Raw genomic sequence first — 57,671 nt, forward strand, 5'->3', positions numbered from 1 at the left:
AAGTAAGAAATTATTGGACAACATATTCCCGTGTGTCAATTTCGCCTAAAGCAAAGTAACCTAACGGATAATCTTCAATGTTGGTTTGGTTGATAATATTGCCTCTGAGTGTCGCCGGTGGCGTTGCGAAAGGGTTTCCGGTATTTGTACTTGCAATCGGGATTAATTTGTTCATATAATTGTAATATGAATTGGTAATTCCCTGTAGTGCTAGTTTTAATGTTTTTCCCTGTTCCACTTCACTTGCGTAAAATCCGAACATCACATTTCCCTGAAAAAATTCATCGCTTACGACTCCGTATTCCTGTACTTTTTTCTTAGAGTTTTTAACTCCCAGTAAGTAAAAATTGTTTTCTGCATCATTGTCCTGAAAGAAGAATTTTACCTGTATTTCGTCTTCACCTGTTGGTCCCGGTACTGTTTCCTGTTGGACATTGATGATAGGAGGAGTGGCCAGTAATTTTGAAGTAGAAGTGTAAGTTTGTCCTTGATAAGTTACTGAAAGTGTATAGTCTTCATTGATGACCGGAATAAAGTTATTGCAAACATAATCACCTGAATCAGGCACTTCAACAAAATTAAAAACTGTATTACTGCTATTGGTCACGGTTACGGTTGCTCCATTGGCAAAAATAATATCATTTGTGTAAAAGTCGTTTGTGAGGCTCAACTTTATCGTTTGGTTTTCACCTGTGGTTCCCTTTTGCCATTTAATTATGGCATTGATGACCAATTTAGGTTCACCAGTGTTGAGTGGAATATCAACAGTGTCCTGACATGAAACGGATAAGAAAACTATAACGATGATGAATAAAAACTTTTTCATGGTTTAAAATTTAAAGTTGTAAGAAACTGCCGGAACAATTCCGAATATTGATAAGCGCGTTGCCTCGTTTTTACCGGTTTCACTGTTTTGGCTGAAACTGATGGAAGCGGCATTTTTTCTGCTATACAGGTTGTAAATACTGAAAACCCACTCACTGCTTAATTTTTTTTCTCTTTTTTGACGTGTTTTCATAGTGGCTGACACGTCAAGATGATGGTAAGCCGGTAAACGGTTGTCATTGCGGGAATTATAGTACGGAACAACTACATCTTCAAATACATATTTCCCTGCCGGGTAGGTTACGGGTTGCCCGGACTGGAAGGTAAAGTTTCCTCCGAATGTCCATCGGTCGTTGTATTTGTAACTGGCGGTAACTGCCACATTGTGGGTTTTGTCGTAAGCTGATCGGTACCATTTTCCGTAGTTGATACCAATTTCGGTTGGGGTTCTTCCCGGAGTTTGCTGTTCTGATTTTGATAAGGTGTATGCAATCCATCCGTTGAAATTTCCTGTGTTTTTGCGTAAAAGCATCTCCAGTCCATAAGAACGCATGCGTCCGTTGAGAATAACCTGTTCAATGGCTTCATTGGCAATTAAATCGGCTCCGTCAATATAGTCCATCCTATTTTGTACGCCTTTGTAATAGGTTTCAAGTTCGAGAGTGTAATTATCATCTTTGAAGTTCTTGAAATAGCCTAATGATATCTGATCTGCAATTTGAGGTTTGATATAATTGTCGCTCGGAGTCCAAACATCAAGCGGGGTGGGAGAAGCAGTGTTTGAAATCAATTGGAGGTATTGTACCATTCGGTTATAACCCATTTTTACCGATTGGTCTTTATTGATTTCATAAGACATGGCAAAGCGTGGCTCGAAATAACCGAAGTTCTCGATTGTTTTGTTTCTTCCGAAATATTGGGTGCTGATTGGAGTTCCTTTTTCGTAAATTTTCAATTCTTCGTCATAAACCACCGGTTGGTTGTTTTCGTAATAATTGATGGTAGATTCACCCAATCTGTAAAACAAACTCAGGCGCAAACCGTAAGATATGGATATTTTCTCCCTTAGGCTTTGTTCTACATCGAAGTAGAATGAAGGTTCAAGAGCATATTTCCTGTCTAATTGACGGTAATTGATGGAAGACTCATCATCGATTGGTTCTACTGTTCCCGGATTAAAATTGTAATAAATAGCGTTTGCACCGTAATTTACTTTAGTGCGGTCTGAAAGATAATGTTTGAAATCATATTTCAGATTGTAGGCTTTGATTCCTGAATCCCAGTTAAATCCAATGAAGTCGAGTTTCAGACCATAGTAATAGTCGCTGTAAATTAGGGACAGATTGGAAAATAATTTGTCTGAAAATAAATGGTTCCATCTCAAGTTAAGGGTGCTGTTACCATACGTATTGGTAAAACTTTCACTTAATGTAAAGATATCCCTTCCGAAATATCCTGAAAGGTATAAGTTATTGTTATTGTTTAGTTTGTAATTCAGTTTGGTGTTTAAATCATAAAAATAAGCTTTGTTGTCATTGTCTGTAAATTTTAAGAATAAGTGCGCGTAAGAACCGCGGGCACCGAATAGAAATGAGCCTTTTTCTTTTACAATCGGACCTTCGGCCAATACACGGCTCGTAATTAATCCGATTCCACCATTCATGGCGAATTTGTTGCTGTTTCCGTCTTTCTGGTAAATATCCAAAACTGAAGAAGCCCTGCCTCCAAAACGCGACGGAATACCTCCTTTATATAGCTTAAGGTCTTTGATGGCGTCAGGATTAAAGACAGAGAAAAATCCAAAAACATGTGAAGAGTTATATACGGTTGCTTCATCCAGCAATACCAGATTCTGGTCAGCACCTCCTCCGCGGACATTGAATCCTGATTGACCTTCACCGGCATTGGTTACTCCTGGCAAGAATAAAAGTGATTTAATGATATCTACTTCTCCTAATACGACCGGCATTTGCTTGATAGTTTGTATAGTAAGTTTGTTGATGCTGATTTCAGGTTTCCGGATGTTTGCTCTGTTTTTTGCTGTTACGGCAATCTCATCAAGTTGTTTGATTTGTTTGTTTTCTTCTCTCAGAAAAAAATTCCGTTTCATGTTTTTGTCCAAAACCAGTTGTTCAGTATGCGATGTAAAGCCTGAAGTGAAAAAGTCAACAGTATAAGTTCCTTTGGGAAGTGTTATAGAGTAAAAACCATATTCGTTTGTGTAGACAATTGCATCGGTTTCGATTATCTGTATTGCCACACCAATTAGCTTCTCATTGGATTTTGCATCTGATACGGTTCCGCTAAAAGTGAACTTTTCCTGTGAAAAAAGTGAGAAATTAAGTATTAATGTTAAAATGATAAAAAAAAATTTTCTTTTCATTACTATTAGAATCGGTTAAAAAAACAACAGTAAAGTTTGCCTTTTTATCTTTTATAAGATGTTAAGGTATCGTTAAATAAGAGGGTAAAATCTGTTTTTTAAAATCACAAAATAGCCCATTTCCGTTATTTTTTTTAAACAATTCTGATTTATTGCTAAATTGACTTTAAAATACTTAAAATTTTATTTATTTTGTTTGAATTTTGTTAAATTTAAATAAAAATAAAATTATAATTTTTTACTGTTTTTTACTAGTTAAGCAAAGGATTTTTAAAACTTTCACATTATAGATACATTTGTGTGACCTTACAAATTGCTTGCTTCAAAAAAACAAATTCAGATGAGAGATAAGAAAATTACATTTTTCCTTTTGATTTTAATTAACCTGAATGTGTTTTTGGCTGCTGGTGGAATGCAAGCGAAGGATTTTATAAAACGTGAATCTTTGTTTAAAGAGTCGGAGGAATTGATTTATTCCAAGCCTGATGATGCTTTGAAAATTGCCCAACATCTTTTGAATGGTAATATTTCTGATGTTGAAAAAACCAGAATTCATTTTTTGATTGCTGAAATTTACAAAGTCAAAGGGGATCATAATAATGTGTTGAATTATTTGTATCTGGCTGATGAAAATGCTTCGGGGATACTTCCTGTTGACAGAATTCAGATTTTGATTGAGAAATCAATTGTTCTGCGGACTTTGTATCTGGACAAACAAGCCCGGAAATATATAGAACTTGCCAAAGAGGAAATATTGCAGATAAAAGATCAAACAGTTAAAGATTTCCTTGAAACTTCTATTAGCCTTGAGCAACTGGCTTTGTTGTTGGAGCGTCAGAATTATAAAGAAGCTTCCGGGAAATTGCAGAAAGAAGAAAAATCATTTGAGTCTACTTTGAAAAATTATCCGTTTCTTAATCTGAAGTATACTATTATAAAAGGCAGAACTAGTTTTGGGTTGGGTGATTTTGATAAAGCAAAATTTTATTACAACGAGGTTTTGCATTCTCTCGATAAGGAAAAAGAACGGAATATTTTTGCTGAATTTTATGCCTTAACGGGGCTAGCGACAATAAAATTCCATGAAAAAGTGCCTGAAGACGGAACCCGGGATCTTATGAAGGCATTGGAAATTGCCAATAAGCTTCAAAATTTATATTATATAGATACGGCTAATAAGTTATTGGTTGCTAATTTTATTGTTTTAAATGACAGTGCTAATTATAAACGGTATAACCATGAATTTTTAAAAACCCAGGCATTGTTGGAAAATGCCGATCAGGAATCTGTTAATACGGCTTACAATCTTATTGTTAAGGAGCAGGAAGAATATTATAAAAGTCAATTGGGTGGATATTTCACTAAACTTTATGTGGTGTTGTCACTTTTTCTGGTAATATTGATGGGATGCGGATTTGTTTGGTTTAAATATTATTGGAAGAAGAAAAGGCTTAATGAAATCATCAGTTATCTGGAAGTAACCCGGAATAATTTCATTATCCGTTTTACCGAAAAGAAAGATGTTGGTAAAAAGTTTTTTGTCCCTCAGGAAACTGAGCAATTGCTTTTAAGTAAATTGAAGCGTTTTGAAAATTCGACCCGTTTTACTAATAAAGATATGTCTTTGGCGGTTTTGGCAGGTCAATTTGAAACAAATACTAAATATTTATCAGAGGTTATTAATAAACACTATAATGTCAACTTCAATACTTATATTAATAAGCTCCGTATTAATTTTATAGTTAAAAAGTTAAAATCCGATTCTAATTTTATTAATTACAAGATTAGTTATCTGGCTGAAACCTGTGGTTTTTCTTCGCACAGTAGTTTTGCGACAGTTTTTAAATCGATTACCGGGATTGCTCCCATAACCTTTATCGAGCTTCTGAAAGATGAAAAAGAAGTTGCTAATTTTTAAACGACTGGCATGAAATTAAAGATTGATTCATTTGTGCATTTTTTTATCCTGATTGTTTTTGTTTTTTTGACGGTTTCGGTTGATGGGCAGAATTCAGAGCGTCTTGACAGTGTAATCAAGGCAAATGCTGCTAAAATGTATGAGAACCCGGATGCGGTTATTGCGGCAGGAAAGCTTGTGGTAAATGAATCGGAGAGTGATGTGGATATTAAAATAAGGGGATATAAATTAATATCAGATGGCTATTCTTCAAAGAGAGATTATAAGCAATCATTGAAATATGTTATAAAAGCAAATGAGTTGTTGCCGCAATCAAAGGATAAACTTTTGAAGATTTTGATAATTAATAAAGCCGGGATTCAATACCATCAGTTAAAAGTCTATGATAAATCAATTCAATATCTCGACGAAGCTGAAAAACTAAGTATGGAATACTCTTCGAGGGATTCTGTTCATTCCTTTCTGGGTGTGAATTATATTGTAAGAGGGTTTATTTACAAGGAAAAATTAAACTGTGATATCGCGATTAATTATTTTGACCGCGGAATAACTGAATTGCTTCTGGATAAAAATTTAAAGACGAATGCGAGTAAAATCAGTATTGCTAAGTATAATAAAGGGAACTGCTATCTATTGATGTCGGATACAAAATCGGCTACAACGAGTTTTCAGGAATCAATCGATTATGCTAAGGAAACGAATGCCAAGAGTCTTTTGGCGTTTGCCCAAAAAGGATTGGCTCAGGTTTATACGATGGAAGGCAAGTACAGGGATGCCGTAAAAATTCTGGAAGAAGCATTGGTAGTTTCCAAGGATGTTAATGACTTGGTTTTAAATCAGGAAGTTTTCAAAGGGCTGTCGGAAAATTACCTTGCTCTAAATGATTGGAAGAAATATACTAAGTACCGGACAGCATACCTAAAAACGCAAAGAAAGCTTAAAGAGCAGGAGCGGACTTCGGTAAGTGATTCTCTTCTTCAAAAAGAACAGGAAGAGAAGAAGAAAATGGAGGATGCAATTCCTCAGTTTTGGTATGCAATAATTATTGTTCTTATGGTGTCTGGTTTTTTAATAGCTGCTTTTATGATTTATGTAAGAAGATCGGAAGCTCAAATTGAAAAGCTTCATCGGACTATTCAAACACTACAAAACGATAAATCCGGTAACGAAGAAGTTTAACATCTGATTTTTTTATAATCCTTTTTTGAAATTTCTACGACTCTTTCATTCTCTTTATTTTTGAGATATTTTTGTTAAAATAACATAATAATTAAATTATTGTAACTTTTTGTTTTAATTACTTATTTAAGTAGTTTTTTCTAAATTGAAGTTATTTTAACATTTTTACTGCTTATTTTTTAATAAGAAACCTTTCAGAAACAAGTAAAAATGTAGCCAAAACCCCATAAAAACAACCTGTTTTTATGGGGTTTTGATTTTGATGCTTGGTTGGTCTAATGTCTTGTTTTATAGGGGTTTTTGAAGTTTTTTTTGCTTTCAAAATTCAGTAAATGACAAAGCCATAGACGCTATGTGTATGTGTTGTCTGTCTATTTTTATGCATTGAACTGCTAACCGAAAAAATAGTATGATTATGCACAAAAAATTACCATTTAACAAAGTGATAAAATACTTTGTTTTTAAAGATCGGGACAAACTACTTTATAGTGTGTTTCTGATTTTGTCACTTTTTTGTTTTTCCGGTAGTTTGTTTTCACAAACTACATTAATTAATCCGTTAACAAATGGTGGATTTAATTTAGGAAATACATTTGCGGCAAACGGATGGACGGTTGCCAATGAGGGAACTGGTCCTATTAAATGGACAGTTGGTACAGCTGCGTCAGGAACAACATCAGTTGGAACGACCACAGCTTCATCTGCAACAGTTGTTTTAACAGCTGCAAATGCAAACATTATCCAAGGGCAAATGGTTTACGGGACTAATATCCCGGTTAATACTTTTGTTCAAAGTATTTCAGGAACAACATTAACACTATCCCAAAATGCTACTGCAAGTGGCTCAGGTATTACATTAGGTTTTGGGAAATTTACAGGAGGAATCAGTGTTAGTACTACTCAGTTGACTACTGCTTCAATCGCTGCCAATACCTATTCAGTTACTCTGGCTGCGGCTAATCCTAACATATCAGTGGGAATGACTATTGCTCCGATACCTGGATTTATAGATGTTAATACTTATGTAGCGAGTATCAATGGTACGGCATTAGGATTATCGAAAGCATCTATTAACGGAACAGCTCTTGCTGTGGCCCAAACGTTAACTTTTAATGCTACATCGGCTGCGATTTCAGGTAATGCTGCTTATGTAACTAATGATAATGGGGTGACTAATTCTTATGGAGGTTATTCAGGTAACAGAACTTTATATTTTTACAGAGATGTTACTGTTCCTTCCGCTGAAAAAGCAATTACCCTGACTTTTGATGTAAAATCTGCACCGGGTTCAGGAGCTGGATGGCAAGTATGGGCCGCACCGGTTACCCAATCGGTGACAGGAACCAACACTCAAGTGACTTCACCATTCACATATGGAGTGTCATGGCCGGGAGCAACCTTAATTTCTTTTAACTCTAATCCGCAGGTAGCCACTACAAAAACTACAGCATTTGTTCCAAAGTCACTTGCAGGAACAACATTCCGTTTGATTTTCGTATGGACAAACAGTTCTTCCGCAGGAACACTTCCTCCGGCAGCAATTGATAATATTTCACTTACATCAAGAATACCTGAAGAAATTACATGTGCTCAATCCGGACTTTGGTCACAAACCAATACTTGGGATGGAGGAAAAGTACCAACTTTTGCAGATACCGTAATCCTTGATAATGATAACGAAGCAGTAATGATCGATTCAAGATATTCAGGATGCGAGGATTTAATCTTGGCGGGACTCAATACTTTGGTGCAATATGCCATAAGTACTGTTATGGATGAATTCACCATCAATAACGACTTAAACCTTGCTGCGGGCGGGGCAAGATTCAATAATCATGACAGCACAAACGGTAAATATTTAAAATTAGGACATAATTTAGATGTAGGGCCAACTGCCAGATTTGACAGTAGTTTTGGTACTACTACGGCTTTTCAGGGAAGATTGACACTTAACGGGTCTTTGCTTCAGACGATAACAGTTGATCCTGCTGGTTTTATGGGTGGATCTGCACCAGGTACTAACGCATTTGGTAACAGAGCCGGTGTTTTAAACCAATTGGAAGTTACCAATACAAATACAGCTACATCCAATGTTATTTGGAATGTAAACGGTGTAAGGATTAATGGTGGCTTAATTTTAACAAGCGGAAGGGTAAGTGTTACTTCAGGTAACCGATTAGTACTTGGAAACTTTGGTTCTTTAAATGCAACCACAATTGTACTGGGTAGCGGTTTTACAAGCGGAATGATTTCAAGATGGATTTCAGGTTCAAATACTAAAGATGTACAACCGGGAACCGAATATCCGGGAACAGATAATAATTATAAGCCTTTATGGTATCCTTTTATCAGTAATGCAGGCTTGGACAGATCATTGTATTTATTGCCGGAAGCCAATCCGACTACTGCTGGTGAAGTTGCGGTAACTTATACTGATGCGACAACGGCAACAGGAAGCCTTTCGATTGCTGACGGAAGTTATACAATCAATAAAAGATATAACGGGAATTGGGCTTTTTCAACTCCTGACAGTAATGCTATTCCGGCAGGACCGGCTCTGGTTTATGTACCAAACGCTACAACACCAACAAATAGGGTTGGAGTATATGCAAACGGAGGTTTTGAGGCCATCGATGGTTCTTCAAGATTGATGAAGTTGTCAACTGCTATGTCCGGTATACATCAGGATGGAACAGCACAACCATTTGTTTTCAGAAAAGGAGTACCTTTTGCTGATTTGACTGCTTCTCCTGTTTATGTTGGGGTTAATGCTACTTCTGTTTTGAATACAGCAACCGGTATTGTATCAGCAGCTTCAGGTGACTGGAATACTCCATCTACATGGGTTGGAGGTGTAGTTCCTGCTTGTGGTAATGTGGCTACTATTGCTAACGGACATAATGTTACGGTTACAACGACAGCTAATGCTGCAGGTGTAATTATCAATAAAGGAGGTACTTTGACAAATAATGCGGGTGCCACTACAATGACGGTAGGTTGTACCAATAACAATTCTGCTTTCTACAATTACGGTACACATACAATGACTGCCGGTAATTTAAAAGTGAACGGTTTTGTTGCTCACAAAACCGGAAGTTTCTTTAATCAGACAGGCGGTGAAATTATCATCGATAGTAATAATAATGGAGATGTAGCAACTTCAGTTGCTTTTGGAGGTACTTCATGTAAAATTGAAACTTCAAATTTAGCCTTAACTGGTGGTAAAATTACAATTGTGGATCCATTGGTTAATATTGGATCACCAATTTCTGCTACTTCAATAGGGAATTACACATTGAATACAGAGGGAGCTACAGGTACTTTTACTGTTAGCGGAAGTATTACCGGAAGTTCAGCCAGTATGGGTAATGTTGTGAATGTTTTTGCGGTTGGTCAGGTGATATCCGGACATGCTAATATTCCTGCAGGTACAACTATTACAGCTATTACAGTGGGGGCCTTTGGATTCCCTTATCCTCCGGTAACATTAACACTATCAACTCCGGTTACTGCACCTGTTCCAGCAGCAACTCCTCTTAATTTCTCTTCTATGGTAAACAATTGTTCTGCTGTAGTTGTTGAAGCTAATGCAACGAATGCTAACTTAGCAATAGGGACAGGAGTTTCTGGTCCTGGTATACCAGTTGGGACAGTTATTACAGGAATAAATTTTAATAATGACTCGACAACTAATATTGTTAAAATCACTTTATCGTCTTCAGTTACGGGTTTAGCTATATCTCCAATCGCAACTCCACAGACATTGACTTTTACAGGGGTAAATCCGGGATCATACGCAGTAATTTTAACAGCCGCCAATCCTAGCATAGTTGCGGGGATGACCGTTTCAGGGACAGGTATCAAGCCAGGAACATTTGTAACTGATGTAACAGGTGCGAAAGTAACCTTATCTGAAGCTATCCAAGTTGGAGCTCCGTCTCCTCTGGTTATGGATTTTTATCCTTTCAATACACTTTCAAGTGGTTCATTTGTTTATGCGTCGCCAATTCACTATGCTGCAGGACTGAATCATACACTTCAAATTGGGGATGGTATATCAGCGCAAAACACATCGCTGATCTCAACAGGATTTAACTGTCAATTTCAGGCACTGGGAGGATTATTCTCTTTAGGGAACTTAACAGTTGATGCACCTGACGGGAACAACAGGTTTATGAATGTGAGCAGCAATAATGCTAATAACGCTTACAATATGAACGTTCAGAATGCATTTACGGTTACTGCCGGAAGTGCTTTTAGAAAGACGTTTGCGAATGCAACGGTTTATGTTGGAGGTAATATTATAAATAACGGTACAATCAATTTCCCTTCAGCCGGCACAGGTTTAACTTTAGGGAACTTAATTAATGGTACAGCTGTACCAACAACACTAGCACAGACAATTTCGGGCTCAGGGATTTGGGAAACAAATCAATGGTCATTGACTAACGGACCTTTAGCAGGTTATGCTTTATCGGCTTTAACTATCAACAACGCAAATTCTGCTGGGGTAACTTTACAGGTGCCTAATTTCAGGGTATGGGGTTCAGTTACTTTAACTAATGGTATTCTACATACTTCAGCTGCTAACCCGATTTATTGTGGTGTTCAAGATGTTATGGGGACAACATATTTTGGAGGTGCTTTCAGTGGAGGTAGCGTTACAGCTTATGTAGACGGACCATGTGTTCACGCTAACAGGTTTGATAATACCATTGGACAATTAAAATTGTTCCCTACAGGGAAAAATGGGAAATACCTTCCAATCTTAATTTCCTCAACCGGTGGTGTTGAATTGATGGCTGAAGCTTTTGATACGAATTCAGGAACTGTTAACCCTGTTAACGGATCAAATTTAAGTACTAACAGATGGAAAGTTAGCAGAGTAGGTGCTGCAGGAATTTTTACAGGTTATAATGTAAGATTAGCGGCTTCAAGTTCTTCAGTTACAGCTTCAAATGTTATTGTTCATGCTGCTGCTGATCAAGGAACATATGATATCGTTTCGTCTCCGGCATCTGCGATAACTTTTGACGCTGCTCATTTCTCTATACCGGCTTTTCCTTCAATTGTTTTAACTACTCCTCAAACAGGTGGTTTCTTAGGTAACTTTTCTTATTCTGAAGGAACTGGATGCACAGGAACTCCAACACCTGGGGCGACTTTGGCATCTTCTGCTTCAGTTTGCTCAGGACAATCAACTACGTTAAGTTTAGCAAGTCCTACTACTGGAGCGGGTGTAACTTATCAATGGCAAAGTTCTGTGAATGGTGGAAGCTCATGGAATACTATTTCAGGTGCTAATGCAGCAACTTACATTGCAGTTCCATCTGTAGATACCATGTATAAATGTAATGTGACTTGTTCTGCAAGCACGGGAACTTCTACACCGGTTACTATTACTGTATCAGCTTCAAATGCCAGTGTGAACGGAGCTTCTGTTTGTACTAGCGGAACTGCTAATCTAACTGCATCAGGAAGCACAATCCTAAACTGGTATGATGCAGCTTCAGGTGGTAATTTGATTGCTACTGGAACTGCTTACAGTCCTAGTGTTTCTTTAACTACCACTTATTATGTGGCTTCAGGCTCAGAATCAGCAGGTTCTGTAAATACAGGAGTTTACACAGGAACAGCTGCTTCATCTGCATTATTTAAAGGTATCGCGTTTGATGTGACAAACAATATAAAATTAAAAACGGTTACGGTTTATCCTAAAAACACTGCGGCACTTACACCAATCACAATTGCATTGTTTGATGCTGCTGGAAATGTTGTTTCAGGAACAACTCCCGTAACTTTTACGCCAACATTGGTAACCGGTACTGTTGGTACAACCTCTCAGGTCGTTACACTTAATTATGCTATTCCTGTAGGTAAAGATTACAGATTAGTGGCAACGTATGGTCTGGCTGCAACAACCAATACACTAGGAAACAGTACAGCTGCAATAACTTATCCGACAGGCTCTGCACTTAAACTTACAGGTAATGTTTCAGGTCTTAATGATGTGATCAGTACTACAGCTAATGCAACAAACTGTTTCCATAATCTGACTTATGATGAAATATGTGAATCAGTAAGAGTACCGGTAACGGCTACTGTTGTGAACACTTTGGCACCAACCGGGACAACTTCTCAGGATACTTGTTTAACAGGTACTATAGCAGATTTCTCTGTTAATGGAGACAGTGGGGCAACTTTTACATGGTATGATGCTGCTACTTCAGGAAACGTATTGCCAACTTCAACAACAGCAGTTGCCAATACAACTTATTATGTGTCACAAACTGTAAATGGTTGTGAAGGACCGAGGTTTGGAGTATTTGCACAAGGACCATGTTTGAATAATGATGATTTTGAAATAGAAGGATTGAAATATTATCCAAATCCGGTTACAGATCATTTAACAATTACGGCAAAAAATGCAATAACAAAAGTTGAGTTCTATAATTTATTAGGGCAAAAATTAAAAGTGTTAGATGTTAATACTGATACAGTTCAATTTGATTTTAATGGGTTTGCAGCGTCAACTTATTTAATCAAAGTGTATTCAGAAGAAAATGTTCAACTTTTTAAAGTTGTCAAAAAATAATTTTCATGGGATGTGAGGTGATCTTTAAGATCATCTTGCTCCCATTTTTAATATCAGTTTTTATTTTTCAACCCCCAAAAAAAATTAAAAAAAATGCGAAAAGAAGTACACATTTCAAATTGGCTGTTTCTTTCCCGGTTTTTTCTCCAATTCAGGAAAAATTACGGGATGGCCATTCTGATGATTTTTACGTTCGGGTTATTTTCAAATGTAGCTTCGGCACAATTGAATTTAGAAGATTTCAGTGGAGGAATTCCCGCCACTTGGGCTATTACGAGTAGTCAGACAGTAACGAACAATTGGATTGCTACAACTCCCGCCGAAGGCTATTTAGGCACTCCGGGGGCCAAAGTGAATCCTGCCTTAAACAATACTGTTGGGACAACTGCAGAGTATTTTCTGATTTCCCCACAATTTACAACCCCAAACAATCCGGAAATCCGGTTTTGGACTAAGCAGGGAAGTTTTGTCAATAAAGGTGCGGTTTATCAGTTGAGACTTTCTACGGCTACGCAGCCTGATATCAGCAGTTTTAATGTTGTGGTAGCTTCTTGGACAGAGGCCCAACTAAATACTCCGGCAACGACTTATGCTGAAAAAATTGTTCCGCTTCCTTCTATTCCGCAAGGGATACCGGTCTATTTAGCGTTTGTTGCCGTTACAAATCAGGATGCTTCAAACCTTTCCGGAACCAGTGGTGATATTTGGTTTGTGGATAATGTGAGGGTAATTGAAAGTTGTGCCAAAGTTGCCGGAATCACTTCAATCATGTCGGCTAACAGTGGTAACATAAACTGGACACATCCTTTAGCAAACAATTTTGAAATTCAAATTGGTGATGAGAATTTTGCCCCTGCGGCAACAGGTACTCCTGTAAACGGAACCTCGTTTAATGCAACTAATTTAACTACAGCCGGGACTCCTCCTCTTAATAATGGGACAACATATGATGTATACATAAAAACCATTTGTGATGCTACAACAGCCAGCGGATGGGCAGGACCTTTTAAGATTACAACTGCTAAATTGGGATTGTCCTGTGCAACCCCGATAGTTATTCCTGCAAATATTTCAACAACACCTTACGTATTAAGTACTAACCTCGATACGTTTCACGATACTCAAAACTATACACCTTTAGATTCAGAGAGCTTAAGTTGCCAGCCTTTTGGATCAACGCAAAACTGGTTGTATGGTGATCACGCCTTTTTATCTTATACGCCGGCAACTTCAGGCTTGGTAAACGTGAATATGGCTGTAACTACTAACTATTCAACAGGATGCTACAATAACCTATCAAGTGTTTTTATTTTTGACAGCTGTAACATAGGTACTACGGCAAACTGTTTGGGGTCAATTACAACTGGCCAGTCATCAGGTGCAACATCAGGACAGATTCAAAACATGTACATGTTGGCTGGTCAAACGTATTATTTTGTGATTTCTTCGCCTTTTCCGCATAGCGATACACAACCAGGCGCAAGTATATGTTTCACATTTACGTTATCGCAACCATCTTGTCCGATTCCTTCAGGATTATCATATAACAATTTAACACAAACAAGTGCGACTTTTTCATGGGATAATCCTCAGAATTTAGTCAGTAACTGGGAATATGTAGTAAAAACTTCTCCTGTAACCCCTAATGGCACAGATGTTATCAATCCGGCGGGTACAAATAGCAATAATCCTAGCCCGGTACTTACTGCAGCTACAACTTATTATGTATATGTACGTTCTGTTTGTGGTGGTACACCGGGAGCATGGTCAGCTCCTTTAACTTTCAGAACACCATGTAATATTTTACCATTGCCTTATTGTAATGGATTCGAAGATTCGGCGAAGAATGATTGCTGGTCTCAGTTAAATCTTAACAATGACAGTGATTTTTTCCATTTTGGTAATAACGGATTTAATGAGCCGGTAGCAAAATTGCGTACTTCAAATGCAGGTACAAATACTAATGATATGTTGATTTCTCCTCAATTTCATTTGGATGGGGTTACACAAAAAAGATTGCGTTTTAAATACAATATTTACGGAAACTGGGGGCTTATCGTAGATAATCCTACAGGAGGACCGGGTTCTTTTGAGGTTAAAATTTCGACTACGGGAATTGGTGGTCAAAACTTTACAACAACAGTTGTTCCTTTGGCATCATACACTACCGCCTATAATTTTATTGAAATGGTGGTGCCATTACCAAATATTGTCGGAGATATCAATATTGCCTGGATAATACCGTCTGGGGCTAATCAAACCGGAACATGGATTTACATTGATGATGTTTGTATTGAAGATCTTCCGGCTTGTTCAGAACCAAGTTATCCGATAGTGAATGTGAGTTCCATAACGTCGACTTCGGCACAGGTTTCATGGACTAACGGTTACAATAGCAGTCAATGGGAATTGGTAGCGCAACCTTTGGGAACAGGGACTCCAACAACCCCTCCGGCTACAGGAGCCGTTGTGAATATTGTGAATACAAATCCATATACTATCACAGGCTTGGATCCTTCGACACGATACGAATTTTACGTGAGAACTTACTGTTCTTCTACTTTGCAAAGTACTTGGGCAGGTCCGGCTAATTTCAATACTTTGTGTATTGCACAGCCAACTCCATATTACGAAAGTTTTAATGATACTGATGTAAACACTAAAAAATTCTGTTGGTCAACAAATAATGTTGATGACGATCCTGCAGAATGGAGAATCAGTGGAACTGAAGCATCAATATATCCACAGCCGGTTAACTTTTTTGAACCGTTTGCATCTTACAACGATTGGTTGATCAGTGCACCTGTTAATGCAGTTGGTGCTAAAAGAGTACGCTTTAAATACCGAGTGGTGACATCACCTTTTTTCCCGGCTCCAAGAGGAAATTTTGAAGTATTGATGTCTTCAACACCTGATTTCAGCACGTATACAACTTTGATTCCGATGCATGATTTCGCGAATCCAAGTTTTATGGAAGATTCAGTTTTATTTAATGGAACCGGAGTAACGTATTTTGCTTTCAGACTTCCTCCTAACATGTCAGATCCGAGTAATACGGGAATTATTGTGGTGGATGATTTTGTAGTGGAAAATGCACCACCATGTCCAAACCCATCTCATTTGACAGTTTCAAATGTTACTTCCAGCACAGCTAATATGAGTTGGACAGCAGGAAATGTTGAAAATAAATGGGAAATTGTTATTCAGCAACAAGGAGGAGGGATTCCTACCGGTTCAGGTACGACCGTTAATAACACACCTTCATATAATGCTACTGGTTTAACGCCTGACAGACCTTATGAATATTACATCAGAGCGGTTTGTAATGCCACAGAAAGCAGTGAATGGGTTGGTCCGGTTGTTTTCAGAACCGCTTGTAATCCTTTACAAACACCGTTTTTTGAAACGTTTGATACTACTTCATCAACAGAAAGCTGTTGGAAAATTGTGAATGATAATGCTGATGGCAACAGTTGGAGTCTTAACCAAACGGTTCAGCCTATTGCCGGTGACCAAATGGCAGCGTTGTTTACAGGAATGAACGGTGATAACAATGACTGGTTAATTACACCAACACTTAAAGCACGAGCAGGACAAAGGCTACGTTTTTCTTATAAAGTGTATAATAACTTTTTTGAAGAAGATTTAAAAGTAATGCTTTCAACAGGAGGTACTGCTACAAGTCAGTTTTCAACTATTTTATATGAAAATAATTATGCAACTACTACAGACGCAAGCGGAACTACAGCTGGGAGTAATACAATAACCGTAGCTTCAAGTCAAAGAGTAAGAGTAGGAGACAGAGTGTATATTCCTGATTTCCCAATTCCTTACGGTACTACCGTTATTGCTAAAAACGGCTTAACGATTACATTGTCTGAAAATGCTACTGTAACCCAAGCAGGTGTACTGCATGTTGAATTTATTCATGAAGTTATCAATAATGAGGAAACACGTGAAATGGTTATTAATTTGACAGATATTACATCACCAACAGATATTAATATCGGTTTCCATACACCATTTTACCCGGCAAATCCTTGGAATTACAGAGGTCAATATACTTTTATCGATAATGTGATAGTGGAAGATATTCCGGTATGTCCACCAGTAATTAACCTTGTAAATGGGAACATTACGGATACAACTGCTATCATTAACTGGGGGGTGGCAGGTACTGAAACATCATGGGAATTATCAGTACAGCCTTTTGGTACGCCTGCTCCGGTGGGCAGTACCCTTCCTCAATATTTGCATACGGCTTCGGCACATCCTTATACAGTTACAGGGCTTACGCCTTCTACCAGGTATCAGGTTTATGTGAGAGCGGTTTGTAGCGGAAGTTCGCAAAGTACATGGGTAGGACCAATTGATATTCTTACCAAATGTGACATGGCAAATGTATGCCAATATACGATTTCACTAAGTAATGGAAATACAGGACAAGTATACCGTGGTTTGAATGTGGTTCAAAATGGTACAGTGATTCAAACTCTTACTTTTCCGATAGATGCACCTAATCAGCCAACTGTACTGGATCACCAAGTGTTTTTATGTACAGGAGTTGAATTCAGTTTATATTGGGATGGATCTGGTAGCGGAACCCAATATTCTGAGGCACAAGCAGTGATCAAAGATCAGTCAGGTAATGTGGTATGGACCAGCCCGCTTGGTTTGGGGACTATAAATACGAATATTTATACAGGAACTGCAACTTGTGGAGCAATTACCTGTCCACAGCCAACTAACCTTACAGTAAGTAATACAGGAGTGTTATCTTGGACTTCGGGTGGTTCAGAAACCCAATGGGAAGTTGCCATTCAGCCATTAGGTCATGGTACAATCCCACAATCAGGAGTTGTAATTAGTAATGGTATTCCGTCTTATACACCTCAGGCTTCAGATTTCTTTTATCCTTTGGCTGGAACCAATGAATATTTTGTAAGAGCGGTTTGCGGATCTTCGAAAAGTTATTGGACAGGACCAAAAGTATTTATCAAAAATGATGAACCAACAACGGCGATCCGTCTTCAGGTGAATTCAAACGGGACTTGTTCATCTCAGGGAACAAATGCTTCTTTTATAGGAGCAACAGCTTCGAATATTCCAACAACTTGTGGGGGCACAAATGGTGGAGATATTTGGTATGAATTTGTAGCAACATCAAAAGTGCATACTGTTGAATTGAGCAATTTCAATCCGGGTAGTTACTATACCAGTAGCTATCAGGGAGTTTGGCCAAAAGTGATGATGTCTTTGTATGAAGTACAATCTAATGGCTCTCTGGTTGAGAAAGCCTGCAGTGATAACAATTCTTTAGTCACTATGTATTCTTCAGAATTGGTTGTGGGCAATACTTACAAAGTCAGATTAACACTTAATGCTTCAGGACCAAATGACAAGCGATTTGACATCTGTGTAAGTGCGCCGGCTGATACCTGTAATATGAATGCATTCAATTATAGTTTTGAAAAATTACCGATGCAAAATGTGACAGGAATTTCTACGATTATTGATGCAACAGTAATACCGGGTTGGAGAGTAAATACCGATTGGCAAACAGTGTTCTATCAAGAAAGTACCCTTGGTGATGCTATAGCTTATGAAGGAGGACAGTATCTTCAGTTAACACAGGATGGTGCAGATGACTGGGATCCTAATGATCCTAATATAAAAGGATTGTATAAAGATTTCGATACTTCGGAAATCACTGTGATGGATTACAGTTTTGCAAGTGCAACCAGACGCACTAACGGAACAGGAACAACGGTTCAATTGTTTGCAGGACCACCTTCCGGACCATTTACCGTGATTGCTGAAGACCATGCAGATAGTTTGATTTGGGATTTAATTCAGGGCAGTTATACTGTTCCGAATGGTCAAACCAAAACACGTTTTATTTTCCGTGTTGTAGAAAATGCTATCGGACACATTCTGGATGCGGCTAATTTTAAAGCAAATATCAGGGTTAAAAATGACGCCATTACTCTTGGATGTAGCCAGGCATCAACTTTGGTTGAAGCAGAAGGTATTGGTGAATGGTCTGCGGATGCTTCAAATCCTGCGGTAACCACTATCGATACACCAAGTAACAAAACAGCTACTGTTTCAGGATTTGCAACTCCGGGTGTTTATATCTATCATTGGAAAACCCGCTATTGTGATTCTACCGTGACTGTTACTTATCAAGGTGTTACAACACTTCCGACAGTTACAGCACAAGTTGACTACTGTTCGAATCAAACGGCGACTGCTTTAACAGCTGTGGCTCCGGCTAATCATACTTTACTTTGGTTTACGCAACCAACAGGGGGTACAGGTTCAACTACGGCTCCAATTCCGGATACGTCAGTTACAGGTTCAGTAATTTACTATGTAAGTGCAGTTGATGCTAACGGATGTATTGGCCCAAGAGCTGCTATTGAAGTGACGGTTAACCCAACCGTTGTTCCGAATGTAGGCTTCAGTTACGACAACGTATTGTTCTGTAAAAATGATCCAAATCCGGTGATAACAATAGATCCGAATTTTACTTCGGGTGGTACTTTTAGCGCACAGCCTAACGGATTGGATATCGATTCGGTAACTGGTGAAATCAATTTATTGGGAAGTTCAGGTGGTGCTTATACGGTTACTTATGAAATTCTGCAGAACGGATGTACTAATGCAGCATCGAATTCAGTTTCGCTGACCATTGATGCTTCTTGTGTGGACATTCCAAGAGGTATTTCACCAAACAATGACGGAAGCAATGAAACTTTTGATTTAACGGGATTAGATGTAAGAAGCTTGATTATATACAACCGCTACGGAACTGAAGTGTATGCTTTCAGCGGAAATTATACAACACAATGGAAAGGTCAGTCCAATAAAGGGGAAAAATTACCGGATGGTACTTATTTCTATACTGTTACAAAAGCTGACGGATCAACTGTGACCGGTTGGGTATACATTAACAGATAATGAATCAATGAGTTAAATGAAGAACAGTCTGTCTGTTATATGCCATTCAGGCAGACTGTTATTAACAATATAAAGCAATAGCTCACAATGAAAAAAATATATTTAGCCTCGATAGTAATGACGATGTTATGGTTTGATGTAAAGGCACAACAAGACCCGCATTATACACAGTACATGTATAATATGAACGTCATGAATCCTGCTTATGCAGGCTCAAAAGAGAACTTATCAGTTGGATTATTGTACAGACAGCAATGGGTAAACATTGATGGAGCGCCAAAAACAGCTACTTTGTCGGTACACGGTCCTGTAGGTAAGAATGTTGGATTAGGGCTTTCTGTTATTTCAGATAAAATTGGTCCGGTTGATGAAAACAATATTTACGCAGATTTCTCCTATACGTTAAATCTGGGAGGAAATCATAAGCTGGCAATGGGAATCAAGGCGGGAGCAACCTTACACAAAATTGGTTTGTTCTCTGATATCGGTGACGGTCATATCCAGGATTCAGGTGATGCTGCCTTCAGTGAAAATACGAATAAAGCTTATTTGAACATTGGTTCCGGATTGTTTTACTATTCTAAAAACTACTATTTGGCTTTTTCAGTACCAAATATGTTGAACAGTAAGCATCTTGATGTTACTAAAAACGGTCAGGAATACCACTTTGGAAGTGAGACGCAACATTACTTCCTAACGGGCGGTTATGTGTTTAACCTTTCGGAACAAACGAAATTCAAGCCTTCCTTCATGATGAAATCGGCGTTTAGCGCACCTGTATCGTTTGACTTGTCTGCTAACTTTCTGTTTTTTGAAAAGTTTGAAGCAGGAGCAACTTACCGAATGGATGATTCTTTCGGAGCCATGGTGAATTATGCTATTACACCAGGTTTAAGAATTGGGTATGCCTACGATCATATTGTTTCCGATTTAAAAATCGCAGCTACTTCTTCACATGAAGTAATGCTTTTGTTTGATCTGAATTTCCCGAAAAAAGTTTCGATTTCACCAAGATTCTTCTAACCTAAACGACAAAACAATGAAAAAAAGATATATAACAATGGGTTTATTGTTGCTTTTGACGGTAAGTTACGGGCAGGATAAATCTACCGAAAGGGCCGATAAGTTTTTTGAAAGTTACCAATACATCAATGCAATTGGTGAATATTCTAAACTGGCAGGCGGAAAAGGAGCTAACAGCTATGTGTATACAAGACTGGCTGATAGTTATTACAATGTTTTCAATACGGAAGAAGCTGTAAAATGGTATGCAAAAGCTGTTGAAGGAAAAGTTGATCCTGAAACGCATTACCGTTATGCACAATCTTTGAAAACATTAGGGAAATACCATGAAGCCAATCAGCAAATGGATGCTTTTGCCGCACAAATGTCTAATGATTCAAGAGCAATCGAGCATAAATCAAATCCAAATTACATCCCAAGTCTGGGAAGCAAATCGAAACTGTTTGATGTAGCTACAACTAATATTCAAACTAAAACGGAAAGTGATTTCGGTGCGGTATTGGCTAACGATAATACGCTGTATTTTGTGAGTACGCGGAATTCAGGGAATAAGAAGGATAAATGGGCTAACCAGCCCTATGTTGATATTTTTCAATCGGTTAGGGGAGAAGACGGTAATTTGTCTGAACCGAAAGCTGTTAATGAGTTGAATACTGCTTTTCATGACGGTCCGGTAGCCATAAGTGCAGATGGAAACACGATGTTTTTTGCAAGAGACGGTCACAGTGGGGGACAATTCGGAAAAGACAAAAAAAGCAATGTAAAAGTTGGTCAGCAAGGATTGTATAAAGCGGTAAAGGTTGACGGAAAATGGACAAATATCGAAGCATTGCCATTCAACAGTACGGCTTATTCGGTGACACACCCTGCTTTGAGCAAAGACGGAATGACTTTATATTTTGCTTCTAATATGCCGGGAGGATTGGGCGAATCAGATATCTGGAAAGTGTCGGTCGTCGGAAATCAATACGGAAGTCCTCAAAATCTGGGAGATCAGATAAACACACCGGGAAAAGAAAGTTTTCCGTTCGTAACCGGGGATAACGTATTGTATTTTGCTTCATCAGGGAGACAAGGTTTTGGAGGATTGGATGTTTTCAAATCCGACTTGAATTCCTCGGATAAAGCCCAAAATGTGGGAAAACCTGTTAATACCGAAAAAGACGATTTCTCTTTTAGTTTCAACACCACGCTGAATACCGGTTACTTTTCTTCAAACCGAAACGGAACGGATGCTATTTATACCGCAATTCCGGTTTGTAAAGCAGAAGCGATAGCTTTGGTAACCAATAAAAAAACGGGGTTGGTTTTAGCAAACGTGACGGTTGCTATTTTGGATGATAAAGGAAACACAATCACAACAAAACAAACTGATAATTCAGGTAAAGTGAGTTATGATGTGGAATGTAGTGCAGCTTATGAATTCAGGGTTTCAGCCGAAAATTTTGATGCAGCTTCTTATCCGGTTGCAAAAACCAAAGAGGGTGAAAATTTAACAGAAGCAAAATTGTCCCCTGTTGAGGTGATCATCACTGATACCGAAGTGCTGTTGGCTCCGATTTATTTTGAATTCAATAAAAGTAATATCACTGCTCAGGGAGCGGGTGAACTCGATAAGCTAGTAAAAGTTATGAATGATCATCCGTCAATGGTGATCCTTGTTAAATCACATACAGATACCAAAGGACGTGCAGCTTATAACCTGAACCTTTCGGAACAGCGTGCGCAATCTACGGTTCAATACATCATTTCAAAAGGAATATCAAGTAGTAGAATTTCAGGAAAAGGTTTCGGTAGTTCTACACCAAAAATAAATTGCGGTTCAAACTGCACAGATGATGATCATGCTCAAAACAGACGTTCTGAATTCATGATTGTCAACAAGTAAGACTGGTTTTTTTAATTTGTTTTTTAGTTGTGCCCTTCATGTCAGTAAAGCGGCGTGAAGGGCTTTTTTTAAGACTGTTTCATACAGTCGGAAATTATCATTATTTCAAAAAAAGGATGCGATGAGAAAGATGTTTATGTTATTGACAGTGCTGTTTTTTGCTAACATGGGTTTAGCTCAAAATTTGCCAAATGATTGTGGTAATGCAATCATAGTTTGCGGAAATGGTAATTTCAGTTCGAATGCCACAGGTATAGGAAATACACAGGAAGTTTCTTCATGCGGCGGTTCTGAACATAATTCGTTATGGATTAAAATTAATATAGTGCAATCCGGTACATTAGGTATGGACCTGATTCCGAATGATCCTGCGATTGGAGTTGATTATGATTTCTGGGTTTACGGACCAAACAGATCTTGCGGTAGCTTGGGAACACCAATCCGTTGTGCCACATCAAATCCACAGTCTTTGAACGCCGGTAATAATCATACCGGAATGACTTTGCCTAACGGATTTACACAGGTTGGACCGGGAGCCACAAACCCTGGTAACAGTGACGGTTATGTGCGGTCATTGGATGTTTTAGCCGGTCAGTCTTATTATATCGCTATTGACAGGCCGCATGGTGACGGAGGTTTCGAAATACGATGGACGGGCACTGCAACGGCTGGAAGCGGTGCTTTTGCCAGTTCTCCGACGGCAAACAGTATTGGGGAACTTAAAACCTGCAGTGTAACACCGGATGTTGGGATTTTTGATCTTAACTCGGTAAGAAGCCTGATAAACCCAGATTTGGTTAACAATACGGTAAATTTTTATAAAACTTTGGCTAATGCGGTTGACGGTGTTTTGCCGCTTGCGAATTTTATTGCTAATGATCCAGGTGTAAATCCACAAAAAATCTACGCTAAAGTTGTAAATAATACCTCAGGTTGTTTTACGATAACCGATTTCAATTTAAGAGTCTATCCAATTCCTTTAGCTGATATGTCGGTTTCAACGACAAACGTTTGCATGGGAAGTAATGTGGGTGTTACTTTTACCGGTACTCCTGGTGCAACAGTTGAATATAGAATCAACGGCGGAATATTGCAAAGAGGGTTACTTAATGCTTCGGGAATATTTGTATTAACACAAGCTGTTTCTTCGAATACCACTTATACATTGGAAAGTACGCGAATCCTTGATAATAACAACAATACGCTGTGTTCAAGAGTTGAAAATGAAACAATCACAGTTACAACCTATCAAAATACGCCTGTTTTTACACAACTAGCTGCAATTTGTTCGGGAGATGCATTGGCTCCATTGCCAACAACTTCTAACAACGGAATCAATGGATTTTGGTTACCAGCAATCAATAATACAGTCACTACTACTTATACATTTACACCTTCACCGGGTCAATGTGCGGTTCCGGTTACCATGACGATTGATGTGAACCCAACGATTATTCCTGATTTTGCCCAAGTAGCTCCAATTTGTGCGGGTGATGCATTGGCGCCACTGCCTATTACTTCAACTAATGGAGTGACTGGAAGTTGGTCACCTGCAATAAGCAATAACACTACCACAACTTATACGTTTACGCCTTCGGGTGGAGTTTGTACACGTACAGCTTCAATGACTATTGTGGTGAATCAAAAGGTTACACCAACATTCACACAGGTTGGGGCAATATGTTCAGGTCAAATTTTGGCTCCATTGCCAACAATTTCAAACAATGGAGTAAATGGAACCTGGTCACCGTCATTAAACAACGCGTCAACTACAACGTATACATTTACACCGGCAAACGGACAATGTGCTGTCTCAACCACTATGACAGTTACTGTTAATCCTACTCCGGTTTTAAGTGTTACAAATAATAGCCCTTCGATTTGTTCAGGGAATCAGGTTAATGTTTTACTGACTTGTCCCAATGTTCCCGGAGCGACGATCCATTGGCAATATTTGTCGGCTTCAGTTGCTACAGGCGGAACTTCGGGAAGTGGGGTGGGACCAATTTCCTTAACCGATTTAATAACATTGTCAAACACGATTTTAGTACCAACAGTTGTGAGTTTTAATGTTTATGCAGAATCAGGCTGTTCAAGTGCGACCCAGCAGGTTGATATAACAGTTTATCCAAAACCAACTGTGACTTTTACTGTGGCTAATAATACAATTTGTTCAGGTGGTGCGGTATCTATTAATCTTGATTCACCGAATACAGGAGTTACATTTGATTGGACTGTAATACAAACAGGAGTAACCGGTGGAACCAGTCAGACAAATGTCGGGAATTCAGCATCAGCTGAAATAACCAATATTTTAACAGCAACAGGAACTAATTCAGGAACGGTGACGTATACAATCACACCTAAAATGGGTTCTTGCTATGGCGATCCAAAAATGATAACGGTTAATGTAAATCCAATCCCTACGGCTGTTTACGGAAGTAATCCTCCAGCCATATGCAGTGGGCAGAGTGCCTCCATAACAATGTCAAGCCCGAATGGGAATGCAGTATTTCAATGGAGTTTGGTGTTGAATGGAGTGTCTGTGCAGGGTGGAGTTCTTAGTGGAACATCAACTTCTAACACATTTACTATTAGTGATACTTTCACAGCAACCGGTAATGCAATCGGTACTGCCGAATATACTGTTACACCAGTGATGGGTGGCTGTAACGGAATACCAAAAATAGTTACGGTTACAGTAAATCCTTTACCGAGAATAACATTGACCGGTGGAGGAATTTGCCTGGATAAAAATGGTAATGTCTTGAATGCATTTTTATTGGATACCGGTTTGGGCAATACCGGCTACACTTTTATATGGCTACATAATGGAAATGTAATTCCGGGAGCAACAGGTAATACCTATTTAGTTGATCAATTAAGTGAAATTGGTGATTATTCGGTTCAGGTATCCAATGTTTGTACATCCGAAGCTGCGACTGCCACAGTTGAGGCTTTTTATGCAGCGGATCAGGCAAGTTATACCGTAAGTAATTATTTTGCAGAAAATCAAACGATAACCATTACTGTTGTTGGGCAAGGAAGTTATTTATATAGTTTGGACGGAGGCAGTTTTCAAGTCAGTAATGTCTTTTCAAATGTCCCAACAGGTGAACATTATGTGACTATTCATGATACAAACGGATGTACAGATATTTTACTGGAAGATATTTTTACTATTGGATATCCAGAATATTTTACACCGAATGCAGACGGATATCACGATACCTGGAATATTTGGGCGTTGAAAGACCAACCTAATTCAGAAGTAAATATTTTCGATCGTTATGGAAAAGTTCTTAAAACAATCAGACCGGACGGGGAAGGTTGGGACGGAACTTTTAACGGAAATGATTTGCCTTCAACCGATTACTGGTTTACCGTTAAGTTTAATGAAAATAACATTGAAAAAATATTCAGAGCCCATTTCTCTCTAAAGAGATAGCTATATAATTGCAATAAGTTAAGTAAGAAAAAACCACGCAAGTAGCGTGGTTTTTTTGTTGTATATTTTTGATAAATCAGTTTATGCCAATTTAGCTAAAACAGTGTTCAAAGTTTCACTCGGACGCATTGCTTTATCAGTTAATGCAGCAGATGGCTGGTAATAACCTCCAATGTCCTGCGCTTTTCCTTGTGCACCGATTAATTCAGCATCGATTTTGGCTTCGTTTGCAGTTAATTCGGCTGCAATTGGAGCAAATTTAGCTTGCAATTCTGTATCTTTTGTTTGATTTGCCAAAGCCTGAGCCCAGTATAAAGCTAAATAAAAATGAGAACCTCTGTTGTCGATTTCACCAACTTTACGTGCCGGTGATTTATCAGTCGCAAGGAATTTAGCATTAGCTTCATCCAGCGTGTCAGCTAAAATCTGTGCTTTAGGATTATTCTGTGTTTGTGCCAAATGTTCTAAAGACGCTTGTAAGGCAAGGAATTCTCCTAATGAATCCCAACGTAGATATCCTTCCTCCGTGAATTGTTCAACGTGTTTCGGTGCAGAACCTCCGGCTCCTGTTTCAAATAAACCGCCACCGTTCATCAAGGGAACAATTGATAACATTTTTGCAGATGTACCTAATTCCAAAATTGGAAATAAATCGGTTAAATAGTCACGCAATACGTTTCCAGAAACCGAAATGGTATCTTTCCCTTCACGGATTCTGCTCAAAGTTTCTGTCATTGCATCTTTCACATCCATGATACGGATATCAAGACCTGTTGTGTCAAAATCTTTTAAATATTTTTCTACTTTTTTGATGATTTCCCTGTCGTGAGCTCTGTCTTTGTCCAACCAGAAAATTGCCGGAGTGTCAGATAAACGTGCTCTGTTTACAGCCAGTTTAACCCAGTCTTGAATTGGAGCATCTTTGGTTTGACACATTCTGAAAATATCTCCTGCTTCAACATTTTGGGATAATAAAACAGTTCCGTTTTCATCTTCAACTACAACTATACCGGCAGCAGTCATTTGGAAAGTTTTATCATGTGATCCGTATTCTTCTGCTTTTTGTGCCATTAGACCTACATTCGGTACAGATCCCATTGTTTTAGGATCCAATGCACCGTTTGTCTTCATGTCATCAATAACAGCCTGATAGAAACCAGCGTAAGTACGATCCGGAATAATACATACGGTATCTTCTTCTTTGCCTTCTGTATTCCACATTTTACCTCCACTACGTGCTAATGCAGCCATAGAAGCATCTACAATTACATCAGAAGAAACGTGGAAGTTTGTGATTCCTTTATCTGAATTCACCATGGCAACACGCGGACCATTAGCGAAAACGCTTTCAATTGCCGATTTTACTTCAGCTTCTTGTGGGTTTCCGGCTAATTTATCGAATAAATCCTGTAATCCATTGTTCGGATTGATGTCTAATGAACTGAATAAATCAGCATATTTAGTAAAAACAGCTGCGAAGAAAGTTTCTACAATGGCTCCGAAAATAATCGGATCCGAAATTTTCATCATAGTCGCTTTCAAGTGAGCCGAAAGCAATACGTTTTTCTCTTTCGCTTCTGCAATGGCAGTAACAACAAAAGATTTTAAAGCAGTCAGGTTCATTACCGAACTGTCAATTACTTCACCGGCTTTAAGATTTGAAAAATCTTTTAAAACTTTGGTTGAACCGTCATTTCCGTTAAAAACGATTCTGAACTTACTGTCGTTTGCAACAGTCGTTGAGTTTTCCGTTCCGAAAAAATCACCTGAATTCATATGAGCTACGGAAGTTTTACTGTCAGCAGCCCAAGTACCCATTTTGTGTGGGTTTTGTTTTGCGTAGTTTTTTACGGCTTTTGGAGCACGACGGTCTGAATTTCCTTCACGCAAAACAGGATTTACGGCTGATCCCAATACTTTTCCGTATTTGGCTTTGATGTTTTTTTCTTCATCATTTGCCGGTTCCTCAGGGTAGTTTGGAACTGCGAAGCCATGTTTTTGTAATTCCGAAATCGCTTCTTTTAATTGAACGATTGATGCGGAAATATTGGGTAATTTGATGATGTTGGCATCAGGTGTTGTAGCTAACTGACCTAGTTCAGCCAAGTTATCAGCTACTTTCTGATCATCTTTTAAGTATTCAGGAAATTGTGATAAAATTCTTGATGCTACAGAAATGTCTCTCAACTCAATTGCAATGTCAGCCGGAGCTGTGAATGCCTGTACTATTGGTAGAAACGAATGTGTTGCAAGCATTGGAGCTTCATCCGTTAATGTGTAGTGGATTGTCGATTTTTTTGTCATTGTATTTCTATTTCAAAAATGTATGTACGTGTTAAAAAATGAGTAGCAAATATAGTTATTTCAACCCGAAACAATGTTGTGAAAACAATAATAATTAGAAGGTTTTATTGCTGAAATCTAATTTTCGGCTATATCTTTTTCAATATTTAAATTTCTGAACTGAGGTGATTTAACTCCCATTACGAGTACTACAACAATGGTCATGATGCCTCCGAAAACTACGGCCGGAACCACTCCCATCAAGCGTGAAGTCAGTCCGCTTTCAAAGGCGCCAAGTTCATTGGAAGAGCCTACAAATATGGAGTTTACGGAAGAAACCCTTCCACGCATATTGTCCGGTGTATAGAGTTGCAGGACGGTTTGTCTGATTACGACCGAAATACCGTCAGTCACACCACTGAAAAATAAAGCAACAACCGATATCCAGAAGTTTTTTGATATTCCAAAGATGATAATACAAACCCCGAATAAAAATACAGCCGTCAGCAATTTTTTTCCGGCATCCCTGTTCAGTGGCATATGAGTGGCAATCAGCATGGTGATTAATCCTCCTACAGCCGGAGCGGCACGCAGTATACCAAAACCTTCAGAGCCTACTTTTAAGATATCCTGTGCGAATACTGGAATAAGTGCTACTGCACCTCCGAAAAGTACGGCAAACATGTCAAGGGAAATTGAATTCAATATGGTTTTATTTTGGAAAACAAAGGTTATTCCTTCCTTGAGGCTGTTAAGGAAAGGTTCTCCTCGCTTCGGGTTTAAAATTGGTTTTGATTCAATTTGTAAAAGTGCAATTATTCCCAGAATGATGCAGGAAACAACAATTATCATAGAATAATATACACCGATAAAACCAATTGAAAATCCTGCGAATGCGGGTCCGAACACAGCTGCTATTTGCCAGGTTGAACTGCTCCATGCGGCAGCATTCGGTTTCTCTTTGTTTGGAACGATTAATCCCAAAAGGCTGAATACAGAAGGAATGATGAAAGCCCTTGCCACACCGCCCAAAAAAACCAATCCGTAAATGGAGTAAAGGATGAAATTCTTTGAAAGTATTTCTGTTATTTCAGGTTTTGTGACCAGGCACATTAAAATACTGATTATTGCCAATGCCGAAAAACCTTTGACCAGCATACCTTTTTTTTCATTCTGATCAACGATATGTCCGGCAAATAAAGCAAATGCTATTGCAGGAATAACTTCAGCCAGACCTATTAATCCTAATGACCATGGATCTTTTGTTAATCGGTATACTTCCCACTCTATCAGGACAAACTGCATAGACCAGGCTAATACAATACCTAAACGCATGAAAAGGAACCATTTGAATTCTTTAATTTTTAAAGATGAAAACGGATCTTTTTTGTCTTCTTTTTTCACTTTAATGAAGTTTTATAATTTATTTTATATCTCTTAAACGAAGTTGGATGGAAGTGTTGCCGTTCCATTCGTTTTCTTCAATGCTGTATACGGCATCGAATTTTCTGTGCCCTTCGGTTGCAGTTTTCTTTTTGGCCAATCCAAAACCAATTGCGCCAAACCCATTGCTGTTTTCCTGTTTTACATACAAACGCAAATGTTCTTCTTCCTTACCGATGGATTTTCCATATCCGGTATCGTTAAGTCCTTTGGTTATAAAAACCGGACTCATGTTCTCAGGGCCGTGGGGTTCAAATTGCTTTAGTATGCGTATTAATTTTTCATCAATCTGATCCAAATCAATTTCCATATCTATCGAAATTTCAGGTGTCAGTAAATCGGGATGGATGGTTTGTTGGACAATTTCTTCGAATCTATCTTTAAAAGCCAGGTAGTTTTCTTCTTTAAGTGTCATTCCGGCAGCATACATATGTCCGCCGAATTGCTCAAGGAATTCAGAACTTGCCTCTAATGCGTTGTAAATGTCGAAATCTTTTACTGATCGGGCGGAAGCAGCTAATTTATCGCCACTTTTGGTGAAAACAATTGTAGGACGGTAATGGGTTTCAATCAATCGTGAAGCTACTATCCCGATAACACCCTTATGCCAGTCTTCCTGATATACGACAGTTGTAAATTTGTCATTTTCATCATTGGTTTGTATTTGGAGTAAAGCTTCCTGTGTGATTTGTTTGTCTAAATCTTTGCGGTCAACATTAAAACTTTCAATTTGGGCGGCAAATGTAGAAGCTTGCTCCAAATCAAACTCGGTTAGTAATTCAACTGCATAATTTCCGTGTTTGATGCGTCCGGCTGCATTGATTCTGGGTGCAATGATGAAAACAACATCCGTAATGGATAATTTCTGCTTCTTTACATTTTGAATCAAGGCTTTAATTCCTGGTCTGGGATTACTGTTAATTACATCTAACCCGAATTTAGCTAATATGCGGTTTTCGCCGGTAATTGGTACTATATCGGCAGCAATAGCAGTGGCAACTAAATCCAGATAAGGTGTTAAATCTTCAATTGTCTGATTTTGTTTTTGTGCTAAAGCCTGTATCAGTTTGAATCCAACTCCGCAACCACATAATTCTTTATAAGGATAATTACAGTCTTCCTGTTTTGGGTCTAAAACAGCTACGGCGTCCGGTATTTCATTTCCCGGGCGGTGGTGGTCACATATAATAAAGTCAATGTTTTTTTCTTTAGCATAATTAATATGCTCAATAGATTTGATTCCGCAATCCAAAGCGATGATCAAGGAAAAACCGTTGTCATCGGCAAAATCGATTCCCTTATAGGATATGCCATATCCTTCATCATAACGGTCAGGAATATAAGTAGCGATATTCTGGGTGATGGTTTTTAAATAGGATGACATTAGGGAAACTGAAGTTGTACCATCTACGTCATAATCGCCAAAAACCAATATGTTTTCCTGATTTTGGAAAGCAGTTTCAATTCTTTTGACTGCTTTATCCATGTCTTTCATGAGATAAGGGTCGTGTAGGTCCTCCAGATTTGGGCGGAAAAATTGACGCGCTTCTTCATAGGTATTGATTCCTCTTTGTATCAATAAAGAAGCAATAATTTCATCGATTTGTAAGGCGTTTTGTAAGGCTTGTAATTTTTGTTTTTCGGGCTTTGATTTGGTTGTCCAACGCATTTATATTGGGTTTCAGGTTTGGTTATTTGGTTTTGGGGCTTAACGGATTTCCTTCAAAATGAATTCTTTCCCAACCGAATTGCATAAAATTACGGATGTTTTGATGGTCGTTACCAATTGGATTTTCAAGTACGTCTTTAAAATAATAATCACCAAAAAGTCCGAGTGTTTCCTTTTCGCTTAACTGATTCATTTGGGCAAAACTGAAAATCTTACAGGATCCGTTGTTTTCACCTGCATTGTTGGTGTGATTTCCGTTTTTGAAAGTCGTTTGGGTGAAGTCGTAATGTTCGTCTATCACCGTGATGGTTTCATGAAAGCTGACCGAAGTCGGATCTTGCTTCACTTTGTCTAAAAAATGGGCTAAACTATTCATCATCTTTTCTTTTTTCTTTCGTAATTGTTTTTCCGGCTACGCATACCACAATTTCACCTTTCGGAGGTTTGGCTTCAAAGTGTTTTAGTACTTCTGTCGCAGTCCCTCTGACAGTTTCTTCGTGCAGTTTTGATAATTCCCTTGAAACAGAAACCTGTCTGTCAGCTCCGAAATACTGAACAAATTCAGCTAAGGTTTTTACCAGTTTATGTGGTGAAACGTATAAAATCATGGTTCTTGTCTCTTCGGCCAGAGCCAGATATCGGGTTTGGCGTCCTTTTTTATCCGGAAGGAATCCTTCAAAAATAAAACGATCATTCGGTAATCCACTGTTGACCAATGCCGGTACAAAAGCAGTGGCACCTGGTAAGCATTCAACTTCAATCCCGTTTTCAACACAGGCACGTGTCAGTAAAAACCCGGGATCAGAAATTGCCGGAGTTCCTGCGTCACTGATTAAGGCTATGTTTTCACCGCTTTGAATCCGTTTAATGATGTTTTCCACAGTTTTGTGCTCGTTGTGCATATGATGGCTTTGCATGTGCGTGGCTATTTCAAAATGCTTGAGCAGTTTTCCGCTGTTTCGGGTATCTTCGGCAAGGATTAAGTCAACTTCTTTAAGAACTTTGATGGCTCTGAAAGTCATGTCTTCCAAATTGCCGATTGGAGTTGGGACTAAGTATAATTTTGACATTTAGGCAAATTTACTTTCTACAAATTCCATAAAGCGTTCCACAAATTCATCTTTGCCTTTCCAGTCATTGTAGTCAGGTCTGACCATTTCATCAATGAAATTTTTGGCATCTTCAAAATTATCAAAAGTTGAGATTTGTGAAATAACACGGTTTAAATCTACAGTACTTCCGTCAAAAAGATTTTTTTCAAAAGCGATACGGTCGTTCAGGGTAATATTAATTCCCTTGTTCAGTTTGTCGTTTAAGTTGGCAGCCGGTTTCTTTTCTGCTTTTTCGAAAACAGGTTCCCCTATACCGGCGAAAATATCGATTTCCTCTTTCTTCGGTTCTTCTTTTTTTGTATCCTCTTTCTGTGTTTCTACTTTCTTGGTTTCCGCTACTTTTTCTTCGATTATTTTAGAGATTTCCTTTGGAGTCTTGTTGTTGTCCACGCGTTCAAAAACAGGTTCCGGTTGTAAATTGCTTAAAATATCTTCGAACAGGAATTTATGTTTTTCCTCCTTAGGGCTTTCATTTTCAATAGATTTTTCAAGAACTGGCTCTTCTTCTGTTGTAATTTCAGGTTCTTCAACAATTATTACTTCCTCTTCAATTGATTCTTCCTGAATTTCTTCAATGATTGGTTCACTTTCAGTTTCGGGTAAGTCTTCTTTTATTTCTTCGGTAGGAGTTTCGGTAAATACAGGTGATCTTTCTTCTGTTTCTTGTGTAATTGGTTCAGAATTAGCAGAAGTCTTCTCTTCTTTTACTTCTTCCTTAATTTCAACAGTGTCATCTTCTTTTAATTCGGCCACAACTATTTTTTCGTCAAAATCAAAAGCTCTTTCCAGTTTTTCTTCAATTTCACGGATGCCAATGGTAGGTTTTACTCCGTCGAAATTTTCTTCAACAAACAGCAATACCGAAAGTTTCTCATATAACTTTTGCGTTTCATGGTGTAATTCACGAACATCTTCCTTGTTTTTAAGTTTTAAAATACGGTGTGCAATGCTAATTAATTCGGCTTCAAGTTTCTTTTTCATTGGTTTTTCTGTTATGTTTTATTGAAGAGTGTTAAATGGTTATTTTTTTGATAACTTTCTCGAATAAGCTATTTATAGCGTCAGTTTTTTGATATTTTTGTTGTGTTACAAAGTAATAAAAACTATTCATTTTTATCGTTATAAAAATAAAAAATGTTTCTTGAAAATACAGTAAATCATAAAGAACAGTTTGGATGGATTGAAGTAATCTGCGGTTCAATGTTTTCGGGTAAAACCGAAGAGTTGATACGCAGGCTGAAACGTGCCCAGTTTGCCAAACAGAAAGTAGAAATATTCAAACCTTCGATAGATACCCGTTACGATGATGAAATGGTCGTTTCCCATAACAAAAACGAGATTCGTTCGACGCCTGTTCCAGCTGCAGCTAATATTCGTATCTTAGCGCAAGGCTGTGACGTGGTCGGGATTGATGAGGCACAGTTTTTTGATGATGAAATTGTCGCTGTCTGCAACGATTTGGCCAACACCGGTATCCGGGTTATTGTGGCTGGATTGGACATGGATTTCAAAGGAAACCCTTTTGGTCCGATGCCTGCTTTGATGGCTACGGCTGAATATGTGACTAAAGTACACGCAGTATGCACCCGAACGGGAAATTTAGCACATTACAGTTTCCGTAAAGCGGCCAGTGACAGTCTGGTGCTTCTGGGTGAAACCGAAGAGTATGAGCCGTTAAGCCGTGCTGCCTATTTTAATGCGATGCGTAATAATATAGAAGTGGTTGACGAAGAGATAGTTAACCGGAAAGAAGAAGAAAACGAAAAAGATCAATAATGGGTGTTATAATTAAGGACATTATTCAAAGTATACAAGCCGAAACTAATTTTGAAAAAGTTTCTGATCTTATAGACAATGTTTCGATAGACAGCCGTTCCCTTCAAAACAATAATAAAACCTTATTTTTTGCCTTAGTCGGGCCACATCACGACGCCCATATTTATATCGAGGATTTAATTACCAAAGGAGTTCATTATTTTGCAGTGAATTATATTCCCGAAGGATTAAACTCACGCGCAAATTTTCTGATTGTTCCTAATACTTTACAGGCGTTACAGGATTTTGCAGCCTACTATCGCAGTTTGTTTCATTTTCCAATTATCGGAATCACGGGAAGTAACGGAAAAACCATTGTAAAAGAATGGCTTAATTTTTTACTGGGCCCGGATTATAATATTATCAGAAGTCCGAAGAGTTATAATTCGCAGGTTGGAGTACCGTTGTCTGTTATTGGGATTAATACCTATCATAATTTCGGAATTTTTGAAGCAGGAATTTCGACTGTGGGAGAGATGGTGCATTTGCAGAAAATTATCAAACCTACGATTGGAATTCTGACTAATATTGGGTCTGCACATGATGAAGGATTTGCTGATCTTTCGCAAAAAATAAAAGAAAAACTGAAGCTCTTTAAGGATGTTGAGGTTTTAATACTGAATAAAAATAAAACAATTGAAGCTTTTATTAAGTCTGATACCAAAATCTTTACCTGGAGTACACAGGACAAAACGGCCGATGTTTTTATTCAGAAAAAAGTAATAGATGATCATTCGGAGTTGAGCATTACCTGTAAGGGATTGTGTTTTAAAATTTCGATTCCTTTCACGGATGAAGCATCAATCGAAAACAGCATGCATTGTATTTTAACCATGCTTTACCTGAAATACTCGGTTGAAACAATAGAAGAACGTGTAAAAGAATTGTTTCCGGTGGAAATGCGTCTGAAGGTTAAAAACGGAATCAACAACTGCACATTGATTGATGATAGTTACAGTTCCGATTTTCAATCCTTAAAAATAGCTTTGGATTTCCTGGAAAGTCAGAAACAGCATAAAAAGAGAACTCTTATTTTATCAGATATTTTTCAATCGGGTTTAACCGAAGAAGAGTTGTATTCCAGAGTTTCGCATTTAATTGTTTCACATAAAATCAACCGTGTTTTCTGTATTGGGGAAACGGTTTCAAAGTTTAAAAATAAATTCCTGAATGCTATTTCGTTTCTGACTACCGAAGATTTTATCAAAGCTTTTGAAAATCTTCATTTTATAAATGAAACGGTTTTGATTAAAGGTTCGCGCCAATTTGAGTTTGAGAACATTGTGTCGCTTCTGGAAGAGAAAACACATGAAACGGTTTTGGATATCAATCTGAACGCGATTAGTCATAATCTGAATTATTTTAAATCAAAGCTTCATCCGAAAACCAAACTGATGATCATGGTGAAGGCATTTGGTTATGGGAGTGGAAGTTATGAAATTGCGAAACTTTTGGCACATCATAAAGTTGATTATTTAGGTGTGGCTTTCGCTGATGAAGGTATCGAATTACGGAAAGCGGGTATCGAATTGCCTATTTTGGTCATGAATCCTGAAATGACCAGTTTTCATTCGATTATCCAATACAATTTAGAACCCGAAATTTACAATATCAGAGGATTGAAGGCATTCCTTAAAATTGCTGATGAAAAACATTTGCAAGATTATCCGGTCCATATCAAAATCAATACAGGAATGAACCGGTTAGGTTTTGATACTGAAATATTGCCCGAATTGATTTCTGTTCTTAAGCAAACTAAACGAATTGATATTAAGAGTATTATGTCACATCTCGCATCCAGCGATGTGCCTGGTCACAGAGATTTTACGTTGCAACAGATAGCAGATTTTGAGAGAGATTCGACGACACTCATGAGTGAATTGAATATCAAGCCAATCCGTCATATTTGTAATACATCGGGAATTAGTAATTACCCTCAGGCTCAATTTGATATGGTTCGTTTGGGTATTGGTTTATATGGTGTGTCAAACGAAGAAGACGAACAGTTGAAATTGGAAAATGTTGGCACACTGAAATCGGTTATTTCGCAGATAAGAGTTATAGAAGCAGGTGAAAGTGTGGGATATGTACGCCGTTTTATGGCTGATAGCACGACTAAAGTCGCTACAATACCAATTGGTTATGCAGACGGGATTTCCAGACTTTGGGGTAATGGAGTCGGATATGTGACAATAAACGGAAAAAGAGCTCCTATTATTGGCAGTATTTGTATGGATATGTTAATGATAAATGTTACGGGAATTAATTGTGTTGAAGGAAGTGAAGTGGTTATTTTTGGTAATGATCCTTCGGTGATTGATATAGCCAAAGCAACGAGTACGATTCCGTATGAAATCCTGACAAGTATTTCAGCAAGAGTTAAAAGGGTTTTCTATAGAGAGTAAAAAATGTGTTTTATTGGATAAAATTGTTAAATTAGCTAATCGAGTAAAATTAACTAACCAAAAAACAAGTAAGTATGGGATTTATTTCAGAATTTAAGGAGTTTGCCATGAAAGGTAATCTGGTCGACATGGCAATCGGTTTTGTGATGGGAGCTGCGTTTACCAAGTTAACAACGGCTTTTGTTGAAAAAATGTTCGCACCGGTAGTGGGATTGTTGCTTGGAGGTATTGATTTGGCAGACAAGAAGATTGTTTTGAAAGAAGCAGTTTTGGATGCAGCTGGTAAAGAAACAGCACCGGCTGTTTCCATTGAATGGGGATTATTCGCTACTGCAGTAATTGACTTTATTATTGTTGCTTTTGTAATGTTCTTAATCATTAAAGCAATGAACAAAATGAAAAAACCGGAAGTTACGGCTCCGCCTGCAGGTCCGACCCAAGAAGAATTACTGACACAAATTCGAGATTTATTAAAAAAATAAACCTGATATAATGAAAAAGGAGGACGTTAAATCCTCCTTTTTTTATGCTCTGACTTTGAGCCAGTTTTTAACTTTGTCCGGTATTCCTAAAGTGAGTAATAAGACTAAAGGCAAGCACCAGTTTGCTGATCGTTCTACGAATTCAACAAATTCCTGACCAGAAATCGGCCGACTTAAAGCTGTGGCAAATGCCCATAATACAGCCCATAAGACTACAATCCTGATTGGAAATATCAAAACAAAGAAAGCAACAATGATATCCAGAACGCCGATATACGGCATCAGGAAAATAGCTTGTTCTTCACTAAAACCAAAACAGGTTAATAATGGTATCCATTTCGGGTTTATGCCCAAAGCGACTATGCCATGACCCAGATAAGTGCCAAAAACACCTATCCGGGCACATTTTTCCACAATGTTTATGATATTTTTATTCACGTACTAGTATTGAACTGTCTTTTTGGTTTTCCATTTGGATTTCAAAAACATAAACTCCCGGTTTTAATGTTGAACCATTGTAAGTGTATGTGAAATCTGTTGCTGGTTTATTTGTTTTTTCGGTTGTAATCAAATTTCCTTTCACATCATAAATACTAATGATGGCTTCTCCGGTGTTTGGAGAGGAATATTCGACTTTAAAAGAATCTTTAACCGGATTAGGATAAACTTTAATCGGATAGAAGATTTGCTTTTGGGCTTGCTTCGCAGAATTAGGTTTGTTGATGCAGAAATTGTCAATTACTACGTTAGTATCGTCGTAAACAGTACCACAAAGTGTAGTGCCCGTTACATCAAATATAACATAATGATAATCTGATTTGAAAGCCTGTAAGAAAGATGAACTTCCTGCTGTGTACAAAGGAGCACCGGCACCACCGCAAACTACCTGACATCTTCCTTCAGTTGGCTGACTTCCATAATTTGCAACAGGAGATGATGTGCTTACATTTCGGTTTATGGGTTTGAAACGCTCATACAAATGATCGTGACCTGTTAGAATTAAGTCAACACCGTAATCGTCAAAAGCTTTGAACCATGTGTTCCAATAGGCATCCATTTCGCCTGCATGTGGACCGACTGTATAAAAAGGTCGGTGGAACGAAATAATTTTCCACTTTTTTGATGCATTTGCGGCTAAAGTAGACTTAAGCCAGTTGTATTGAGTAACATCCGAAGGTGTTTCTGAATTTAAACAAATGAAAACAGTTTCTCCATATTCAACCGAATAGTATAATTCAGTTTGCGGAGTGTTGTTTTTTGGTAAATCAAAAATATTCTGGTAATAAGAAGCTGATGCAACATCGTGATTTCCCTGTGCATGTAAAATAAGTCTGTTGTTGATTAAGTTGGTTCCGTTGTCAAACCAGGCATCCCATTGAGATGCTGAACTTCCGGTATCAACTATATCTCCGTTAAATACCACAAATGCCGGATTTCTGTTATTGGTTAAAGTTGAAATGGTATTCCAAACGCCTACATTGGTTCTGCTATCACCAACAGCTGCAAATTTGAATGTATCAGTAGTAGTTGGTGGAGTGGTGGTAAATGTTTTTTGTGCGCTCCACACACCCGAAACAGAATCAAATAAAGAGTAATATATTGTTGCGTTTGCAGTTAATATTCCCGGGAAAGTGAAACTGAAAAATTTGTTGGTTGATGACGAATATCCTGAGCGGGATGTAACATTGCTGGTTCCTTGCTCGTAAGTAGTGGTATAGCCCCATTTAATCTGGTCAGTTGTAGCTGCTGTTGAGTTTGTCCAAGATACAGTCAATCCTTCCAATGGATTTTTTGTTGTGCCCCATCTGATATGTTTTTGTGTAACTGAAGGTGGTGCTGATGTATTACCTTTCAATTCTAAATCAAAACTAATGTCTGAACTGTTTTTTGCGTTTTGATGAATTTCCACGGCAATGGTGTTGCTTCCGGAAACAAATGTATTAGCAGGTAGTGTTGCTGACTGGAATGTTCCTCCATCGTCACTGGCTAAAGTTGCTAAAGTTGTATAACCGGCACTGGCAGCTAGGTTATTCCTGTATATTTCGGTTCCGTTTACATAAACTGCTACACCATCATCTCTTTTTACACGTAAGGTGTAATTTAGAAATTGGCTTGGGTTTGTTACCGAAAAGGTTTTTCTGAAATAAGTTGTGACATATCTGTTTGATGTGCTTGTACCATAGCTGACTACTGTCGCTTCGTCCCCGTCACCATAACCCAGTTGGGCGTTTCCTTGTTTCCAACTGGTTTCGTTGATTGTTGTGGCTCTCCACGCGGTACCCTGATTGGTACCGTTATCTAGGTATTTCCAACTTGATCCGGTACTGACTAAAGTTGTTTGGCCAATAGACATACTGTACATCCCCATGCACAGCAGTAAAAAATAAATTCTTTTCATAGTTTTTAGTTTTTTAGTTGCCGCTAAAATATTAAAATAAGAATTTTCTTAACTTTATTATTTTGTTATTCTTTTGTAAATCAATGGGTTTATTTTGGTATCCGACGTTAATAATATTTTTTGTAATTTTTTTTCACATAAAAATGAAAAATTATAACATTTTGTTAAATTTTGTTATTGTGTATTTAGAAACCAAATATTAATTACTTTTGTGGTGTCAAAATTTAAACACACACATTTAAGATGAAAGTAGCCGTTGTAGGTGCTACCGGTATGGTAGGAGAAGTAATGCTTCAAGTATTAGCAGAAAGAAATTTCCCGATAACTGAATTGATTCCTGTTGCCTCAGAAAGGTCAGTAGGGAATGAAATCGAATTTAAGGGTAAAAAGTATAAGGTGGTTGGTATGCAAACTGCAATCGACATGAAACCGGCTATTGCAATCTTTTCGGCTGGTGGTGATACTTCAAAGGAATGGGCTCCTAAATTTGCTGAAGCCGGTACTACCGTAATCGATAATTCTTCAGCATGGAGAATGGATCCGACTAAAAAATTGGTTGTTCCGGAAATCAATGCTTCAGTTTTGACTAAAGAAGATAAAATTATTGCAAATCCAAACTGTTCGACCATTCAAATGGTTATGGTATTGGCACCATTGCATAAGATATATGATATTAAACGTGTAGTTGTTTCTACTTATCAGTCAATAACAGGAACCGGTGTGAAAGCTGTTCGTCAGCTGGAAAATGAGTATGACGGTGTTAAAGGCGATATGGCTTATAAATACCAAATTCATCGTAACGCGATTCCTCAATGTGATGTTTTTGAAGAGAACGATTATACGAAGGAAGAAATGAAATTAGTACGTGAGACTCAAAAAATCTTGGATGACAAAACGATAGCTGTAACGGCTACTGCTGTTAGAATTCCGGTTGTAGGCGGTCACAGCGAGGCGGTTAATGTTGAGTTTGAGAATGATTTTGAAGTGGGTAACGTACGTCAAATTTTGCATCAGACAGAAGGAGTAACGGTTCAGGATAACGTAGATACATTTACTTTCCCGATGCCTTTATATGCACAAGGTAAAGATGATGTTTTCGTAGGTAGAATACGTCGTGACGGAAGTCAGCCAAACACATTGAATATGTGGATCGTCGCCGATAATTTACGTAAAGGGGCAGCTACAAATGCTGTACAGATTGCTGAATATCTGGTAGCTAACAATCTGGTTTAAGTTTTAGGAAATAGAAAAATTGAATCCGTTTGACTTTTTGTTGAACGGATTTATTTTTTGTTTTATATATTTGTTCTGAATGAAAAAGAAAATCTTCATATTGAACTATTCTTTGGTACTGACGGTGCTTTTTGGCGTACTGTTTCAGTCATTGCATTCATTCGAGCATTTGGTCGAGCAATTAACAACTGAGCATTGCAACCATAAATACCATACCGGAAAAACCGAATTCACACACAGCCATCATGATTTTGATGATTGTTTTGTCTGTGAATATTCATTCAGTAATTACATTCCAACCGAATTTTTCTCGTTTGAGTTTAAAATTCCGGTTTACAATACTATCAGTTTGTTTGGTTACAGTGAAAAATTAGTTTTTTTCTCTGGTAGTATAATCAAATCCCGCGGACCGCCTTCTTTTATTGTTTAAGCTATTTTTTAGGATTTCCAATCGCTTTTGGATTTCCACGTTTCTATTTAAACAATAATCATTAAAATCAATGAAATCATTTATTATATCCCTATTCATAGGGTTCTCGTTGTTTGTGCAGGCACAAACAAGCATTTCAGGTATTGTATCTGATGAAAATAAGAACGTTTTAGAAGGTGTTACAGTCCATATTCCCGAATTGCATATTGAAGCAAAAACAAATGAGCAGGGTAAATACCAAATAAAGAACCTGCCTTCCGGTAGTTTTACCATTATTTTTTCACATCCAAAATTTGACAATAACACATCCACTATACAGCTAAACGAAACCGAAATCATTTACGACATGGTCTTAACCGAAGAGCATACACATCATATTGATGAGGTCGTCGTATCGACGGTTTTCAATAAAATGCAGTCGCAAAATGTAATGAAGGTTGAAAATCAAAAAATTAAGCAATTAAAGCAAAAAGGTGCAGCAACACTTATTGAAGGTCTGGCTACAATTCCGGGTGTTGCTAATATTTCCACCGGTACATCTATAGGAAAACCGGTTATCAGAGGATTGAGTGGAAACAGGGTTTTGGTTTACACCCAAGGTGTGCGCCTTGAAAACCAACAGTTTGGTGAAGAACATGGATTAGGATTGAACGACAGCGGTATTGAAAGTGTTGAAGTAATCAAAGGTCCTGCATCCTTGCTTTATGGTTCAGATGCTCTTGGAGGTGTTTTGTTTTTTAATCCCGAAAAGTTTGCAAATCCTAATTCGTATTCGGCAGATTTTAGTCAGAAGTTTTTCAGTAATACATTGGGAAGCAGTACTAATTTCGGATTGAAGACGTCTTCCGAAAAATGGAAATTTTTGGCAAGGGGAGGTTATAACACCCATGTTGATTATCAAATGCCAAATAGCAACAGGGTTACTAATTCCCGTTTTGAAGAAACCGATTTTAAAACCGGAATAAGTTATAACGGGACAAAATTTACTTCAACTTTCCGCTATAATATAAATTTACTGTCACTTGGATTGCCGGAAGAAATTGGACAGAATACAACTATCAGGAATCCTGATTTTCCAAGGCAGGGTGTATTAAGTCAAATCGCAAGTTTGCACAACAAAATATTTTTCAAAAATTCGAAGCTAAATCTTGATTTCGGATATATAGCCAATGACCGTAAAGAATTTGAAGACAGCCTTAAACCAATTTTGGAAATGGATTTGAAAACGTTCAATTTCGATGCGAAATATGAATTTCCTAAAATGGGAAAATTTGAAACTATTGTTGGTTTGCAGGGAATGAATCAGACAAATGTAAATTCCGGGGAAGAAATTTTAATTCCTGATGCAAGGATAAATGATTTGGGTGTTTTGGCTACTACTAACTATTCCTGGAAGAAAAATGTGTTTCAGGCAGGATTTCGTTTCGATAACAGATGGATTGAGACAGAAACCCATGGAATTTCAGGAGAAGAAGGTTATTTTGAAGCAATTGATAAGAAATTCAACAGTTTTAATGCGTCATTGGGTTGTAAAACTTCAATTACCGATAATTTAACTGTACGTTTGAATGTGGCTTCTGGATTTAGGGCGCCAAATTTAGCTGAATTAACTTCAAATGGTGTTCACGAAGGGAGTAACCGTTATGAAATTGGTAACCCAAATCTGAAAAATGAGCAAAATATTCAAACCGATTTGAATTTTGAATATGGAAATAAACATTTTGAATTCTTTGTAAATGGATTTTACAACAAAATCAATAATTACATCTTTATTGCGCCAAACGGCAATGTGATCGACGGCAATGATGTATATGATTATGTACAGGCAGATGCCAATCTTTATGGTGGTGAAGCAGGAATTCATCTGCATCCGCATCCAATAGACTGGCTTCACATTACCAGTAGCTTTGAATCGGTTACCGGTAAAAAGAATAATGGCGATTACCTGCCTTTGATTCCTTCAAATAAATGGAGTAATACATTTAAAACTGATTTTGAGTTGAAATGGTTAAAATCAGGATATGCGTCATTGAATCTGGATACATTTTTGTCCCAAAATAAAGTTGGATTGTTCGAAACCAAAACAGGAGAGTATTCTTTGTTGAATTTCGGATTAGGCGGAAATATTAATTTGGCTAAGTTTAAATGCGAATTGAGTTTTAGTGCAAATAATATTCTGAACCGTGAGTATGTATCGCATTTATCACGTTTAAAAGCTGATGGAATTCCAAATATTGGCAGGAATTTAATTGTAGGGTTGAATTTTAATTTATAACAAATAATAGGTTTTTTGTTATGAATGAGAAGTAAGTGTCTGAAAGATGTATTTTTGCTTCAAACCAAACTCACAATGAAAAAACTAGTTACTTCGTTAGCAGTTGTCATGGCAATTTCTGCTAATGCCCAATCCCAAAAAAACACAAAAGGAATGAAATATCCTGTGACCAAAAAAGTTGAAACCACTGATGCATATTTCGGAAAAACAATCAAAGATCCTTACAGATGGCTGGAAGATGACCGTTCACCGGAAACTGAAGTATGGGTTAAAGAGCAAAATAAACTGGCGGATGGATATCTGAATCAAATTCCGTATCGCAATGATTTGAAAACACGTTTGGAAAAAATGTGGAATTATGAAAAAATAAGTTCACCATTTGTTGAAGGTGATTTTACCTATTTCTACAAAAATAACGGTTTACAAAATCAATCGGTTTTATACAGGAAAGATGCATCTGGAAATGAAGAAGTTTTTCTGGATCCAAATACTTTTTCCAAAGATGGTACAACTTCTTTGGCAGGAATTGATTTCTCAAAAGACGGAAGTAAAGCAGCTTATCAAATATCGATTGGCGGCTCTGATTGGCGTGAAGTGATTATTATTGATGCAAAAACAAAGGAAGTTCTTGAAAATAAATTAGTTGACGTAAAATTCAGTGGAATTTCCTGGTATAAAAATGAGGGATTTTATTACTCGAGTTATGATAAGCCGGTTGGGAGTGAACTTTCAGCAAAAACCGATCAGCATAAGGTATACTACCATAAATTGGGAACTCCGCAAAAAGATGATAAAGTAATTTTCGGATTAGATCAAAAGCGTCGCTATGTGGGTGGTAATGTTACTCAGGATGAACGGTTTTTAATGATTTCTGCATCAAATACAACATCAGGTAACGAGTTGTATATTAAAGATTTATCAGTGCCCGAAAGTCCAATCGTAACTATTATGGATAATTTTAATTCAGATAGCTATGTGATTGAAAATGTTGGAAGTAAATTGTTTATTTATACTAATTTCAACGCTCCCAATAAGAAAATTGTTACAGTTGATGTTTCAAAACCAACACCGGATAACTGGAAAGATTTGATTCCTGAAACTGAAAATACATTGTCGCCTACAACCGGAAGCGGTTACATCTTTGCAAATTATATGAAAGATGCAATTTCATTAATTAAGCAATTTGATTATAACGGAAATTTAATCCGGACTATTGAATTACCGGGTGTGGGAACTGCTTTTGGTTTTGACGGTAAGGAGAAAGATGAAACATTATATTATTCGTTCTCAAATTATTATACACCAACCAGAATTTACGCGTTTAGCCCGAAAACAGGAATTTCAACTGTATATCAGAAACCAAAGGTTGATTTTAATTCAGATGATTTTGAATCAAAGCAGGTTTTTTATACTTCAAAAGACGGAACCAAAATACCAATGATTATAACGTATAAGAAAGGATTGAAACTAAATGGTAAAAATCCGACAATCCTTTATGGTTACGGAGGTTTTAATGTGAGTCTGACTCCGGCTTTCAGTATTTCCAATGCGCTTTGGCTGGAAAATGGTGGTGTATATGCCGTTCCGAATTTACGTGGAGGCGGGGAATACGGAAAAAAATGGCATGATGCCGGAACCAAAATGCAAAAACAGAATGTGTTTGATGATTTTATTGCAGCTGCCGAATATTTGATTGCTAATAAATATACTTCAAAGGATTTTCTTGCCGTTCGCGGTGGTTCAAACGGAGGATTATTGGTGGGCGCCGTTATGACACAACGTCCTGATTTAATGAAAGTAGCATTGCCGGCTGTAGGTGTTCTCGATATGTTACGATACCATACGTTTACTGCCGGAGCGGGTTGGGCATATGATTATGGAACTTCTGAAGATTCTGCAGAAATGTTCGAATACATTAAAAAATATTCTCCGGTACATAATGTTAAAAACGGTGTCGAATACCCTGCAACATTAGTAACAACTGGAGATCATGATGATAGGGTTGTGCCGGCTCACAGCTTTAAATTTGCTTCCGAATTGCAGGAAAAACAGAGTGGTAATAATCCGACTTTAATCCGAATAGATATAAATGCCGGTCACGGTGCTGGAAAATCTGTTGCGGCAATTATTCAGGAAAGTGTGGATGTACAGGCATTTACCTTGTTTAATATGGGCATTAAAAGCCTTACTATAAAGAAGAAAGAGACTTTATAAGAAAAGAAAAGACTAAGCATTTGCTTAGTCTTTTTTAGTTATAACTATTACGATAAATTTAGATTCCGTCTACCAGTTTGCCTAAACCACCTAAAACACCACCTTCTTCTTTAGTGCTGTTAAAGCCTGAAGCTGCTATTATTTTTCCGGCTAATCGGCTAAATGGAAGTGACTGGATATATACAATTCCGGGACCGCGAAGTGTGGCATAAAACAATCCTTCACCACCGAAAATTGAATTTTTAATTCCTCCGATGAATTCAATATCATAATCAACATCTTTTGTAAAGCCTACAATACATCCCGTATCTACTTTAAGAACTTCTCCGGCTTGTAATTCTTTACGGGCCAAAGTTCCTCCGGAGTGTACAAACGCCATTCCGTCTCCTTCGATTTTTTGCATGATAAAACCTTCACCACCAAAAAGTCCGCGGCCTAATTTTTTAGAGAATTCAATTCCTACCGAAACTCCTTTGGCAGCACATAAAAACGAATCTTTCTGACAAATGAATTTTCCCTGGTATTGAGTTAAGTCAATTGCAACAATTTTCCCTGGATACGGAGATGCAAATGAGACTTTTCTTTTGTTGGAGTCCTGGTTCATATAGGCAGTCATAAATAAACTTTCTCCGGTCAGCATTCGTTTTCCGGCACTTAAAAGTTTACCGAACATTCCTGATTCCTGACCAGATCCATCTCCGAAAATGGTTTCCATTTTGATACCGTTCTCCATCATCATGAAGCTACCGGCTTCGGCAACCACCACTTCCTGCGGATCTAATTCAATTTCAACATATTGCATTTCTTCACCATAAATATGGTAATCTATTTCATGAGCTTGCATATTTTTTAGTTTTTATGTTTATAGTTATTAGACACAAAGTATACTATAAAGTTACAGCTTTAAATAAAAAAAGCTCCCATAGATGAGAGCATTATTCCTGAAATGAATGGTCAGTTTTTAATAATTTGCCTTGAAAAGATTTTCCCTTCATTTGTTTCCACGATTAGAAGATAGATGCCATTTGGAACAGATGTAAAATCAATGACGGATATATTTCCGTTGAATAGTTTCAGTCCGATTGTGGAATAAAGGTCAACTTTTTTTATCGGTTCTGTTGTTTTGATGTTGATGATTCCGTTGGTTGGATTAGGGTAGATGATTATTTCGTCATTGAATGAATGATTATCTGTGCCCAAAGATGCATCGAATTCAAAGGCACCCATATCAACTGTTGAATTAACAATTCTTGTATTCCCGTTCAAGTCTAATGTTAAACCTGCAGGAACAAATACGTTATTTCCAGTATCAATTGCCGGAGAACCGCTTTGTAAAGTATAATTGCTGTTCAGAAGCGGATTGCTGTTAATTCCGCTGATCTGGCCTCCTTGTGATATGGTATTTTGCAATGATGGACCACCCAAAGTTCCACCTATAAAAAAAGGAACGTTTGATCCATTACCGTAAATGATACAGTTTTTGAATCGGGTATTAGATCCATTATCGGTTCTGATCACATTTCCTGCATTTCCTGCATTTCCTGAAAAAGTGGTGTTAATTACATCAACATTGATCCCGTTTTGATTTCCGCTATTTGCCGTACTGGCACTCAGATACAAGCTGGAAGCACCAGATCCCGAAGTATTATTATGGAAAAGACAGTTTTTGATTTCACTGTTTCCGTACCAGGAAAAACCATTGGCACCTGAAATAAGAATTTGCGCATTTGAACCTGAATGGTTTTCTCTTATAATAGTTGATTCAAGATTCGCAGTAAAGATTTGGTTGTTCACACCTCCGGCAAAATATCCACTCAAAACTCCGGTATCAGACCCTGAGTTTTTTTCCAGAATACAATTTCTGATCAAAATTGATGCATTGTCATTGGAGTTGTAGGTATTGATATAAACCGCACCACCACGAGTATGGTAATATTGTGCCGAAGCAGTACCGGATGTTAATGTTGGTCCGTTAGCATTGCCTCCCGTGATTGTAAAACCGTCAACCACAACATTACGGATGTTTCCTTTAACGGTGATCACGTGATAGGCATTGTCTTGTCTGGTTGCTTCGGTTGCGGTAATAGTTGAATTATCATTGCCGTTTATATCTCCATTAAGGATTGTCAGGTTTGTTTTTGGATTCCTTTGGCTTAACTGCGTTTCGGTTCCATCAAAACCACCGTACATTTTTAAGGCATTTTTCATCAGAAAAGTTGAATTTCGTGCTGCTCCTGATGGTTTGTATATTCCGGCAGCTACCCAGATTTCATTTACCGAAGTGGAAGTTGTAATGGCTGTTTCCAAATTAGTGTATGCATCAGTCCAGGATGTTCCATTATTGGCTCCGGTAGCATTTGAATTGACATATATTTTTACGGCAGGTTTGTCTTCATTGAATAAAATATCAATTTCAGGTGAAGAAAGTGTTCTTTCGTAATAGCGTATCTGATCGATTCCGTCCCGGTAATCCAAATAATTACTGTCATGACTTTTACCAATTACCAATGGGTTGTTTGGCGTAATAGTTCTCACGGTATAATTTTCACTGGTTAAACCAGATGCGTAGTTAGTTTCAGCGTCTGCACCAACGTATACATTATCAATATACATAGAGTAGGTGTAAGTAAGTGTGTATTGCGAAAGCGATCCAGCATACATTAAAGAACTTGTTGAACTTAGCTGACAAACTACATGATGCCATTGCCCGTCATTTACAGGTTGGCTTACAACTTCCTGTACGCCGCTTGCACCACTTGTTGACTGGAAATTCCAACTGTATTGTCCGTTGAAATAAATTTTTCCATCTTTTAGTGATGCACTGAATCCTGCAGGATTTGCTGCTGTATTGTGTTGGTCAAGGATAAGACGTTTCGGACTTTCATTTGTAGTTGTTTTGATCCAAAAACTAACAGCAAAATTGTTAACACTTGCTGCGTTTGTTCCTCCTGCACTGAATGAATCTCCATTGAGTTGGATGGCTTTATTGGTTTCCCCATTCCGGTCGGTTATAATTGTCCGGGAATTGCCTGTAGGAGTAAGAGTTGTTGTTCCGGTTTGTAAAGCCGGACTCACATCACTGGTTAAGATACCATTGGTGAATTTATAATCTTTGATTAAAGAAGTTGCCGGGATTTGAGCCTTAGCACTGTTAAAGCAAAAAAATGCAATTAGAAAAAGTAGTTGTAATCTCATAGCCGTTTGATTTAATATTTGAAACAAATTTCAATCGTTTGCTATGTTTAATAGTGTATTTCTTTCTGAAAGTAGCCGTTTTTTTTCTGAAACGGAAATCAAATATTTAGAAAATATCCTGAATGAATTGAAGAAATTCTTCTTTTTTTTCTTTGGCAATAGGAACAGTTTTGTTGTTTTCCATGATTAAATGTAAACCATCCTTTTTAGACAATTCTTTGATATATTTTAAATTGATCAAAAACGATCGATGAGGTTTGTAAAATATAGGTTTCTCATGGAGCTGGTCGACAAAATGTCTGAGCGGTTTACAAATTAGCTGTGAATCGTTATTTTTCATATACACTTTGGTGTACATGCCATCTGCTTCAAATAGAATAATATCATCATGGGAAACAAATAAAATTCCTTTCGGAATTTCAAGAATCATCTTATTCAATGAAAGTTGTTGGAATACTTTTTTTAAATCATCCAATTTGGTATTGATACTGGTTTTTTCGATTTCTTTTTGGGCTTTGGCTACAGCATTTTTAAATTCATTACTGTCAATCGGTTTTAACAGATAATCAACGGCCGATAATTTAAAAGCCTGAACAGCATATTCATTATAGGCGGTGATGAAAATTATTTGGAAATTCACTTCTCCGGGTTCAAAAAAATCTAAAATTTCCAAACCGGAATGTCCCGGCATTTCAATGTCAAGAAAAACAATTTGTGGTTGATGTTCCTTGATTAAGGCAACACCGGATTCTAAGTCGGCTGCTTCTGAAATAATGGTTATTTCAGTACAATGTTCTTTAACTAAGGTAATGATTAATCTCCGTGCTTTATTTTCATCGTCAATAATGATTGCTTTCATTGTATTGTTTTACTGCAAAAATGTGCTTAAAAATAGATGTTGGCTTGCTTTTCTTTCTGAAATTGATCTTTTTCTTTCTGAAAGATCCTTACAAAGGAATTGTGATTATTACTTTGGTACCAATTGAAACTTGATTGGCATCATACAAATCTTCAACAGCAACTGATGTTTTTTTTGTTCGTGTTTTATTGATTAGTTCAACTCTTTTCTGATTAGCGGATGTAGCAAAAGACTGGTGTTGATGCCCTCTCTTACCATTTAAAACTTCTGAAGCTATTCTTCCAATTCCGTTATCAGTAATTGAACAGATTAAACTGTCTTTCTTTTGGTTCATGGAAAATATAATATCAAGTTTTCTGTTTTCTTTTTTGTGTAACAAACCGTGTTTTAAGGCATTTTCAACATAAGGCTGAATGAAAAGTGACGGGATTTTTGTTATGGCCGGATTGATTTCTTCTGAAACATCAACCGAGTATTCCAAAACATCTTCGAATCTGTCTTTTTCCAATTCCAGATATAAATACAATGCTTTCAACTCTTCATCAAGCATTACTTCACTTTCCCTGCTATGTTCAAGGTATATACGGATTAAACGCGAAAATTTGACCAGAAAAGTACTGGCGGTTTCTTTTTCATTGGTTATGATATACTCCTGAATTGAATTTAAAGCATTAAAAATGAAATGCGGATTCATTTGTGAACGAAGGTTTTCCAATTGCGAAAAAACAAGTTCTTTGTCAATCTCGGCCTTTTCAAGCATGATTTGTTTCTCATTTTCGAGTCTTTTTAGCCGTGTTCTGAAGTATAGCCAGATTAATGTAAACATCGTCAATGCTGCAACAAGATAAAACCACCATTTTTGCCAAAAAGGAGCTTCAATATTGATTTCTAATGAAATTAGACTTGACTGTACTCCGTTTGAATTTATGGCTTTTACCTGAAAAGTAAAATTCCCGGAAGGCAAACTCGAGTAACGGACAAAATCAATACCTTTTTCCAAAGAGAGCCATGTGTCATTTAATCCAATCATACGGTATTGATAAGTAATACTTTCTGCGGTTTGGAATCCATTGCAGTTAAAACTGATTTTGACTGCATTTTTATCGTGGCTTAATTTGTATTCATCCTGTAATGTAACATCCTTGTCATGTATGTTTACGCCGGTAAAATAAATTTCCGGAGCTTGTAAGGTTTTGAAACTTTTATTTTTATCGACGATGAAAATTCCTTTATTGGAGGAAACATAAACCTGATTTCCGATAATTTCAATATCTGAAATATTGTAACTTTCCAGTCCGTCATTTTTAGTAATACTCTTAAAAGTACTGTTTTTGATATCGAAAACCTGTAAACCTTTTTGGGAAGAAATCCAAAGTTGGTTCCCATCACTCTTCAGTTTTCCTGTTTCATTGGAAAGTAAGCCGTTTTGTATGGTAAGATTGTAAAAAACAGTTTTGTTTTTAATGCCTAATATTCCATCCTTAAAAGTAGAAACCCATAAGGTACCATCATTGGTTTCGGCCATATCAATAGCAAAAATGGGTTGTTTTTTATACTGTATGACCGTTTGTTTGTTGTTAGCATCAAATTGAATTAAATCATCAACAAAGCCAACATAGCTCGTGTTTGTTTTTGTACTGTAAAAGCAGGTGTAAGCTCTTTTTTTTCGGATATCGGTGATTGGAATTGTTGCTGATCTATTTGTAAAATCAGTAATAGGGGAATTTATATTTCGGGATGATGAACCGGATTTTGTAAAAGGGTTTTCCATGATACTGGCCCGGTCATAACTTGCATTTAATATGGCGTTGTTTTTTGCAATTGACATCGCTTTTGAAGCAGTCAAATACGGAATTCCGTACATTTTACTTTCATTCAGGTTCCATATGTGTGACTGTGCTTCCTGACTAATGAATAATGAGTTGAAATTTGGATTGTAAAGAATTTGCCAGATCTTGCTTCTCGAAGGTAATTGAAGAATAGTGTTTTGATACGTTTCGGTATTTAACAGGCCAAATATTCCTTCTGATGTTCCAAATACCAGATTGTATTTGCCCGTAACTGCCATAGTGCTTATGTGTTTTGCATTATCCGGGAGTTGTACTTTTTTGATGTAAATGTTAGGCATTACAAAGATGCCGTTTCTTAGGGAACTGAACCAAAAATTATTGTTTTTGTCTTTTACGATTTTAGTAATATACTCATTGGGTAAGAAGGTGTTTTGGTATTCAATTGTGTTGTTATTCCAGGAACATACAATAACGCCCTGGTTCGTGCAAAACCATATCAGGTTATCGTTTTTTAAAATCCGGATGATGGTTTTATCGGATAATTGTGCCGGCACTTTTATTTCCCTGAAATTCCCTGAAGTTTTTGCTTTAAGATAAAAATGCTGGACACCGTTGAATAGAGATGTGAACAATAAATGATTACCAAGATTACAAAATGAATTGTTTTTAGGCTCAATTTGATCAGCATTAAAGGCGAAAACAGAATTTATCTTGTCGTTTTCGATGTATTTGATTTGATTTGTAAGTGAGAAATATAATCTGCCATCATACAGAAACGGACTCCTGTAATAAGGAGAATTTGTTGTTTTGTCTTTAACCAATATTCTTTTTTTGGTATCGGTGTTTATTTTGAAGATACCTTTTTCTGAAAAAGCGGTTAGTTCTTTGTTTTTGACAATAAACTCAGGTAATTGACCTTTTAATTCATCTTTTAAATCGGTGAACAAAACTAATTTGTTGCCTTGGACAAAAAAGAACTGTCCGGATATATTGTTGCACCAAACGTTACCAAAATCATCCTGATATAGTCCAAAAACGGACAAACCTCTTTTTTTAGGATGTGTGAAATTCGTGAAATTTTTTCCGTCATACCGGTATAAACCTTTATCGGCAGCAAACCACACAAAACCTTTTTTGTCTTCCAGTAAATCGTAAAATTCAATATCGGGTGAGCCGTCTTTTTCGGTTAATTGTATGGTAACAGGTTGTTGTGCAAATGTCAGATTTGCAATCAGAAAAAGAAAAATATGGAATGCTTTGACTCTCAAGAGTTTATTTTAAAGAATAAAAATAAACTTTTGCGGCAACAATTGCGTTATTTTCTTTTTAAAAATGGTGTTTTTTCTTCCGAAAAAGTATGATTGGTAGTATTTTACCCGTGAATAGTACCTGATATACCATAATTGGTTATCAATTCACCTTCGAATTCAATCCATTCTTTCCAGCGTTTATTAACTTCATCCACATTGCCGTATTTACGGGCAAAATTCAGGAAAGTTGTATAATGTCCGGCTTCACTGATCATTAAGTCACGGTAAAATGTAGCTAATTCTTCATCTTTTATATTTTCGGAAAGCACTTTAAAACGTTCGCAGCTTCTCGCTTCAATCATGGCTGAAAATAATAAGCGCTCAATCAGTGATTGCTCACGGGTTCCGTCTTTTTTCATGAACTTGGCCAATTGTCCTACGTAATCATCTTTTCTTTCACGGGTAAATTCAAGACCGCGTTTTTTGATAATATCATGAACCATTTGGAAATGTTCCAATTCTTCACGGGAAATAATAAGCAGTTCCGTTACCAAATCTTCCTTTTCGGAATTGTTGATAATCATGGTGATGGCATTCGTCGCTGCTTTTTGTTCGCACCAGGCATGGTCCGATAATATTTCAGCAATGTTTTCCTCTACGATATTAGCCCATCTTGGGTCGGTTTTTAATTTTAATCCAAGCATTTTGAAAAAATAAGATTGCAAAATTACGTTTTTTGCCATTGATTTTTACAGATAAAAGTGGGTATTTTGTAGAAAATATTCAATTTGAAAAAGAAGCAACTTTTAGTGATTGGTTTGGTTTGGCCGGAACCGACTTCTTCTGCAGCCGGGACGCGGATTTTGCAATTAATCGATTTATTTCTGGCGCAGCACTTTGAAATAACCTTTGCTTCAGCTGCACAGGAAAGTGAATTCTCATTCGATTTAGCTTCGAAAGAAATTCATAAAAAATCAATTGCCTTAAATTCATCTGATTTTGATGTATTTGTAAAAGAATTAAATCCTGACATAGTCCTTTTTGACCGTTATATTTCAGAAGAACAATTTGGTTGGCGTGTGACAGAAAATTGCCCGGATGCTGTCCGGGTTTTAGATACTGAAGACTTACATTGTCTTCGTTTGGAACGTCAGAATTCAGTCAAAAAAAGCAACAATTTTCAATTGGAAGATTTATTGCTTTCCGAAATCGCCAAACGTGAAATTGCTTCTATTTACCGTTGTGACCTGACCCTGATGATTTCGGAGTTTGAAATGAATCTACTGCAACAATTATTCAAAATTGATGAGGCATTGCTGCATTACCTGCCGATGTTTTATGAGCCAATTCCACAAGATAATTTGCTCTCGTTTGAGGATAAAAAAGATTTTATTTTCATTGGTAATTTCATACATGAACCCAATTGGGACGCAGTAATGCAACTAAAAAAAGTAATCTGGCCCCAAATTAAAAAGCAATTGCCACATGCGAAATTGAATATTTATGGTGCTTATCCAAGTCAGAAAGTTTTACAGCTTCATAATGAAAAAGAAGGATTTCTGATTCACGGACGGGCGGAAAATGCTCAGGAAGTAATCGGGAATTCAAGAGTCATGCTGGCTCCGTTGCGTTTTGGGGCCGGACAAAAAGGGAAACTTCTGGAAGCCATGCAAACCGGAACATGCTCGGTTACAACAACTATTGGATCAGAAGGAATTTCAGAAGATGATCACTGGAATGGGAATGTAACTGATGATTTTACTGCATTCAGTTCACTGGCAGTTAATTTGTATGAAGATGAGGCTTTTTGGAACCAAAAACAGCACATCGGATTTGAAATAGTAGCTAAATATCATGTAAACCGTTTTACTGAAGAGTTTGAACAAAGGATCCTAAAACTAGAAAAGGATTTGATTATTCACCGCCAATTTAACTTTATAGGAAATTTACTAAACCAGCACCAATTCCAAAGTACAAAGTTCATGTCAAAATGGATTGAGGAGAAAAATAAAAAATCCTAAAGCAGCCAGTTTAACATTTTTTTACTAAATTAGATTGCTTCGTAAACTTTACAAACTCAGCAATTTAATGATTTTAGTGTCGATGGTAAAATTTGTACTGATGCTCAATTCCTTTAGCATGGTTGCTTTTGATGATTTTTCTATTGGTTTTACTGATGATATTTATCATACATGGTGGTTTGTAACTTTTTTTGTTGTACTTCTTGCATTGGTTATTTTCTTGGGTTTCAGAGGCTATTCGGCTGTAAACCGGGATTTGATTAAGAATTATTTCGAAATCGAGAATTCCAATGAACAATACAGTTTGTTTTTTCTTTTTTTAGGAATTTCCATACCAACCATCGAATTTCTGGTCGAGTATTTTACGGTACGCAGGAGGGATTCTTTCGAAGTGAACCTGATTATCGGTGGTGTTTTGGTGATTATCTATTTTTTGAGCCAAAGATTTTCAGTCATTTTCAGAAATACCAGATTACTGTTTACGATTGCCTTTTTTGGTTATTATTTCCTGACACTGTATTGGATGTTAAAAGTACCCGGACATGTAGCCAGTTATTTTGATTTTGTAATCCTTTTTGTGGTTTCCTATAATATATTCAGATCTAATCTGCTTTACTGGATTTTTGCTGTTACCAACTTTGCCATACTTCTTGTTTTTCATTACAATAATTGGATTCCGAAAGTCTATATGGTGACCACTTTATACAGTATATTCCTTGTGTCAATTATTAACCATGTGCGGTATATAGTCAATTTAAAGGTTAAGGATAATTTTTTATTTGCCGATAACATTGTAAACAAAGGAACTTCCCTTGTTATTGCTGTTAATAAATCAGGGGAAGTAGTGTATTGCAGTCAGACAGTTACCTCAATATTGGGTTATGAGCCTGATGAAGTCAAAGGGTTGAATTTTTGGACATTGACGCAAGATCAGGAATTTACCGTTGTTGATTATGAAATAAGCAAAGAACTTTATGTCAGAAAACTGAAATGCAAGGACGGGAGTTATAAATACATTCAATGGAAGGATTCGGTTTATTCGGAAGATACTTATCTGGGTATCGGACATGACGTTACTGAACAACAGGAAGCCCAAAATCATTACAAAACGTTAATTGAGAGTGCTTCGGATATCATTTATGAAATTGATAAAGCCGGATATTTTATTTATCTGAATCCTTTTTCGAGAAAATTAATGAATTACTCTGAAAATGATATTATTGGAAAGCATTTTACCGATTTCATACGGGAAGATTATGTAGAGGAGGTTCTGGAATTTTACAAAAAATACTACGCCAGAAATGAAGATATCCCAACTATTGAGTTTCCTACAAAAAAGAAAGACGGTACCGAACTCTGGATTTCACAGAAAGTTTCCCTGACCCGTAACAGCGAAGGAAAAGTTACCGGTTTCGGAGCCATTGCACGTGACGTTACCCTGCTCAAAAAAATCCAGATAGAGCAATTAGAGAGACAGGAAAAAACAGAAATTTACAGCAGGACTATTAATGATTTGGTTACAAAGCAATATACTGCTAATGATTCGTTTGATGCAATTGTAAAGAACATACTGCGATCGGCTTCACAAGGTTCAAAAATAGACCGTATCGGATTCTGGAATTACACAGAAGAAATTTTGCAATGCAGCAACATTTATAATCTGGAAACTGACAGTTTCGGGGATACGATGGTAAGTTACAAATCGGAAAACCCAATTTATTTCGAATATTTCGTCAGGGATAATATTGTAATCGCTTCAGATGTTTACAATAATGAAGCTACCAAAGAGTTTATAACCACCTATTTTCCCAAAAACAGAATTAAATCGATGCTGGATATTCCGGTAATGGTTAACGGACAGTTGCATTCGATTTTGTGCTTTGAAACAATCAAAGAAATCAGGAATTGGGACAATGATGATATCAATTTTGCCCGTTCGGTAGCCGAAGTGGTTTCGTTGGCGATTGAATTTAATAAACGTATCGAAACTGAATCAAAACTGGAAGAAAAGACGAAAATTCTTTCTGCTATTGCAGCTTCAACCGAAATTTTACTCAAAAAAACCAGTGTTGAAGAAGCTTTTGATGAAATTTTCAGTAATACACTTTCTAAGTTGGGTGAAGCTGCTAATGTAGACCGGATTTATTATTTTGAAAACAACCAGCACAAACTCACATTAAGCCAGAAAAAAGAATGGGTCAGACAAGGTGTTGAACCACAGATCGAAAATGAAGAATTGCAGGATATTCCGCATGAAGAAATAAATTCGATGCTGCAACCTTTACTCCGTGATAAAATTTTCAACGAAGTAGTCAGTAGAGTGCAGGACGATCACCTGCGTGATATATTGGAAAGGCAAAATATCCTGGCCATTTTGATTTTACCGATTATGGTAAAAAACCAGTTCTATGGATTTATAGGTTTTGACGATTGTACAAAAGGGAGAAAGTGGACCGAAGATGAAATTGGGGTTTTACAAATTTTATCGAATAATATTGCCGCAACCATTGAACGGATTCATTCTGAAAAATTAATTCAGGAAAGTGAAGAAAAATTCAAGCTTCTGGCTGATAAC

Annotated in this window: 31 protein-coding genes (1 of these 31 only partly in view); 16 read left to right on the top strand and 15 right to left on the bottom strand. The window is 37.4% G+C overall.

Annotated elements, in window-relative coordinates; all coding sequences use genetic code 11:
* Nucleotides 1–10 precede the first annotated feature (10 nt).
* Nucleotides 11–826, bottom strand: a complete 816-nt coding sequence (locus NAT51_RS12675; RefSeq protein WP_250598494.1) for a DUF4249 domain-containing protein — start codon at nt 824–826, stop codon at nt 11–13.
* A 3-nt stretch (nt 827–829) separates the two neighbouring features.
* Nucleotides 830–3,208: a TonB-dependent receptor gene (locus NAT51_RS12680; RefSeq protein ID WP_250598496.1), complete on the bottom strand. Its 2,379-nt coding sequence runs from the start codon at nt 3,206–3,208 to the stop codon at nt 830–832.
* A 340-nt stretch (nt 3,209–3,548) separates the two neighbouring features.
* Between NAT51_RS12680 and NAT51_RS12685 the strand changes: the two genes are divergently transcribed.
* The 7 genes from NAT51_RS12685 to NAT51_RS12715 all read left to right on the top strand — a co-directional run bounded on the left by NAT51_RS12685 (nt 3,549) and on the right by NAT51_RS12715 (nt 26,222).
* Complete coding sequence (locus NAT51_RS12685) at nt 3,549–5,126, top strand: helix-turn-helix domain-containing protein (RefSeq protein WP_250598498.1); 1,578 nt, start codon at nt 3,549–3,551, stop codon at nt 5,124–5,126.
* Nucleotides 5,127–5,135: 9 nt separating this feature from the next.
* Nucleotides 5,136–6,305, top strand: a complete 1,170-nt coding sequence (locus NAT51_RS12690; protein WP_250598500.1) for a tetratricopeptide repeat protein — start codon at nt 5,136–5,138, stop codon at nt 6,303–6,305.
* Between the two features lie 415 nt (nt 6,306–6,720).
* Nucleotides 6,721–12,900 (top strand): T9SS type A sorting domain-containing protein, encoded by a 6,180-nt coding sequence (locus tag NAT51_RS12695; protein WP_250598502.1) that lies wholly within the window; start codon nt 6,721–6,723, stop codon nt 12,898–12,900.
* 93 nt (nt 12,901–12,993) lie between these two features.
* The gene (locus tag NAT51_RS12700) at nt 12,994–19,863 is read left to right on the top strand and encodes a choice-of-anchor J domain-containing protein (RefSeq protein ID WP_250598504.1); all 6,870 of its coding nucleotides are present in this window, start codon (nt 12,994–12,996) and stop codon (nt 19,861–19,863) included.
* A gap of 87 nt (nt 19,864–19,950) precedes the next feature.
* On the top strand, nt 19,951–20,886 hold the full coding sequence (locus NAT51_RS12705; RefSeq protein WP_250598506.1) for a PorP/SprF family type IX secretion system membrane protein: 936 nt from the start codon (nt 19,951–19,953) through the stop codon (nt 20,884–20,886).
* 16 nt (nt 20,887–20,902) lie between these two features.
* Nucleotides 20,903–22,774 carry an OmpA family protein gene (locus NAT51_RS12710; protein ID WP_250598508.1) on the top strand — a complete coding sequence of 624 codons (1,872 nt, stop codon included), beginning with the start codon at nt 20,903–20,905 and terminating at the stop codon, nt 22,772–22,774.
* A gap of 121 nt (nt 22,775–22,895) precedes the next feature.
* Nucleotides 22,896–26,222, top strand: a complete 3,327-nt coding sequence (locus tag NAT51_RS12715; RefSeq protein ID WP_250598510.1) for a T9SS type B sorting domain-containing protein — start codon at nt 22,896–22,898, stop codon at nt 26,220–26,222.
* Between the two features lie 81 nt (nt 26,223–26,303).
* Here NAT51_RS12715 and NAT51_RS12720 read toward each other — a convergent pair whose 3' ends face one another.
* From NAT51_RS12720 to NAT51_RS12745, 6 genes are all read right to left on the bottom strand, one after another.
* The gene (locus tag NAT51_RS12720) at nt 26,304–28,526 is read right to left on the bottom strand and encodes an NADP-dependent isocitrate dehydrogenase (RefSeq protein WP_250598512.1); all 2,223 of its coding nucleotides are present in this window, start codon (nt 28,524–28,526) and stop codon (nt 26,304–26,306) included.
* Nucleotides 28,527–28,643: 117 nt separating this feature from the next.
* A complete protein-coding gene (locus NAT51_RS12725) occupies nt 28,644–29,915 on the bottom strand; it encodes an MFS transporter (RefSeq protein ID WP_317245514.1) in 1,272 nt (423 codons plus the stop codon).
* Between the two features lie 13 nt (nt 29,916–29,928).
* Nucleotides 29,929–31,617 (bottom strand): single-stranded-DNA-specific exonuclease RecJ, encoded by a 1,689-nt coding sequence (gene recJ, locus NAT51_RS12730; protein ID WP_250598514.1) that lies wholly within the window; start codon nt 31,615–31,617, stop codon nt 29,929–29,931.
* Between the two features lie 22 nt (nt 31,618–31,639).
* Entirely contained in the window at nt 31,640–31,996 is a 357-nt protein-coding gene (locus NAT51_RS12735) for a HopJ type III effector protein (protein WP_317245512.1), read from the bottom strand.
* Nucleotides 31,986–32,687 (bottom strand): 16S rRNA (cytidine(1402)-2'-O)-methyltransferase, encoded by a 702-nt coding sequence (rsmI, locus tag NAT51_RS12740; protein ID WP_250598516.1) that lies wholly within the window; start codon nt 32,685–32,687, stop codon nt 31,986–31,988. The genes NAT51_RS12735 and rsmI overlap by 11 nt, the downstream gene beginning before the upstream one ends.
* Nucleotides 32,688–33,710 carry a hypothetical protein gene (locus tag NAT51_RS12745; protein WP_250598518.1) on the bottom strand — a complete coding sequence of 341 codons (1,023 nt, stop codon included), beginning with the start codon at nt 33,708–33,710 and terminating at the stop codon, nt 32,688–32,690. It lies immediately after the preceding gene.
* A gap of 153 nt (nt 33,711–33,863) precedes the next feature.
* Between NAT51_RS12745 and NAT51_RS12750 the strand changes: the two genes are divergently transcribed.
* The 3 genes from NAT51_RS12750 (at nt 33,864) to mscL (ending at nt 37,431) form a co-directional block, all read left to right on the top strand.
* Nucleotides 33,864–34,505 (top strand): thymidine kinase, encoded by a 642-nt coding sequence (locus NAT51_RS12750; RefSeq protein ID WP_250598520.1) that lies wholly within the window; start codon nt 33,864–33,866, stop codon nt 34,503–34,505.
* Nucleotides 34,505–36,949, top strand: coding sequence for a bifunctional UDP-N-acetylmuramoyl-tripeptide:D-alanyl-D-alanine ligase/alanine racemase (locus tag NAT51_RS12755; protein ID WP_250598522.1), 2,445 nt, complete (start codon nt 34,505–34,507; stop codon nt 36,947–36,949). The genes NAT51_RS12750 and NAT51_RS12755 overlap by 1 nt, the downstream gene beginning before the upstream one ends.
* Before the next feature lie 74 nt (nt 36,950–37,023).
* Complete coding sequence (mscL, locus tag NAT51_RS12760) at nt 37,024–37,431, top strand: large-conductance mechanosensitive channel protein MscL (RefSeq protein WP_250598524.1); 408 nt, start codon at nt 37,024–37,026, stop codon at nt 37,429–37,431.
* A 42-nt stretch (nt 37,432–37,473) separates the two neighbouring features.
* On the opposite strand, the gene NAT51_RS12765 is transcribed toward mscL, so the two are convergent.
* Entirely contained in the window at nt 37,474–37,869 is a 396-nt protein-coding gene (locus NAT51_RS12765; RefSeq protein ID WP_250598526.1) for a hypothetical protein, read from the bottom strand.
* Nucleotides 37,862–39,829 carry a T9SS type A sorting domain-containing protein gene (locus NAT51_RS12770; RefSeq protein ID WP_250598528.1) on the bottom strand — a complete coding sequence of 656 codons (1,968 nt, stop codon included), beginning with the start codon at nt 39,827–39,829 and terminating at the stop codon, nt 37,862–37,864. The genes NAT51_RS12765 and NAT51_RS12770 overlap by 8 nt, the downstream gene beginning before the upstream one ends.
* A gap of 243 nt (nt 39,830–40,072) precedes the next feature.
* Here NAT51_RS12770 and NAT51_RS12775 point away from each other — a divergent pair, with 243 nt between their 5' ends.
* From NAT51_RS12775 to NAT51_RS12790, 4 genes are all read left to right on the top strand, one after another.
* Complete coding sequence (locus tag NAT51_RS12775; RefSeq protein WP_250598535.1) at nt 40,073–41,062, top strand: aspartate-semialdehyde dehydrogenase; 990 nt, start codon at nt 40,073–40,075, stop codon at nt 41,060–41,062.
* A 79-nt stretch (nt 41,063–41,141) separates the two neighbouring features.
* Complete coding sequence (locus tag NAT51_RS12780; protein WP_250598537.1) at nt 41,142–41,492, top strand: hypothetical protein; 351 nt, start codon at nt 41,142–41,144, stop codon at nt 41,490–41,492.
* A 70-nt stretch (nt 41,493–41,562) separates the two neighbouring features.
* On the top strand, nt 41,563–43,767 hold the full coding sequence (locus tag NAT51_RS12785; protein WP_250598539.1) for a TonB-dependent receptor: 2,205 nt from the start codon (nt 41,563–41,565) through the stop codon (nt 43,765–43,767).
* A 75-nt stretch (nt 43,768–43,842) separates the two neighbouring features.
* The gene (locus NAT51_RS12790; protein ID WP_250598547.1) at nt 43,843–45,981 is read left to right on the top strand and encodes a prolyl oligopeptidase family serine peptidase; all 2,139 of its coding nucleotides are present in this window, start codon (nt 43,843–43,845) and stop codon (nt 45,979–45,981) included.
* A gap of 58 nt (nt 45,982–46,039) precedes the next feature.
* Here NAT51_RS12790 and NAT51_RS12795 read toward each other — a convergent pair whose 3' ends face one another.
* The 5 genes from NAT51_RS12795 to miaE all read right to left on the bottom strand — a co-directional run bounded on the left by NAT51_RS12795 (nt 46,040) and on the right by miaE (nt 53,779).
* Nucleotides 46,040–46,825 (bottom strand): TIGR00266 family protein, encoded by a 786-nt coding sequence (locus NAT51_RS12795; RefSeq protein WP_250598550.1) that lies wholly within the window; start codon nt 46,823–46,825, stop codon nt 46,040–46,042.
* Between the two features lie 110 nt (nt 46,826–46,935).
* The gene (locus tag NAT51_RS12800) at nt 46,936–49,176 is read right to left on the bottom strand and encodes a choice-of-anchor Q domain-containing protein (RefSeq protein WP_250598559.1); all 2,241 of its coding nucleotides are present in this window, start codon (nt 49,174–49,176) and stop codon (nt 46,936–46,938) included.
* A gap of 106 nt (nt 49,177–49,282) precedes the next feature.
* Nucleotides 49,283–50,035 (bottom strand): LytR/AlgR family response regulator transcription factor, encoded by a 753-nt coding sequence (locus NAT51_RS12805; protein WP_250598561.1) that lies wholly within the window; start codon nt 50,033–50,035, stop codon nt 49,283–49,285.
* Between the two features lie 88 nt (nt 50,036–50,123).
* Entirely contained in the window at nt 50,124–53,093 is a 2,970-nt protein-coding gene (locus NAT51_RS12810) for a sensor histidine kinase (protein ID WP_250598563.1), read from the bottom strand.
* Nucleotides 53,094–53,197: 104 nt separating this feature from the next.
* Nucleotides 53,198–53,779, bottom strand: coding sequence for a tRNA-(ms[2]io[6]A)-hydroxylase (gene miaE, locus NAT51_RS12815; protein WP_250598751.1), 582 nt, complete (start codon nt 53,777–53,779; stop codon nt 53,198–53,200).
* An 84-nt stretch (nt 53,780–53,863) separates the two neighbouring features.
* Here miaE and NAT51_RS12820 point away from each other — a divergent pair, with 84 nt between their 5' ends.
* Complete coding sequence (locus NAT51_RS12820) at nt 53,864–55,096, top strand: glycosyltransferase family 4 protein (RefSeq protein WP_250598564.1); 1,233 nt, start codon at nt 53,864–53,866, stop codon at nt 55,094–55,096.
* 67 nt (nt 55,097–55,163) lie between these two features.
* Nucleotides 55,164–57,671 carry the 5' portion of a PAS domain S-box protein gene (locus tag NAT51_RS12825; protein WP_250598565.1) on the top strand. 1,530 nt of this gene lie beyond the right edge of the window, so 2,508 of the gene's 4,038 nt are visible here — the first part of the coding sequence; it begins with the start codon at nt 55,164–55,166; its stop codon lies beyond the right edge, outside the window.

The organism is Flavobacterium amniphilum (assembly GCF_023634845.1).
GTDB classification, from domain to species: Bacteria; Bacteroidota; Bacteroidia; order Flavobacteriales; family Flavobacteriaceae; genus Flavobacterium; species Flavobacterium amniphilum.

Excerpts from the sequence above, each read along its gene's own strand:
- NAT51_RS12790 (WP_250598547.1), top strand. The coding sequence starts at position 43,843 with ATGAAAAAACTAGTTACTTCGTTAGCAGTTGTCATGGCAATTTCTGCT.
- NAT51_RS12780 (WP_250598537.1), top strand. The coding sequence starts at position 41,142 with ATGAAAAAGAAAATCTTCATATTGAACTATTCTTTGGTACTGACGGTG.
- mscL (WP_250598524.1), top strand. The coding sequence starts at position 37,024 with ATGGGATTTATTTCAGAATTTAAGGAGTTTGCCATGAAAGGTAATCTG.
- NAT51_RS12680 (WP_250598496.1), bottom strand. The coding sequence starts at position 3,208 with ATGAAAAGAAAATTTTTTTTTATCATTTTAACATTAATACTTAATTTC.
- NAT51_RS12700 (WP_250598504.1), top strand. The coding sequence starts at position 12,994 with ATGCGAAAAGAAGTACACATTTCAAATTGGCTGTTTCTTTCCCGGTTT.
- NAT51_RS12695 (WP_250598502.1), top strand. The coding sequence starts at position 6,721 with ATGCACAAAAAATTACCATTTAACAAAGTGATAAAATACTTTGTTTTT.
- recJ (WP_250598514.1), bottom strand. The coding sequence starts at position 31,617 with ATGCGTTGGACAACCAAATCAAAGCCCGAAAAACAAAAATTACAAGCC.
- NAT51_RS12705 (WP_250598506.1), top strand. The coding sequence starts at position 19,951 with ATGAAAAAAATATATTTAGCCTCGATAGTAATGACGATGTTATGGTTT.
- NAT51_RS12710 (WP_250598508.1), top strand. The coding sequence starts at position 20,903 with ATGAAAAAAAGATATATAACAATGGGTTTATTGTTGCTTTTGACGGTA.
- NAT51_RS12720 (WP_250598512.1), bottom strand. The coding sequence starts at position 28,526 with ATGACAAAAAAATCGACAATCCACTACACATTAACGGATGAAGCTCCA.
- NAT51_RS12795 (WP_250598550.1), bottom strand. The coding sequence starts at position 46,825 with ATGCAAGCTCATGAAATAGATTACCATATTTATGGTGAAGAAATGCAA.
- NAT51_RS12735 (WP_317245512.1), bottom strand. The coding sequence starts at position 31,996 with ATGATGAATAGTTTAGCCCATTTTTTAGACAAAGTGAAGCAAGATCCG.
- NAT51_RS12715 (WP_250598510.1), top strand. The coding sequence starts at position 22,896 with ATGAGAAAGATGTTTATGTTATTGACAGTGCTGTTTTTTGCTAACATG.
- NAT51_RS12805 (WP_250598561.1), bottom strand. The coding sequence starts at position 50,035 with ATGAAAGCAATCATTATTGACGATGAAAATAAAGCACGGAGATTAATC.
- NAT51_RS12745 (WP_250598518.1), bottom strand. The coding sequence starts at position 33,710 with ATGAAAAAGAAACTTGAAGCCGAATTAATTAGCATTGCACACCGTATT.
- miaE (WP_250598751.1), bottom strand. The coding sequence starts at position 53,779 with ATGCTTGGATTAAAATTAAAAACCGACCCAAGATGGGCTAATATCGTA.
- NAT51_RS12800 (WP_250598559.1), bottom strand. The coding sequence starts at position 49,176 with ATGAGATTACAACTACTTTTTCTAATTGCATTTTTTTGCTTTAACAGT.
- NAT51_RS12750 (WP_250598520.1), top strand. The coding sequence starts at position 33,864 with ATGTTTCTTGAAAATACAGTAAATCATAAAGAACAGTTTGGATGGATT.
- NAT51_RS12690 (WP_250598500.1), top strand. The coding sequence starts at position 5,136 with ATGAAATTAAAGATTGATTCATTTGTGCATTTTTTTATCCTGATTGTT.
- NAT51_RS12770 (WP_250598528.1), bottom strand. The coding sequence starts at position 39,829 with ATGAAAAGAATTTATTTTTTACTGCTGTGCATGGGGATGTACAGTATG.
- NAT51_RS12785 (WP_250598539.1), top strand. The coding sequence starts at position 41,563 with ATGAAATCATTTATTATATCCCTATTCATAGGGTTCTCGTTGTTTGTG.
- rsmI (WP_250598516.1), bottom strand. The coding sequence starts at position 32,687 with ATGTCAAAATTATACTTAGTCCCAACTCCAATCGGCAATTTGGAAGAC.
- NAT51_RS12755 (WP_250598522.1), top strand. The coding sequence starts at position 34,505 with ATGGGTGTTATAATTAAGGACATTATTCAAAGTATACAAGCCGAAACT.
- NAT51_RS12685 (WP_250598498.1), top strand. The coding sequence starts at position 3,549 with ATGAGAGATAAGAAAATTACATTTTTCCTTTTGATTTTAATTAACCTG.
- NAT51_RS12675 (WP_250598494.1), bottom strand. The coding sequence starts at position 826 with ATGAAAAAGTTTTTATTCATCATCGTTATAGTTTTCTTATCCGTTTCA.
- NAT51_RS12775 (WP_250598535.1), top strand. The coding sequence starts at position 40,073 with ATGAAAGTAGCCGTTGTAGGTGCTACCGGTATGGTAGGAGAAGTAATG.